This is a genomic window from Priestia sp. FSL W8-0524, assembly GCF_038005965.1.
Taxonomy (GTDB): Bacteria; Bacillota; Bacilli; order Bacillales; family Bacillaceae_H; genus Priestia; species Priestia zanthoxyli.
The window spans coordinates 115,343-173,013 of record NZ_JBBOUG010000001.1; the positions used below are offsets into that span (position 1 = coordinate 115,343).

Sequence of the window (57,671 nt, forward strand, 5' to 3'; positions counted from 1 at the left end):
AGGAAGTAGCCGAAGAAATCAAAGCATTAGGCAGAGAAGCATTAGTTGTTAAAGCAAACGTAGGAAAAGTAGAGAAAATTAAAGAAATGTTTGAGCAAATTGATGACGCATTCGGTCGCTTAGACGTATTTGTAAGTAATGCAGCTTCAGGAGTTTTACGTCCTATTATGGAATTAGAAGAAACTCACTGGAATTGGACAATGGACATCAATAGCAAAGGATATTTATTCTGTGCACAAGAAGCGGCTAAACGTATGGAAAAAGTAGGCGGAGGAAAGATTGTTACCATCAGTTCGCTCGGTTCTATTCGCTATTTGGAAAATTATACAACAGTAGGCGTGTCAAAAGCTGCTGTAGAAGCATTGACCCGCTATTTAGCAGTAGAGCTTGCTCCAAAAAATATTGTGGTAAATGCTGTATCTGGAGGTGCTGTGGATACAGAAGCATTAAAGCACTTCCCAAATCGTGATGAACTGTTAGATGATGCGCGCAAACATACTCCAGCTGGTCGTATGGTGGAGCCAAAAGACATGGTAGATGCAGTGATGTTCTTAGTCTCCGATCAAGCAAATATGATTTGCGGTCAAACGCTTATTATTGACGGAGGGCGTTCACTTTTAATGTAAGGTAAATGTATTTTGTGCTTGCGCTTTAAAATACTGAAAAAAGTTTGCATACCCTATTTACCTCCCGGGCATATTAATTTTCGTGGAGGTGATTACAATGGCAAAACAAACTAACAAAACAGCATCTGGTACAAGCACACAACACGTGAAAAACCAAAATGCTCAAGCATCTAAAAACAACTTCGGTACTGAATTTGGTAGCGAAACAAATGTACAAGAAGTGAAGCAACAAAATGCACAAGCAGCGGCAAACAAAAGCCAAAATGCTCAAGCATCTAAAAACAACTTCGGTACTGAATTTGCTAGCGAAACAAGTGCTCAAGAAGTGAGACAACAAAACGCACAAGCTGAAGCAAAGAAAAACCAAAACGCTGGTAAATACCAAGGTTAATATCAAAAGCGAACTTAACGTCTTTCAAACGGCGATGTTAAGTTCGCTTTTTCTTATATAAAAAGCAACAAAGTATGACAAAACTTCTTGAAACTTTACACAACTCGTCAAAGGAATCTGTCTCACCTAAACAGAATGTTAACAGAAGTGCCGCGTGTATGGTTAAAGCAAATAGGGAGGAGCTATCGTATGAAAAAATTTGATCAGCTAGTGACTCAACAATTGGAGACCATGGATCAACTTCTGTTTTTGCAGTCTGAGATTGAGCGCTGTCAGGAAATCGAAGGTGAACTAGTAAAACTTCATGAAGAAGCAAAACTTCATTCTGTGCAAGATGAAATTAGTGAAATGAAGCTAAAATTAAAAGAGATTCAATTGACGTTTGAAGCACAAACCGAAGACATTATTCGTACATATAAAAGTGAAGGGGCTTGCTCTACACTTGCTTAATGAACATTGATGTGTCACTTCCTCTCTTTTTTAAGGCTGCTAAGCAAAGGAAAAGTAGGGGGAGTGACTTTTTTGAACTCAAGAAGGTTAGCACATTTGTGTTAAAATGAGAGAGAAACCGTTATAATAAACATAAGACAAATGGAGACGTTATATGAATTTTTTTAAGTGCTAAAATGAAAGTAGGTATTGGAGATGGGAATTCCGGTGGAAGGAGAAACAATTCAAATACACAGCTACAAGCATAATGGACATATTCATCGCGTGTGGGATCGGACAACCGTATTAAAAGCAACCAATAACTTAGTGATTGGAGGAAATGATCGTACAGTCGTTACAGAATCAGATGGACGAACATGGGTCACAAGAGAGCCGGCAATTTGTTATTTTCATGCTCAGCAGTGGTTTAACGTTATTGGGATGATCCGTGAAGATGGAATTTATTATTACTGCAATATCAGTTCGCCGTTCATTTATGATGACAATGAAGCGCTCAAATATATTGATTATGATTTAGATATTAAAGTCTATCCAGATATGACATACACCCTTCTTGATGAAGATGAATATGAGAAGCATCGAAAAGAAATGAATTATCCAGAAGTGATTGACCGTATTTTACATAATCACGTCGAGGAGTTAAAAGGTTGGATTCGACAGCGAAAAGGCCCGTTTGCTCCAGATTTCATTGACATTTGGTATGAACGTTTTTTAACATATCGGCATTCTTGATGAATGAGCTAGAGAACATTATGTTAGGCCGTCTAAAGCTGACTGTTTGATATAATGTTCTTTTTGGCGTTATGGTCGCCATCTTTTAGAAGAGATAAAAGCACTAAAAAATCGACGCGTGTACATATACTAAGGAAGCTTGCCCTCATAGATAGAAAGGGGAGATTTTATGGGAAGTATAAGACGCTACATGAAGTTTGTACAGCCATACAAATGGCAAATTGTCGGCACTGTCTTAATTGGTATTATTAAATTTGCTATTCCTTTATTAATTCCGCTGCTTTTGAAATATGTTTTGGACGATATCGTAAATGGACATGGCATGTCTTCCTCTGAAAAAGTTCATAAAATGGTGACGATTATGGGGATTTCGTTTGTTATATTTTTAGTGTTAAGACCTCCCATTGAATATTACAGGCAGTATTATGCTCAGTGGGTATCGAGCAAAGTATTATATGATATTCGGGATCAGCTGTTTAGCCATATTCAAAAGCTTAGCTTGCGTTACTATGCAAACACGCGAGCGGGTGAAGTGATTTCACGAGTCATTAATGATGTAGAGCAAACAAAAAACTTTGTTATCACAGGCTTAATGAACGTATGGCTTGATATGATGACGATTGTAATAGCCATTTTGATTATGTTTACGATGAATGTACCTTTAACACTGGTATCGATTATTTTGCTGCCGGTTTATGCGTTCTCTGTAAAATATTTTTACAGTCGTCTGCGCCATTTAACGCGAGTCCGTTCGCAGGCTTTAGCCGAAGTACAGGGTCACTTGCATGAAAGGGTTCAAGGAATCTCTGTTATTCGCAGCTTTGCTATTGAGCCTCATGAGCAGAAACAATTTGATAAGCAAAATTCAAATTTTCTACAAAAAGCAATCAATCATACGAATTGGAATGCCAAAACATTTGCAGTAGTGAACACCATTACCGATTTGGCACCTTTAATCGTGATTACATTTGCTGGATATCAAGTCATCACAGAAAGTCTTAGCGTAGGAACGATGGTAGCATTTGTGGCCTATATTGACCGCTTGTATAATCCGCTTCGCCGCTTGGTCAATTCATCGACTACGCTCACGCAGTCTGTTGCATCTATGGACCGGGTGTTTGAGTTCATTGATGAAGAATACGATATTACAGACAAGAAAGATGCAAAAGAATGTACTGAGCTTCATGGAAAGGTGCAGTTTGAGCACGTTTCATTTGCTTATGAAGAAGAAGAAAAACCTGTGATTCATGATATTAATTTAGATGTAGAAAAAGGAAAATCCGTTGCGTTTGTTGGAATGAGCGGAGGAGGGAAATCCACGCTTATCAGCTTAATTCCGCGCTTTTATGATGTGACAGAGGGGAAAATTCTCATTGATGACATTGATATCAAAACCTATAAAGTACGCAGCCTGCGAGATAAGATTGGAATCGTCCTGCAGGATACGGTGTTGTTTAGTGACACGGTTAAAAACAATATACTGCTTGGAAAGCCAGGAGCGACAGATGAAGAAGTAATTGCTGCGGCAAAAGCCGCAAATGCCCACGATTTTATTATGAATTTGCCCGAAGGATATGATACAAAAGTGGGAGAGCGGGGAATGAAGCTATCAGGGGGACAGAAGCAGCGTATTTCCATTTCGCGCGTATTTTTAAAAAATCCAGCTATTCTTATTTTTGATGAAGCCACTTCAGCTCTAGATTTGGAAAGTGAGCACTATATTCAAGAAGCATTAGCTGAACTAGCAAAAGACCGTACGACTTTCATTGTAGCCCACCGTTTATCTACAATTACTCATGTTGATGAAATTGTACTTTTAGAAAATGGAAGAGTAGTCGAACGAGGTTCTCATGAGGAGTTAATTAAGAAAAAAGGTCATTACTATCAGCTCTTTAACGTTCAGCAGCTTGATACAATTTAAAAACACCACCTATTGTCTAACAATAGGTGGTGTTTTTAATCTTCTTGTCGCTGATGATTAATATCAAATGAGTTAGCATCCTTGTGATAGTTTTGGAACGTATCAATCAGCTTATCAAGATGCTCTAACTCTTCACTATACTCAATGATGACAGAAATTAAAGGGAAGATATGATAAATAACCTTATTCTCTTCATCATTATCGTATATTTTGTACTGCATAAATTTATCGATTAAAGCTCGTTTTCCAACGCAGGCTTCGTTTGGTACAGTAGTGGTTGGCTGTACGCGTAATTTCCCAATGAATTTTAATAATACTTGCTCATGATACATTAACAGGCACTCAACTTCAGATTTGATTAAATCTTGAAATTGCTGCGGCATGACTTGAAGATCATTTTCCACTCGGTGAAGTAGTTTCAAGGTTGTAAGAGCTCGTGTTGTTACGGTAATCATTTGACGAAATAAAACGAGCTTGCGTGACTTAACAAAACGTTTTTTGGTTGAATAAGTGCGTTCTTCTTTGTAAAAATCAAAGATTTGATTCATTTTAGCCACATTGTCTTTCATTTTTTCAATGTCTTCTTTTAACAATGTGTGCTCAGATGCGTGATAAAGATTCATGCGAATCCATTTAATAATTTCTTCCGTTGTGCTTACAATTTTATAATACAATCTTGTTTCATACTTTGGCGGAATAAAAATAAGATTGACAATAAATGCTGAGAATACCCCAAGTAACACTGTACCAAAGCGTATAAGTGCATATTCAACGAAATTATCTCCTGGATTTTCCATGATTGCAATTACTGTCACAAGCGCAAGCCCAATTGTATTATTAATACGTAATTTTAAGTTGACTGCAATGACAACAACAGCGGTAAAACCAATAATGATGGGATGGGTACCAAAAATAAGTCCAAAACAAACTGCAGAAGCAGCTCCAATCACATTCGCCTGTATTTGCTCCAATATCGTTAAATAAGATCTGTAAATAGACGGTTGAATTGCAAAAACTGCCGCAATTGCCGCAAATATTGGAGATGGTAAACTTAGAAATTCACCTAATAACAATGAAAGTGTAATGGCAATTCCCGTTTTTAAGATGCGGGCACCAAGTTTCATGTGCGTTCGTAGTTCCTTTCTGTAAAAAAGTTTTTTCGTTATGAAGAATGTTCCCCAAAACAAATGATAAATTGCAAAAATCAATCCTTCTTTATTACATAACCTGTTGGAAATAATATAAACAATAACATACTATACAAGGTTTAAGAATGGATATCAAGAGAAAACAAGCAGAAAAATAAGGGTATTTCTCGGGATTTTTCGACAGGATGACAAAAAGGAGATGACGCGTAAGAAATGGTTATGAAAGGTGGGAATGTTCTATAAGGAAACCCGAAGGCAAGATAAAAAAGCACTCATTTTCAAACGAGTGCTTTAGAGTAAAAATTAGCGTTCTTCACTTAACTGTTTAAATGCTTTTTCTACAGCTTCTAAAGTGTCGGTAATATCTTTTTCTGTATGAGCTGTAGTAAGGAACCATGCTTCATATTTCGAAGGAGCTAAGTTGACGCCTTGGTGGAGCATTAGTTTAAAGAAGCGTGCGAATAATTCGCCGTCTGTATTTTCTGCTTGTTCATAGTTTTTAACCGTTTCTGTTGTAAAGTAGAGAGTAAGAGCGCCTTTTAATCGATTGATCGTAATAGGCATGTTATATGTACGAGCATGTTTTAAAATACCTTCTTCGAGCATCGCCCCTAGCTTATCTAGCTGTTCATAAACACCTTCTTGCTTTAGTACTTCCAGGCAAGCAATCCCAGAAAGAATAGACGCTGGGTTTCCTGCCATTGTACCTGCTTGATAAGCCGGTCCAAGCGGCGCCACTTTTTCCATGATTTCTTTTTTACCGCCGTAGGCTCCGATTGGAAGACCTCCGCCGATGATTTTTCCAAATGCAGTCAGATCAGGTTTTACACCAAGTAAATCTTGAGCTCCGCCGTACATAAAGCGAAATGCTGTAATAACTTCATCATAAATAACAAGTGCTCCAGCTTCGTGAGTTAATTCGTTAACTTGTTCTAAAAAGCCAGGTTCTGGCTCAACAATTCCGAAGTTTCCAACGATTGGTTCTACTAAAACAGCTGCAATTTGATCGCCCCATTTTTCTAATGCTTCCTTGTAAGGCTCAATATCGTTAAAAGGAACTGTGATGACTTCATTAGCGATACTTTTTGGTACACCTGCAGAGTCAGGAGTTCCGAGCGTAGAAGGGCCAGATCCAGCTGCTACCAATACAAGGTCGGAATGGCCGTGATAGCAACCTGCAAATTTAATGATTTTATCGCGTCCAGTATAAGCGCGTGCTACACGGATTGTTGTCATAACTGCTTCTGTTCCAGAGTTGACGAAGCGCACTTTATCTAATGCGGGCATCGCTTCTTTGAGCATTTTAGCAAATGTGACTTCATGAGCAGTGGGCGTACCGTAAAGAACACCAGTTTCAGCTGCTTTTGTAATAGCTTTCGTGATATGAGGATGAGCGTGTCCTGTAATAATAGGGCCGTAAGCTGCTAAATAATCAATATATTTATTTCCATCGACGTCCCAGAAATAAGCTCCGCTTGCCTTTTCCATTGCAACAGGTGCTCCGCCTCCTACGGCTTTATATGAACGTGAAGGGCTGTTAACGCCGCCTACAATATGTTCGAGCGCTTCAGCGTGTAATTGTTCTGATTTTGTAAATTGCATGTTATGCCTCCTAATGAAAAGTTCAACTTCTTTATTCTATCAAACTTATTTGTTTCTTGAAAAACATTCGAGAACGTGTATGATAGAAATTTGTGAGCTAACTGCTAGAAAATAGTTCCTCATCTCGCAGAGGAGTTGCTAGCAAGGGCGCCGGAAACAATAAAAGAAACCACTAATACGTCGACGTAACGGAGGGAATACAATGAAAAATGCTATTGAGGTGAATCAACTTCGGAAAGAATTTAAAGCCTATTCTAGCCGCTCTGGCCTTAAAGGGGCATTCCGGGATTTATTTACCCGTAATTATAGAGTTATGAAAGCTGTGAATGATATTTCGTTTACCGTAAAACAAGGGGAAATGGTAGGTTATATAGGAGAAAACGGAGCGGGGAAATCGACCACAATCAAAATGCTGACAGGAATCTTAACTCCTACTTCAGGCGAGATTACCGTAAATGGAATGAACCCTCATAAAGAAAGGGAGAAGTTTGCCCAAACGATTGGAGTTGTTTTTGGTCAACGCTCTCAGCTGTGGTGGGATATTGCCGTACAAGAATCTTTTCGCTTGTTAAAAAAAGTATACAAAGTGTCAGATGAAGATTATAACGCTCATATGGAACATGTTATTCAAACGTTAGATATTGGACCGCTGCTAGATAAGCCGGTGCGAAAGCTTTCTCTAGGTCAAAGAATGCGCTGTGAGCTGGCTGCTGCTCTTATTCATAATCCGCCGCTTCTATTTTTAGATGAACCGACGATCGGTTTAGATGTGCTGGTTAAATTAAAAATCCGCCAATTTTTAAAAGAAATTAATGAAAAATATAATACGACGATTTTGCTTACGACACATGATTTAGCAGATATTGAAGCTTTATGTGAACGCGTTGTAATGCTCGATGAAGGCAGTATTATTTATGACGGATCACTGCAAAAGCTGCGTTCGAATTGGGGAGACCTTAAACAAGTCACGTTTGAATTTGGAACCGCGCCAAATAAAGAGCAGTTGAAGCTATTGACGCAAGGGATGCCCGTTAACTGGATTGAAGGTGATCAAAAATATTTGTGGACAGCGCAGCTTCAAAATAAAGGAGACTTAATGTCACAGCTGATTGCTAAAGTGGTGGCAAAGCACGAAATCAGTGATATTAACATTGAAGAAATTTCAACGGAAGAAATCATCCGCAACATTTATGAAGAAGGTGTTGTGAATGGATAAATATATAGAGATGATACGCATTCGCTTTTTAATGATGCTGGCGTATCGGACGAATTATTACAGCGGAATATTGATTTATGCGATTAATATTGGTGCTTACTACTTTTTATGGTCCGCTATTTATGGAGGAAAAGAGAATATTCAAGGGTTATCCATTACCCAAATGACAACGTATGTAGCCGTTTCATGGATGGCAAGAGCCTTTTATTTTAATAACATTGACCGTGAAATGGCAATGGAAATTAAAGATGGCAAGGTGGCAGTAGAGTTAATTAAGCCTTATAGCTACCTTGGTATGAAAACAATGCAAGGACTGGGAGAAGGGATTTTTCGGCTGCTGTTTTTCTCAGTGCCCGGTATGATTATTGTCGCGTTTTTATTTCCAGTACAGTTTTCAGCCAATGCCGCAACATGGCTTTATTTTGGACTGTCTTTAATTTTTAGTTTCATTATTAATACACAAATTAATTTATTAACGGGTATTACGACTTTCTTTCTCTTTAACAATGACGGACTCATTCGAGCGAAGCGCGTTGTTATTGATTTGTTTTCAGGACTTCTTCTGCCCATCAGTTTCTATCCTTTATGGGCGCAACATATTATGAGCTATTTCCCTTTTCAGGCCATTAGTTATATTCCGAGCATGATTTTCACAAATGGATTTAAAGGGCAGGAAGTAATAAATGCTCTTATTACACAAGCAGTTTGGTCAGGGCTTCTATTTATTCCTATTGCGTGTTTGTGGAACATAGCGAAGAAAAAAATGGTTATTCAAGGAGGGTAGTCTATGAAAATGTTTTATTTTTCGATTTTCTTTCAGTACATTAGTCAATATATGAAAACAAGGCTTCAGTATCGCACCGATATGGTAGTTGAAATCATTTCAGACTTATTGTTTCAAACAGTTAATTTGATTTTTATTTTAGTTGTATTTGGCCATACTCAGTCGCTGCACGGATGGTCACGAGAGGAAATTATCTTTATTTATGGTTTCTTTTTGGTCCCTTTTGCTATTTTTTCGTCTTTCTTTAACATTTGGGATTTCAACGAGCGCTACATTGTCAAAGGTGAAATGGACCGAATTTTAACGCGGCCGATTCACAGTTTGTTTCAAGTTATTTTAGAGCGGATGGAACTGGAATCATTGTTTGGTGGTATCACAGGGATTGCCGTAATGGCTTACGCTGCGTCTTCTTTACACCTTCATTTCCAGTGGTATGATGTTTTTATTTTTCTATTGTTTATTTTAGGAGGAGCGCTTGTATACGCAGGAATTTTCATCGCCTTAGCAAGCATAGGCTTCTGGTCGGATGCCAGAACCTCTATTATGCCTACTATTTATAATATTGGAAACTACGGAAGGTATCCTGTAGATATTTATAACAATGTCATCCGATATGTTTTAACGTGGATTCTTCCTTTTGCATTTGTAGGCGTATATCCAGCTGCTTATTTCTTAGGAAGGTCAGAATGGTACGGATATGCATTTTTAACCCCGGTGATGGGAATCGTCTTTTTTGTAATCTCTATTTTCTTATGGAATACAGGTGTCAAAAAATACAGAGGAGCAGGCAATTAAATGCCTGCTCTTTTTCGTGGCTTCTGAGTAGTAATGAATGGACAAGGATGCGCGTATAGTGGTAGTAGAGTATAAATTAAAGGAGTAGAATGATGGTTATTTTTCTAATCCTCGTTATCATTGTTTTTGTAATCGGTAGTATGAAGTTTCTTTTTGAAAAAGAACTTGGAGAATTTCATTTTTTCTCAATTGGTCATTTCTTTGTCTTGTTTTATTCATATATCACAGTTTTATTGGGGTTTAGCCTTATTTATACAGTGTGTGAGATGGGAAGTATTCCAGTGTTAAGCGGAGGGTTTGAACATGAAGGTCATTACTTTTATACGCTGTTTAACAGCATGTATTTCAGCGCAGCGACGTTATTTTCAGTAGGATACGGAGATATGTATCCGGTTGGAATTGGGAAATTATTTGCAACTTTTGAAGCGTTTATCGGCTACATTATGCCTGCAATCTTTGTGATGCGAACTGTTACCCGCACTTAAACTTGTCATCTTATCTAATATTGGGTACGCTATTCAAAGAAAATGAAAAGCGTAAAGGAGCAGATAAATATGACAGCTGTAGTTGGAGAAAAAGCACCCGATTTTGTATTAATGTCTACAAATGGAGAGCAAGTATCACTCGCTTCGATGGAAGGAAAAAACGTTGTGCTGTATTTTTATCCGAAAGATATGACGCCAGGCTGTACAACGGAAGCTTGTGATTTCAGAGATCAGCATGAAAATTTTGAAGAGCTAGATGCGGTGATTCTAGGAGTGAGCCCGGATCCAATCGACAAACACCATAAGTTTATTGATAAGCACGGTCTTCCATTCTTGCTTTTAGCTGACGAAGATCACAGCGTAGCTGAAGAGTATGGAGTATGGAAACTGAAAAAAAACTTTGGAAAAGAATATATGGGCATTGAACGCTCCACTTTTATCATTGATAAAGAAGGAACGCTCGTAAAAGAGTATCGCAAGGTTCGAGTAAAAGGGCATGTGGAAGAAGCTTTATCATTTATTAAAGAAAAAATGGCATAAAAACAGGCAGATAACTAGAGCAGTTTTAGTCTTTGAACATACAATATCAGTGTAGGGCATACCTCCTCAGATGTTAATATATTTAAAAGTGTGGATTGATTTCCACACTTCTTTTTTTGCATAACATATATGAATAATTTCTACTTATTACATAAAATAGGAATAGGCATCAAGTTGACAAAACGTGGGTAAAACATGTAGACTAATTATAAGAATTATAAAGTAATAATACTTATAGAAGAGGGGTGCATGACGTGTCAAATCATTTACAAGAAGCCCTTGAAACGTTAAAAGGTACTGGCGTTCGTATTACACCACAACGTCATGCTATTTTAGAGTATTTAATCAATTCTATGACACACCCAACAGCAGATGATATTTATAAAGCGCTGGAAGGTAAGTTTCCAAATATGAGTGTAGCAACCGTTTACAATAATTTAAGAGTATTTCGCGAAGTGGGTATTGTAAAGGAACTAACATACGGTGATGCATCAAGCCGGTTCGATTATGTTACAACAGAGCATTACCATGTGATTTGCGAAAGCTGCGGAAAAATTGTGGATTTTCATTATCCTGGTTTAGACGAAGTAGAAAAGCTGGCTGCTCATATTACTGACTTTGATATTAGTCACCACCGAATGGAAATTTACGGAACGTGTCCTGATTGTACGGCTAAAAAAGCGCATTAATAAGCTGATAGTAGTGATACTATCAGCTTTCTTTTTGTTTTTTTCTATTATACTTTTCATCGAATTGTTTTCCTTCAAGAGACCGGTCAAGCGTAAGCGGCTCGTTGCAATACATACACATATCTACGCGCCCTAGCATTTTGGTTTGCTTTTGACATGTAGGGCAGGTTACTTGAACTGCTTTTGTAGAAAGCATGCCAATCCAGAAATAAACGCCGGTACTAGCTACGATGCACAGTAAACCTAAAAGCATAAAAATAGTCATTAGCCAGACTGAAGACCGAAAGAAAATTCCCCCATACATAACAATGAAACCAACAAAGATCAGGCTGAGTGCAAACGTGCGAATCTTGTTAATTTTATTTGAATACTTTATCCCCATCAGTATCCCCCCTGTTACCAATATATCATAGAGTGAGACAGTGAATAGTAATAAAAATTGAATCTTCGGAAAATTATCCGTAGTTTTTGAGCTTTCTGAATGATTTCCATAATTCTGAGTGGGATATCCGTTATACATCGTATATAATAAAAAAAGAAATCTTAGTCCATAGCCTTTAAAATTTTGAAAAATATTTGTCTATTACAGTTAGGAGAGCTCAAAATGGAAGATGTTTTACGGCCAATATATCAAGAAAGAGCTAGCAATAAAGACACACTCGGTATTTTACTGATTGAAAAAAAGAAATCAGAATCTCCAGTGACGGATAATTTGGATGCTATCTTATTTATTGTGACCAAAACCACAGAAACTTCTCTTTTTATTAAACAATACGAATATGAAAATGAGCGTGCTGCACTTTATATGGCTTCTGAACAGCAAATGAGTGAATGGATTATGAATGGGACGAACCGCCGTATTATTGATTGGATCTTAAATGGTAAAGTGCTATTTGATCGAAACGAATATATGGAAAACTTAAAGAAACGCTTAATTGATTTCCCTAGAGAAGATCGGACAAAGAGAATAGGTGTCGAGTTTGCTAAGTTGATTCGCCGATTTAAAGAAGGAAAAGACTTTTATGCGTCTAATCATTATTTAGATGCATTCAATCATGTCATTCATGCTCTTCATCATTTAGCACGACTGTCTGTGTTGGAAAATGGATTTCACCCAGAAGTGACAGTGTGGAACCAAGTGAAAAAAATAGAACCTGAAATTCATCGTCTTTACGAAGAGCTAATTATTAGCCAAGAAGAGGTTAGCAAGCGTTTGGAGCTGCTTTTCTTAGCAAGTGAATTTCTAGTCAATAAAAAAACTGAATTGGGTGCGAAGCATCTTGTTCATATTATGAAAAGTGAAAAGCAGGAATGGACGTTTAATGAACTTGTTCATCATCCCGAAATACGCCCTTATGCTATTGACTTAGGAATACTCCTTGAGTTTTTAATTGAAAAAGATATCATTATGGTAAAAAAAGTAGAAACCAAAGGAAAGAGTCTGTACCATAGACACTATGTGGCGAAATGATAGAGAGAGAAAGGGTATCTGATACGGTATGGTTATGACGTATAGATGCCCTGACACATGATTTTATAGCCTGGATAAAAGGTTTTTCTAAAAAAACACGATTTATTTTAAAAAATCTATTGACGCTTTAAAATATCCGTGGTAAATTTATATACGTCGCTGATGAGCGATACTAAATTTATCAAAAACTTGAAAAAACTTCTTAAAAAAGTTGTTGACAAGAAAGAGATAAACTGGTAAGATTAAAAAGTCGCTTAAGAGCGGCGGTTGAACTTTGAAAACTGAACAAAGCGACAAACGTCAACGTTAATTTTTATTTTTTAAAATGAGCAAGTCAAACATTTCTTCGGAGAGTTTGATCCTGGCTCAGGATGAACGCTGGCGGCGTGCCTAATACATGCAAGTCGAGCGAACTGATTAGAAGCTTGCTTCTATGACGTTAGCGGCGGACGGGTGAGTAACACGTGGGCAACCTGCCTGTAAGACTGGGATAACTTCGGGAAACCGAAGCTAATACCGGATAGGATCTTCTCCTTCATGGGAGATGATTGAAAGATGGTTTCGGCTATCACTTACAGATGGGCCCGCGGTGCATTAGCTAGTTGGTGAGGTAACGGCTCACCAAGGCAACGATGCATAGCCGACCTGAGAGGGTGATCGGCCACACTGGGACTGAGACACGGCCCAGACTCCTACGGGAGGCAGCAGTAGGGAATCTTCCGCAATGGACGAAAGTCTGACGGAGCAACGCCGCGTGAGTGATGAAGGCTTTCGGGTCGTAAAACTCTGTTGTTAGGGAAGAACAAGTACAAGAGTAACTGCTTGTACCTTGACGGTACCTAACCAGAAAGCCACGGCTAACTACGTGCCAGCAGCCGCGGTAATACGTAGGTGGCAAGCGTTATCCGGAATTATTGGGCGTAAAGCGCGCGCAGGCGGTTTCTTAAGTCTGATGTGAAAGCCCACGGCTCAACCGTGGAGGGTCATTGGAAACTGGGGAACTTGAGTGCAGAAGAGAAAAGCGGAATTCCACGTGTAGCGGTGAAATGCGTAGAGATGTGGAGGAACACCAGTGGCGAAGGCGGCTTTTTGGTCTGTAACTGACGCTGAGGCGCGAAAGCGTGGGGAGCAAACAGGATTAGATACCCTGGTAGTCCACGCCGTAAACGATGAGTGCTAAGTGTTAGAGGGTTTCCGCCCTTTAGTGCTGCAGCTAACGCATTAAGCACTCCGCCTGGGGAGTACGGTCGCAAGACTGAAACTCAAAGGAATTGACGGGGGCCCGCACAAGCGGTGGAGCATGTGGTTTAATTCGAAGCAACGCGAAGAACCTTACCAGGTCTTGACATCCTCTGACAACTCTAGAGATAGAGCGTTCCCCTTCGGGGGACAGAGTGACAGGTGGTGCATGGTTGTCGTCAGCTCGTGTCGTGAGATGTTGGGTTAAGTCCCGCAACGAGCGCAACCCTTGATCTTAGTTGCCAGCATTTAGTTGGGCACTCTAAGGTGACTGCCGGTGACAAACCGGAGGAAGGTGGGGATGACGTCAAATCATCATGCCCCTTATGACCTGGGCTACACACGTGCTACAATGGATGGTACAAAGGGCTGCAAGACCGCGAGGTCAAGCCAATCCCATAAAACCATTCTCAGTTCGGATTGTAGGCTGCAACTCGCCTACATGAAGCTGGAATCGCTAGTAATCGCGGATCAGCATGCCGCGGTGAATACGTTCCCGGGCCTTGTACACACCGCCCGTCACACCACGAGAGTTTGTAACACCCGAAGTCGGTGGAGTAACCGTAAGGAGCTAGCCGCCTAAGGTGGGACAGATGATTGGGGTGAAGTCGTAACAAGGTAGCCGTATCGGAAGGTGCGGCTGGATCACCTCCTTTCTAAGGATTTTTACATGACGTACGTTTTGACACTTTGTTCAGTTTTGAGAGTTCAATCTCTCAATTATAGAAAGCACACTACTTTCTTCTTATTAGATAAGAAGAATTTTGGTTGCGATTGTTCTTTGAAAACTAGATAACAGTAATTGCTGAGGAAAAGTGAAACTTTTCTTTAATCAAACCAATAAATAACACAACTTTATGTTGTACCATTTATTCGCTAATGGTTAAGTTAGAAAGGGCGCACGGTGAATGCCTTGGCACTAGGAGCCGATGAAGGACGGGACTAACACCGATATGCTTCGGGGAGCTGTAAGTGAGCTTTGATCCGGAGATTTCCGAATGGGGAAACCCACTGTTCGTAATGGAACAGTATCTTTATCTGAATACATAGGATATTGAAGGCAGACCCGGGGAACTGAAACATCTAAGTACCCGGAGGAAGAGAAAGCAAATGCGATTTCCTGAGTAGCGGCGAGCGAAACGGAATTAGCCCAAACCAAGAGGCTTGCCTCTTGGGGTTGTAGGACACTCTATACGGAGTTACAAAGGAACGAAGTAAATGAAGCGACCTGGAAAGGTCCGTCGAAGAAGGTAACAACCCTGTAGTTGAAACTTCGTTCCCTCTTGAGTGGATCCTGAGTACGGCGGAACACGTGAAATTCCGTCGGAAGCTGGGAGGACCATCTCCCAAGGCTAAATACTACCTAGTGACCGATAGTGAACCAGTACCGTGAGGGAAAGGTGAAAAGCACCCCGGAAGGGGAGTGAAAGAGATCCTGAAACCGTGTGCCTACAAGTAGTCAGAGCCCGTTAATGGGTGATGGCGTGCCTTTTGTAGAATGAACCGGCGAGTTACGATCCCATGCAAGGTTAAGCTGATAAGGCGGAGCCGTAGCGAAAGCGAGTCTGAATAGGGCGTTTAGTATGTGGTTGTAGACCCGAAACCAGGTGATCTACCCATGTCCAGGGTGAAGTTCAGGTAACACTGAATGGAGGCCCGAACCCACGCACGTTGAAAAGTGCGGGGATGAGGTGTGGGTAGCGGAGAAATTCCAATCGAACCTGGAGATAGCTGGTTCTCTCCGAAATAGCTTTAGGGCTAGCCTCATGTTGTGAGAGTCTTGGAGGTAGAGCACTGATTGGACTAGGGGCCCCCAACGGGTTACCGAATTCAGTCAAACTCCGAATGCCAAAGACTTATCCATGGGAGTCAGACTGCGAGTGATAAGATCCGTAGTCAAAAGGGAAACAGCCCAGACCACCAGCTAAGGTCCCCAAGTATACGTTAAGTGGAAAAGGATGTGGAGTTGCTTAGACAACCAGGATGTTGGCTTAGAAGCAGCCACCATTTAAAGAGTGCGTAATAGCTCACTGGTCGAGTGACTCTGCGCCGAAAATGTACCGGGGCTAAACGTATCACCGAAGCTGTGGATTGACATCTTTGATGTCAGTGGTAGGAGAGCGTTCTAAGTGCAGCGAAGTCAGACCGTAAGGACTGGTGGAGCGCTTAGAAGTGAGAATGCCGGTATGAGTAGCGAAAGACAAGTGAGAATCTTGTCCACCGAATGCCTAAGGTTTCCTGAGGAAGGCTCGTCCGCTCAGGGTTAGTCGGGACCTAAGCCGAGGCTGAAAAGCGTAGGCGATGGCCAACAGGTTGATATTCCTGTACCACCTCCCCGCCGTTTGAGTAATGGGGGGACGCAGTAGGATAGGGTAAGCGCGCTGCTGGATATGCGCGTTCAAGCAGTTAGGCTGATGAGTAGGCAAATCCGCTCATCATAAAGGCTGAGCTGTGATGACGAGGGAATTATAGTACCGAAGTTCCTGATTCCACACTGCCAAGAAAAGCCTCTAGCGAGGCGGGAGGTGCCCGTACCGCAAACCGACACAGGTAGGCGAGGAGAGAATCCTAAGGTGATCGAGAGAACTCTCGTTAAGGAACTCGGCAAAATGACCCCGTAACTTCGGGAGAAGGGGTGCTCTGGTAGGGTGTATAGCCCGAGAGAGCCGCAGTGAATAGGCCCAGGCGACTGTTTAGCAAAAACACAGGTCTCTGCGAAGCCGCAAGGCGAAGTATAGGGGCTGACGCCTGCCCGGTGCTGGAAGGTTAAGAGGAGGGGTTATCCTTTGGGAGAAGCTCTGAATCGAAGCCCCAGTAAACGGCGGCCGTAACTATAACGGTCCTAAGGTAGCGAAATTCCTTGTCGGGTAAGTTCCGACCCGCACGAAAGGCGTAACGATCTGGGCACTGTCTCAACGAGAGACTCGGTGAAATTATAGTACCTGTGAAGATGCAGGTTACCCGCGACAGGACGGAAAGACCCCGTGGAGCTTTACTGTAGCCTGATATTGAATTTTGGTACAGCTTGTACAGGATAGGTAGGAGCCTGAGAAGCCGGAGCGCTAGCTTCGGTGGAGGCGTCGGTGGGATACTACCCTGGCTGTATTGAAATTCTAACCCGCGGCCCTGATCGGGCCGGGAGACAGTGTCAGGTGGGCAGTTTGACTGGGGCGGTCGCCTCCTAAAATGTAACGGAGGCGCCCAAAGGTTCCCTCAGAATGGTTGGAAATCATTCGTAGAGTGTAAAGGCACAAGGGAGCTTGACTGCGAGACCTACAAGTCGAGCAGGGACGAAAGTCGGGCTTAGTGATCCGGTGGTTCCGCATGGAAGGGCCATCGCTCAACGGATAAAAGCTACCCCGGGGATAACAGGCTTATCTCCCCCAAGAGTCCACATCGACGGGGAGGTTTGGCACCTCGATGTCGGCTCATCGCATCCTGGGGCTGTAGTCGGTCCCAAGGGTTGGGCTGTTCGCCCATTAAAGCGGTACGCGAGCTGGGTTCAGAACGTCGTGAGACAGTTCGGTCCCTATCCGTCGTGGGCGTAGGAAATTTGAGAGGAGCTGTCCTTAGTACGAGAGGACCGGGATGGACACACCGCTGGTGTACCAGTTGTCTTGCCAAAGGCATCGCTGGGTAGCTATGTGTGGACGGGATAAGTGCTGAAAGCATCTAAGCATGAAGCCCCCCTCAAGATGAGATTTCCCATAGCGCAAGCTAGTAAGATCCCTGAAAGATGATCAGGTTGATAGGTCAGAGGTGGAAGCGTGGCGACATGTGTAGCTGACTGATACTAATCGATCGAGGACTTAACCAAACTTTTAAAAGCGTAAGCTTTACTCAGCAACCTGTTATCTAGTTTTGAAAGAACAAAACTTTTTCAAAAAAAGTCTTGCTTTCTTTTTTAAATCATGTATAATATAATATGTCTGGTGGCGATAGCGAAGAGGTCACACCCGTTCCCATACCGAACACGGAAGTTAAGCTCTTTAGCGCCAATGGTAGTTGGGACTTTGTCCCTGTGAGAGTAGGACGTTGCCAGGCTGTTATTATTCCACAGTAGCTCAGTGGTAGAGCTATCGGCTGTTAACCGATCGGTCGTAGGTTCGAGTCCTACCTGTGGAGCCATTTGGAGAGCTGTCCGAGTGGCCGAAGGAGCACGATTGGAAATCGTGTAGGCGGTTAACGCTGTCTCAAGGGTTCAAATCCCTTGCTCTCCGCCATTTTTATTTAATTAGCACAGTGGCCCGTTGGTCAAGCGGTTAAGACACCGCCCTTTCACGGCGGTAACACGGGTTCGAATCCCGTACGGGTCACCATTTATTTTTATCTACATAATAGTGGAGGATTAGCTCAGCTGGGAGAGCACCTGCCTTACAAGCAGGGGGTCGGCGGTTCGATCCCGTCATCCTCCACCATATATTATCATCGCGGGGTGGAGCAGTTCGGTAGCTCGTCGGGCTCATAACCCGAAGGTCGCAGGTTCAAATCCTGTCCCCGCAACCAAGTGGTCCCGTGGTGTAGCGGTTAACATGCCTGCCTGTCACGCAGGAGATCGCGGGTTCGATTCCCGTCGGGACCGCCATTTTGAATTTAATAAGGCTCGGTAGCTCAGTTGGTAGAGCAAAGGACTGAAAATCCTTGTGTCGGCGGTTCGATTCCGTCCCGAGCCACCATTTTAAAAACATTTGTTTTTAAAATGCCGGTGTAGCTCAACTGGTAGAGCAACTGACTTGTAATCAGTAGGTTGGGGGTTCAAGTCCTCTTGCCGGCACCACAGTTATTGTGGAGGGGTAGCGAAGTGGCTAAACGCGGCGGACTGTAAATCCGCTCCTTCGGGTTCGGCAGTTCGAATCTGCCCCCCTCCACCATTTACAGGGGCATAGTTTAAAGGTAGAACTACGGTCTCCAAAACCGTCAGTGTGGGTTCGATTCCTACTGCCCCTGCCAATTATAAAATTAACATTGCATATATACGTGGCGATTGTGGCGAAGTGGTTAACGCACCGGATTGTGGTTCCGGCATTCGTGGGTTCGATTCCCATCAGTCGCCCCATTTATAAACGATATGCATATTCCAATATTGGGCTATCGCCAAGCGGTAAGGCAACGGATTTTGATTCCGTCATGCGTTGGTTCGAATCCAGCTAGCCCAGCCATATTTGCGGAAGTAGTTCAGTGGTAGAACACCACCTTGCCAAGGTGGGGGTCGCGAGTTCGAACCTCGTCTTCCGCTCCAATTTAATTTTAATAAAGTTATTTAGTCTTGAGTAAATGGCGGCATAGCCAAGTGGTAAGGCAGAGGTCTGCAAAACCTTTATCACCGGTTCAAATCCGGTTGCCGCCTCCATTTATTTACAAGCTGCCGGGGTGGTGGAATTGGCAGACACACAGGACTTAAAATCCTGCGGTAGGTGACTACCGTGCCGGTTCAAGTCCGGCCCTCGGCACCATTTATAATTTTAACTTGCCTTTTTTATTTTGCCGATGTGGCGGAATTGGCAGACGCGCACGACTCAAAATCGTGTTCCTTCGGGAGTGTCGGTTCGACCCCGACCATCGGTACTTTAGCTTTACTTGACAGGATGATTCCTGTTTTTATTTTTACTTATTGGTCGACAAATTTTGATAATATTTGCGGGTGTAGTTTAGTGGTAAAACCTCAGCCTTCCAAGCTGATGTCGTGAGTTCGATTCTCATCACCCGCTCCATACATATTGTTATCACAACGCAGTGTCTCGCTTTCAAAGCTGAGATGTTGCGTTTTTTATTTTTAGCGTAAATATAGCGTCTATCTTGAAAAGATAGACGCTATATTTACGTACATCAGTTAATGACTTGATAGGTTGCTTCGCCGCCGTGAATTTGAATGAACATGTCACTTAAGGATTTAGTTAGTTTATAAGCCTGTTCTTCTGAAAGTGAAGGTTTTAAATAGATGAATTGTACAGCTTGTGTTGTCTTTTCAGTTACGTACGCTCGGTTAGAATCCACATAAGGGCTTCCGAAAGCTCCTAGGGCATCTTTTGAAATGATTTTATTTTCTAAAGAAATGTTACGTTCATTTAGAGCTTCGTAAAACTCTTCTTTTTTACCGATAGTAAATTCAACGTGGCCCTCTAAATTAGAAGAATCATAAATTCCAATTGGTACTTCATATTGCAATGAAAAAAAGTTATTAATGTCCACAGCAGAATTGATAGAAGGAAGGTACGTTTGTTTTCCTATCCGTCGAATTAAAGCTTCTATAGAAGGACGGTATTTACTTGGATCCGTTCCAAACGTTTTGAAAAGCTTTCTCCACTCGCTAACACCTTCAAATTCTGTTACTTTTTTTGACTCAAGGTCAAAATAAATGGATTCTTGAAAAAGGCGCAGACGTCCTTTTAGCATTTGAGGAGAATCGCCAACTTCAATATTTTTATACTGAATGATTCCCATTTTAAAAGAAGGGCAAAGCTGTTTAATAGCGGGTGATAATGTAAAGTTCATTTTTTTGATCCTTTCTATTATAATTAGTATTTGTTCGTTTATAGATACCATCCTATCATTTCATTGAGTGAGAAAACAGTTCAATGCATGAATATATAGAATTTCTTAGAAAGGAGGCTATTACTCACTATGAATGCGTATCAGTTGAAGGAAGAAATTATTTCATACAGCAAAGAGATTGGAATCGATAAGATTGGATTTGCGAGTGCTTCTATGTTTGATGAGTTAAAGAATCGATTGTTAGCACAGCAAGAGTTAGGTTATGCTTCAGGCTTTGAGGAACCTGATATTGAAAAAAGAGTAGATCCCACATTAGTTGTTCCAAAAGCTAGATCCATTATTTCAATTGCACTTGCGTATCCTTCTAAATTAAAGGATGCACCAAAGAGCACAAAGGAAGATCGCCGAGGGATCTTTTGCCGTGCTTCTTGGGGACAAGATTATCATACGGTTTTACGTGATAGGCTTCAAAAGCTTGAAGCTTTCATAAAAGAAAAAGTACCTGCAGCTATCCTTCAATCGATGGTAGATACAGGCGAGCTGTCGGACCGAGCTGTAGCAGAAAGAGCTGGTATTGGCTGGAGCGGTAAGAACTGTGCCATTATCACACCTGAATTCGGTTCCTACGTGTATTTAGGGGAAATGATTACAGATATCCCGTTTCCTCCTGATAAACCGATAGAAGACGGCTGTGGTACTTGTAATAAGTGCGTGGATGTGTGCCCTACCGGTGCGCTTGTAACAGGCGGTCAGCTGAATTCGCAGCGATGTATTGCCTTTTTAACCCAAACAAAAGGATTTTTAGCTGAAGAATTTCGAAGTAAATTAGGCAATCGTTTATATGGCTGTGATACATGTCAAACTGTGTGTCCTGAAAATAAAGGCAAAGACTTTCATTTTCACCCTGAGATGGAGCCTGACCCAGAACTTGCGAAGCCTAAATTAAAACCGCTTTTAACGATGAGTAATCGTGAGTTCAAAGAGAAATTTGGACATGTTTCAGGGTCATGGAGAGGGAAAAAGCCAATTCAGCGTAATGCCATTATTGCACTTGCCCATTTTAAAGATCAAACCGCTGTTCCAGATTTAATTGAGTTAATTAAAAATGACGTTCGCCCTGTCATTAGAGGAACGGCGGCATGGGCGTTAGGCAAAATTGGTGATAAAGAAGCATTAGATACACTTATGAACTTAAGAGAAAAAGAAAAGGACCAAGAAGTAATTGAAGAAATGTCAAAAGGTATAGAGATGCTTCAAGAGATCTAAACCGTATTTTTATTGATAAAGTTAGCTAATGAGTCATAGCGTATAATAAACGCTTAGAAAAGTGGTGACATTATGCTAACAAAAAGGAATGTATTATATACTTTAATTAAAGCGCGTGCGGACAGCTATGTAAAAGGTGAGCTTCATGAAGACTTTAAGCCTTTCATTGAACAGCAGTGTGAGCTAAAGCGGTCTCTTGTAAAAAAAAGAGAAGTTGATGTTTTAAAATGTAATATGAAAGGTTCTATTCAATCTGCTCATACGGATCAGGAAGAAACAAGAGTATTATATAAGGTGCACATTCAGGCATTTTTAAAACAAAACGATTTTTTCTATATAGAAGAAGAAATTGAAGATCGTTTAGCTCTTTTTTATAAAGATACACTTATTCAAGATGAGCTGCTGGTAAAGGATTTTTCTGAAGATGAGGTTGAAATGGATGTAGAAGAAGTAGAGGAAGACGAAGAAAGAGCCTCTTATTATGATCGTCTTGCAGCTGTTCAGTATGCAGAAAAACATTGGGATAAACCTAATGAAAGTTATAAGCAGTTTGAGGTAAACTGCACCAACTATATCTCACAGTGTTTGCATGCAGGAAAGGCGCCGATGCGGGGGTATCCTAAAAAAGCAAACGGATGGTGGATGAGAGGGAACGCCTGGAGCTATAGCTGGGCCGTTGCTCATTCCATGCACAGCTATTTAAGTAACTCCAAATCAGGACTTCGGGCTGTGAGGAAATCTTCAGCAAGCGAACTTGTCCCCGGAGACGTTATCTGCTACGATTTTGAAGGAGATGGAAGATGGAATCATACGACGATTGTTGTAGCAAAAGACGGTCACGGTATGCCTCTTGTGAATGCGAACACGTATAATAGTCGAATGAGATATTGGGCTTATGAAGATTCAACGGCTTACACGCCAAAGATTAAGTATGATTTTTTCCATATCGTTGATCGGTAAGTCTTTCGTTTTAGCAAGTTAGTGGTATAATGATGAATAGATTTGTTAGCAGAGGTGAAAATTTGTGGGAGTACACGTAGTGTTATTTCAACCAGAAATTCCAGCAAATACAGGAAATATTGCGCGAACATGTGCAGCAACAAATACGACGCTGCATTTAGTTCGGCCGTTAGGCTTTTCAACAGATGATAAAATGTTAAAGCGAGCTGGATTGGATTACTGGGAATTTGTAAATGTGGTGTATCATGATTCATTAGAAGAAGTATTTGAAAAGTATCCTGAAGCAGGCTTTTACTTCATCACAAAATTTGGTCAACAGCCACATACAACATTTGATTATAGTGACTTAGAGCAGGATCATTTCTTCGTATTTGGGAGAGAAACAAAGGGTCTGCCAAAGCACATTATTGAAGAGAACATGGAAAGATGTCTTCGTTTACCGATGACAGAAAATGTTCGTTCTTTAAATTTATCTAATACAGCAGCTATTTTAATCTATGAAGCGCTGCGTCAACAAAATTACGCTGGTTTATCTTAAATAAAAAGCGAGGTTCAATAAAATTTGAACCTCGCTTTTTTATTTATGTCGACGATGATATGTAGTGGTTATTTTTTAACACCCGGTTTATCATTGTATCCCGCTCTGAAGATGGATGCTAAAAAAGCAATTGTTACTCCTAATACTAAAAGTAAGCGCATTGATTTTCCTCCTCAATCTAATTAAAAGGATTATACAGCTACTGCAGTTAAAACCGACTTCCCATATCTCATGATGATAATAATGACAAAATAACTCTTCTAGAGACGTAAGTTCTCTAATAAAATTTAACCGTTCCTTCTTACTCTTTTATTATAGCTAATAAATACTTCACTGTGAATGCCTAGCAAGGACAAATTTCTGAATTTTACAATTTAAAAAGCATGTTCAAACATTTTGCTGCATAGATTGTATTAATCTTGTTCACTAGCACCATAACTAGTAGGGGAGGTCCTTTAATGGATATATTAAAGAAAGTTGAAAGATACCGCGAAGAAGAGAATCGTCTTAAGTGGGAAGGGACATTTGAAGAGTACCTAAAGCTGATTAAAGATGAGCCTTTAATTGCTCAGCCTGCACACTCTAGAGTATACAACATGATAAAGGATGCAGGAATTGAAGAGGTAAATGGTAAAAGACATTATAAATTTTTCAGTGGACAAATGTTTGGACTTGAAGATTCGCTAGAACGCTTGGTGGAAGAATATTTTCACCCAGCTGCAAAGCGTTTAGATGTTCGTAAACGTATTTTACTTTTAATGGGTCCAGTAAGTGGTGGTAAATCGACGCTAGTGACCATGTTAAAAAGAGGGCTTGAAGCTTATTCGCTTACTGATCGAGGAGCTGTTTACGCTATTAAAGGATGCCCAATGCATGAAGATCCGCTGCATTTAATTCCACATCATTTACGTAAAGACTTCTTTGAAGAGTATGGTATCCGAATTGAAGGAAACTTATCTCCTTTAAATACAATGCGATTAGAGGAAGAGTATGGAGGCAGAATTGAAGACGTCATCATCGAACGCATTTTCTTCTCAGAGGACAAACGAACTGGAATTGGAACGTTCAGTCCTTCTGATCCGAAATCTCAAGACATTGCTGACCTAACAGGAAGCATTGACTTTTCAACAATTGCAGAGTATGGATCTGAGTCAGATCCGCGCGCTTACCGCTTTGACGGAGAGCTTAATAAAGCAAACCGGGGAATGATGGAGTTCCAAGAGATGTTAAAATGTGACGAGAAATTTTTATGGCATTTACTCTCTTTAACCCAAGAAGGAAACTTTAAAGCAGGAAGATTTGCTTTAATTAGTGCAGATGAATTAATCGTAGCGCATACAAATGAAACAGAGTATCGCTCGTTTATTTCCAATAAGAAAAATGAAGCTTTGCATTCACGAATTATTGTAATGCCTGTTCCATATAACTTAAAAGTGAGTGATGAGGAAAAAATTTATGACAAAATGATTCGTGAAAGTGACGTATCAGATGTTCATATTGCCCCTCATACGCTACGTATTGCGTCTATCTTTACTACGTTAACAAGATTAAAAGAGCCTAAAAAAGGCGATATCGATTTGTTAAAGAAAATGCGCTTATACGACGGTCAATCTGTAGAAGGCTATAACGATGCAGACGTAGAAGAGTTACAAAAAGAGTATACGGATGAAGGAATGAGCGGTATTGATCCGCGTTATGTCATTAACCGCATTTCATCTACCATCATTCGAAAAGATATTAAATCAATCAATGCATTAGATGTACTGCGTTCATTGAAGGAAGGGTTAGCACAGCATGCGTCTATTTCTGCTGAGGACCGAGAGCGTTACCTGAATTATATTTCTCTGGCGCGTAAAGAATATGATGAAATTGCTAAAAAAGAAGTGCAAAAAGCGTTCGTTTATTCTTACGAAGAGTCTGCTAAAACATTAATGGATAATTATTTAGATAATGTCGAAGCATACTGCAACAAAAATAAGCTTCGTGATCCGTTAACAGGAGAAGAGTTAAATCCAGATGATAAATTAATGCGTTCAATTGAAGAACAAATTGGTATTTCAGAAAATGCGAAAAAAGCATTCCGCGAAGAAATCTTAATTCGTATTTCCGCTTATGCACGTAAAGGAAAACGATTTGACTATAATTCTCATGAACGCTTACGTGAAGCGATTCAGAAAAAACTGTTTGCAGATTTAAAAGACGTAGTGAAAATTACAACGTCCACTAAAACACCAGATGAGCAGCAGCTGAAGAAAGTAAATGAAGTAGTGGCTCGATTGATTGATGAGCATGGATACAATTCAGTATCTGCTAATGAACTGCTGCGCTATGTAGGAAGTTTGTTAAATCGATAACTCAGTACTAACAAGAAAACATGGCACTTCCGATCTGTGCCATGTTTTTCTTATCTCTTAAAATAAACTCTGCATAATTAGGCTAGTGTGTAGTACGCATTGCACTTAACCATCATATGATAAGTCATAAACATATACATGACACTAGACACTATAAAATGAATAGTTAATAGTAAAAGAATTAGTTAGCAAGTATACCATTCTTGCGCATAGGATAAGAGTAACCAACCTTTGAACTAAAGGTATTTGTCAGAAACTTTCGGTATAGCTTATGCATGCCGAGTAAAAACGTGCAGGTGTTTTTTAAATAAGGAGGGGAATAGCGTGGGAAAAGAAGTAGATAAAAGTTTTGCTGTCTCAAAAGAAGACTGGTCCCTCCATCGTAAAGGCCACGATGATCAAAAAAGACATCAAGAAAAAATTAAAGAAGCCATTAAAAATAATTTACCGGACTTAATTACAGAAGAAAATATCGTGATGTCCAATGGAAGAGAAGTTGTTAAAATCCCGATCAAATCATTGGATGAATATCGAATTCGGTACAATTATGATAAAAACAAACATGTGGGTCAAGGTGATGGAGACAGTAAAGTTGGGGATGTAGTAGCACGTGACGGATCTGCTGGAGATGGTCAAAAAGGAGCAGGAAAAGGTCAAGGAGCAGGTGACCAGGCTGGAGAAGACTACTTTGAAGCGGAAGTGTCCCTCATGGAACTTCAAGAGGCTTTATTTGCTCAATTAGAACTGCCTAATCTTCAGCGAAAAGAATCTGATCAAATTGTTGTGGAACACATTGAATTTAATGATATACGACGTACAGGTTTGATGGGGAATATTGATAAAAAACGAACGATGATGAGCGCTTATAAGCGAAACGCAATGACAGGAAAGCCTGCTTTTCATCCTATTTATCCGGAGGATTTAAAATTTAAAACGTGGAATGAAGTTATAAAGCCAGAATCGAAAGCAGTCGTTTTAGCTATGATGGATACGAGCGGTTCGATGGGCATATGGGAAAAATATATGGCACGAAGCTTTTTCTTTTGGATGACACGCTTTTTACGTACGAAATACGAAACGGTGGAAATTGAATTTATTGCGCATCATACAGAGGCAAAAGTAGTGTCAGAAGAAGACTTCTTCTCCAAAGGAGAAAGTGGAGGAACCATCTGCTCATCTGCTTACCGAAAAGCGCTTGAATTAATTAACCAAAAGTATGATCCGAGCCGTTATAATATTTACCCGTTTCATTTTTCAGATGGTGATAACTTAACTTCAGATAACGCAAGGTGTGTAAAGTTAGTAAATGAATTAATGAAAGTGTCAAATATGTTTGGGTATGGGGAAGTGAATCAGTACAATCGACATTCCACTTTAATGTCTGCGTACAAAAACATTCAAGACGAAAGCTTTAGACACTTTATTTTAAAACAAAAATCAGACGTTTTTCATGCGATGAAAAGCTTTTTTAGAAAAGAGACCGAAGACCAAAAATATGCATAACCTAAAAGGCCTAGACTTGTTATCTAGGTCTTTTTTATGCGGTTTATTCAGCGCTTCTTTGGAGATAGTAAAAGTACGACTTTATCCAAAAGGAGAATAAGTGAATGAACGAAAATATAAAGAGTGAAATGCAAAAACATCAACAAAATCAGCGGTTGAATGCAGCCGAGTTAGGTTACTTATGGGCGCAATATTTAGGCGATACGCTGTATGTATGCGTTCTTGGATATTTTCTATCTGTTGTAAAAGATCCAGAGATTAAGGAACTTTTAAAAAAAGCACATCAGTTTTCACAAACTCATGTAGACGAATTGACGGAATTATTCAGTTCAGAAAAAATTCCAATTCCAGTAGGGTTTGGGGAACAAGATGTGAACAAAGGAGTTCCTGCTTTATTCGATGATATTTTTATGGCTATTTATGTAAACGAAATGGCCATTGGAGGTATGAAGAAATATGCCAGAGCGCTAAGCGCAGTGAGAAGGCAAGATATTTATGACCACCTATCTCGATGCGTAAAAGAAAGCGACATTCTTTTAGAGAATTCTAACCACGTTATTTTAAGAAAAAGCATGCTGATGAGACCTCCGGTTATTCCTTATCCTGTAAAAGTGAATTTTGTGGACGAAAAAACATTTATATCACCATTTTTCTCTCAAATGCATCCTTTAACTTCTTTAGAGGTTACCGCTATTCAAGAAATTGTTAATACAAATGTATTAGGTAAAACGCTGATGCTGGCCTTTAGTCAAGTAGCTACCACACAAAAATTACGCTCTTATTTTTTTGATGGAGTCAAGCTTGCAAGTAAGCAAATCAAGCACTTCACTGAGTTACTGTCTGAAGCTGATTTACCAAGTCCGAGGCTGCTTGATGCATATGTAACCAACTCAACGATTTCACCGTTTTCAGATAAGCTGATGATGTATCATACTTCTACAGCGGTGACGATCGCTATTGATAACTGCGGTGCTGGTTTGTCTATGGCCTTCCGTTCGGATGTAGCAGTAGAATTTTCTCAGCTAATTGGGCGTATAGGGAAGTACGGAAAAGATGGAATTCGAATTATGATTGAGCAAGGGTGGATGGAAGAACCTCCAATGGCAACTGATCGTAAGAAGTTGGCAGAGAAATAAGAAAGATATGTTGTGGATTATCAGTAATTTTGCGGTGCTGAAACATATATAGCTAAATGAAAATAGGTTGCTCTAGACCCACTTGAATGAACAGTGATAAGATAAAAAAGCTGATTTTTCAAGAAGTAAGTCGAGGTGTGCAAATGAATAATAGTATAAGGGAGTCCATTGCGAAAAAAGTAGCATGGATTAGCGTATGGAGCAATATTGCCCTTACGCTAGGAAAAGTAATAGTAGGATGGATTGGGAATAGTGATGCCGTATTTGCTGATGGTATTCACTCTGCAGCGGACGTATTTGCCTCTATTATTGTCTTGTTGGTTATACGAGTAGCAAATAAGCCAGCAGATGATGATCATCCATACGGGCATGGAAAAGCAGAAGTAATTGTCTCAGGAATTGTAGGAATTATTTTATTGCTTGTATCATTTTATGTGGTATTTGAAGGAGTCGTTGGTTTATTCCATCCGGTTGAATCTCCAAATATTTTAGCCATGTGGATTGCTGTTATTTCATACATAGCAAAGGTATTATTGTACCGTTATTCTTTAAACGTAGCCAAGCAGCACCACAGTAAGGCAATTGAGGCAATTGCATTTGATCATAAAGCAGATATTGTTGCTTCTATTGCAGCGGCAATTGGTGTTTTATTATCCATTATTGGTGATAAAATGGATGTTCAACTGCTGTTATACGGAGATAAAATAGCAAGTATCTTTGTTGCTTATTTAATTTTTAACATTGCCAGACAAATGATGGGAGAGTCTTTTCAAATCTTAATGGAAGGCAATATTGATGAAGAGCTACTGAAAGAACTTGAAGAAAGTATTTATGAATTTGAAGATGTGAAGCGGATTGATCGCGTTCGAGCAAGAGAACATGGCCATTACATATTAGTGGATGTACGTATTTCAATTGACCACTTTAAAACAATTAAGGAAGGTCATGATTTAGGACGAGAAATCAAAGCTACACTTATGAAAAAGCATGATAATATTCAGGAAGTATTAATCCATTTGAATCCTTATTATCCAGATTAAAAAGACGCAGCGAAAATTTTTCGCTGCGTCTTTTTGCATTTTTTTTACATACTATTTATTTTTTTAGAAACAATGAATATTAACAAGAGACATCGAGGCAGGTGAGTGGCACTGTTAATCAAACGAAGATCTAAATGGAAAAAAAGTCCTAACTCCCTTGAAGCAGAAGAAAAAGCAGAAATTGAACCTGGTAAAAACATAGAAGAAATTGTAAAAGAACTTGAAGAACGGTTAGATTATTCAAACGATATAGGGAAAAGACAGCTGAAATTTAATCACCAGAGTGCACTTTTAGTCTATTTTGTCCCTCTTATGGATTCAATGAAGCTAAACGATCATGTTATCAAACCTTTATTAATAGAAAAAGAAGGAGAGATAAAAGAAGTCATACAGGCCGCTTCGATTACTCCTACAAAAGATTTGGATGAAATGATTAGTTTAATGAGCCGAGGTGCGTCTATTCTACTAATTGAGAATGATTCGTTTGTTTATGCAATTGACTCTACCAAAACGGCTACAAGAGAAGTTAATCAAGCGCTGAATGAAAAAGTGATTAGGGGTTCACAGGAAAGTTTTGTCGAGAGCTTGGACAAAAATCTAAACATGATGAGGCAAAAATTTTTAGATGGAAGCCTTATTGTACGCTATATCGAAGTAGGCAGTATTTCACGCACTCGAGTGGCAGTTTTATATTTGAAAAATATAGCAAACGCAGAAATTTGTAATATGATTATTGATCGTATCAAACAAATTGAAGTGGATGGAGTAGATAGTGGGAGCATCATTGAAGAGGCTTTAGAAGATTCGCCTCTTTCACCCTTTCCTCAGCTGTTGAACACAGAAAGGCCGGACCGGGTAATGGGTAACCTGTTAGAAGGCAGAATGGCCGTTTTAACAAATGGAAATAGTTCTGCGTTAATTGCTCCTGTTAACTTTTTTACTTTTTATCAATCGCCTGAAGATTACAATACGCGTGCACTTTATGGCTCATTTTTTCGACTTTTACGCGTGTTCAGTTTTTTTGTTGCCATGAGTTTACCTGCGATTTATATTGCAACGATTTCTTTTCATTACGAGTTAATTCCTTTGGACTTAGTATTTACGGTAAAAGGATCTCTTGAGAACGTTCCGTTTCCTCCGATAGTAGAGGCATTTATTATGGTATTGATATTGGAACTATTAAAAGAAGCATCGCTCAGGCTGCCTTCATCCATTGCTCAAACCATCGGGGTAGTTGGAGGATTAGTTATCGGCACAGCAATTGTTGAAGCGAGTTTAGTTTCAAATATGATGATTATTGTTATTGCTCTAACAGCCGTTTCTTCCTTTGTTGTGCCATCAAACGAAATGAGCACAACGCTGCGAATTTTAAGTTTTCCTATGATGATCGGAGCAGCCGTTTTTGGCTATTTGGGTATTGTTTTTGTACTAGTGCTCATCGTTATGCATTTAGTTATTTTAGAGTCCATTACGATGCCTTACTTAATTCCTTTTGCTCCATTTAGATTTTCCGGCTTAAAGGATGTCTTTGTAAGGATGCATCAGCTTTATTTGAATGAAAGGCCTGCTAATGCTAAGCCTCAAAAACGTAAACGTCAAAAAGCGATAAGGAATTGGGATTCAAATGAATAAAAATAGTATTTCAGCCAGTCAGCTGTTCTTTATCATCTTACAAACTCAAATTGGGATTGGTGTTTTAGGGTTACCTTATAACTTATTTAAAACGGCGCATACGGACGGCTGGATTTCCATGTTAATGAGCGGTTGTATTATTCAAGTCATTACATTATTCCACTGGGGATTAACGCATCGTTTGCCAGGTTTAACGCTGTATCAGATGACTAGCAAGCTGCTTGGTAAGTGGTTAGGTAATTTTTTGAATATAGGATACGTGTTTTATTACATTATTGTCTCAAGTGTCATTACGGTTTTATATGTAAACGTGTTAAAGCGCTGGCTTTATCACTTGACGCCAGCTTATGTTCTTGTCTTTTTATTAGTTGTTATTGCGTTATATTTTGCAAAAGAGAATGTACGCAATATAGGGCGTTTTTTTACTATTGTATCTGTATTTTTAATTATTTTGGTATTATTGGTGTCAAATGCTTATAAAGAGGCCGATGTCCGGTATCTATTTCCGATTGGGCACAGCGGTATTCAAAATATTTTGCTGGCGTCAAAAGAAGGAAGTATCTCAATGTTAGGTTTTGAAGCTATTTTAATTTTAGCACCGTTTGTAAAAGCAAAGTCTACGACGACTTTAAAAATGGTCATGCTTAGTAATTGTATCGTTACGATTTTATATGTGTATATTATCATTGCTTGTTATATGTTTTTTAGCCCAGATGAAATTTTAATTGTACCAGAACCGGTTTTATATATTTTGAAGGCGACGCAAAACTCAGTTATCGAACGAATCGATTTGGTTTTTATTACTTTTTGGATCATTTCTGTTATTACGTCCCTTATTATATATGTATATATTTCAAGTGTAGGCATGCAGGAAATCTTCAAAAAGAAAACTCACCGTCCATTTGTTCCAATTGTATTGATATTTGTAACAGGTCTTTCCATTTATTTTTCAAAAACGGATCAGCTTGTCGCAGCTTTGTCTCAAACAACTAATTATTTAATTTACGTATTCATTTTCTGTATTCCTATCTGTTTGCTATTACTGTCATGGATTAGAAAAGGAACTGTAAAAAATGAAGGATAAACTGATCAAGATAATGAGCATATGTTTAGTTTTAAGTTTTCTAACGGGGTGCTGGGATCAAAAAATGTTAAAAGATACGATGTTTTTGTCTACGGTAGCTTATGAAAAAAAGAAAGGAAATAAGGTGCTTTCTACTATTGCTATCCGCTCATATACGTCTAAAGAAGGGATTTTAGTAAATAAAACTTATCATGTAGCAGGGGATTCACCTCGAGATGATCGAACAAAAATTAACCAGCAGGTTTCTGGAATTGTTATGTCTGCCAAAAAGAGAATAATCTTATTTGAAGATCGATTAGCTAAAGAAGGTATACTAGAATTATCAGACGTCTTATATCGCACACCGGAAAGTCCTCTAACGGCTAAGTATGTCATTGTAGAAGGGAAACCGAGTACGATAGTTGAGCTACAGCAAGTAGGAGAAGAGCTAATTGGAGAATATTTAGACGGAGTTGTCCATACGGCTGAAGTCAATTCCTTAGTGCCAATTGAAACTCTTCAGTCACTTTGTACCGTGTTGTTTGATGAAGGAAAAGGGCTAGCTCTTCCTTATATGAAATTAAATACTGAAAATAAGACCGTTGATGTAATCGGTACAGCTTTGTTTAATGAAGATAAATTTTCAGGTATTACATTAAATTCCGATGAATCTAAGGCGCTTCTTTTATTAGGAAATCAAAAAGACAAATATATGATTATGAGTCACAAAATTACCATACATGATCAACAGTATGTAGTATCGTATGATGTGTCAGATGCTAAAGCAAAAATGCACGTTAAACCTGATGCGGTGCACGGAGCAAAAGTAATCATACCGCTAAATATAAAAGTAAGTATTAATGAATTTACTAAAAATGAAATGTCATCTCCTGCATTAACAAAAAACGTACAGAAAGAAATTGAAAAGATTCTACAAAAGAAAGCTGAAAAAGTAGTTGAAAAGCTGCAAAAAGCTAACTGTGATTTTCTTGAAATAGGAAGAGAAGTAGCTGCTTATCATCCGAGTATATGGAAAAGGCTTAAATGGAGACAGGACTATAAAAACATCTCGATTAATCCGAAAGTACAAGTGGAAATTATCCATCGTGGAGTTATTAATTAACAAAAGTCATGCGAAAAGCGTGGCTTTTTTAATTGAAAAAATTTTAGTTTACAAAATAACAAAAAGGGAATTGTATTTATTTATTGATGTGATAGGATAAAAAAGCATATAAATGCATTCACTACGAATGAAAGCAGTGGACGGGTACATATAGATAATAATAAATGGTTTTGGGAGTCAAAGAAGGTGATGTTGAAGTGAATGTAAGCATCAGGTCAATTGTTAAAAAAGTCATGTTCACTCTATTTATTGCGTATACGGCAGTGGTCATTTATGCTACTCTCATACGGGAAAACGAACATGTTTACGGAAAAGCAATGAACTTGGATTTATTTAGTACAATCCGTCTGATGTGGGACAGCGGTAATATAATGCTCACTCTGACAAATATACTGGGAAATATCGTGATGTTTGCGCCGCTTGGAATGTTTATTCCGTTGTTTATGAAGTGGTTTGACGGTTTTATTCAAGTCTTTACGACGGGTTTCTTAATCAGTTTTCTGATTGAAATTTTACAGTACAAGCTAACGGAACGAGTATTTGATATTGATGATATCTTTTTGAACACGCTAGGTACATTTATAGGCTGGGTTATTATTAAAATACTATATTGGATTAAGAACATGCTGAAAGCACGTTTCAAAAAAAGATGAAAGGACTTCTTTACGAAGTCCTTTTTGCATCTTGTTGATAGAAACACTTAATGCAGCGTCTTACGGAAGAATGTGAGGATTCAACGATAATGTGCTGACAATTTTGCTGAACAAATAATAACTTTCCTTCAAGCTGCTTAATTTGTTTTTTAAGCTGTTCTACTTCATTATTGATAGATATTTGAACCACTGTTAACAAACTCTTTAGCTTTTTCTTTCATTCCTTCTTTTCTTACTTCGTTTACATCTTTTTCATTTTCTTGAGCCATGTTACGAATATCTTGAGAAATACGCATCGAACAGAATTTAGGTCCACACATTGAACAGAAATGGGCTGTTTTAGCACCTTCAGCGGGAAGTGTTTCATCGTGATATTCTTTTGCGCGCTCTGGATCTAGTGACAGGTTAAATTGATCATTCCATCTAAATTCAAATCTTGCTTTAGACAGAGCATTATCGCGTTTTTGTGCTCCTGGATGGCCTTTTGCTAGGTCAGCAGCATGCGCAGCAATTTTATAGGTGATAACGCCTTCGCGAACGTCTTCTTTATTCGGGAGTCCTAAATGTTCTTTTGGCGTTACGTAGCAAAGCATAGCTGTCCCAAACCAGCCAATCATTGCAGCACCAATACCTGATGTAATATGGTCATAGCCTGGAGCGATGTCGGTTGTAAGCGGTCCAAGAGTATAGAAGGGGGCTTCCTGGCATATTTCCATTTGTTTATCTACGTTTTCTTTGATGAGATGCATTGGAACATGTCCAGGACCTTCAATCATAACTTGAACATCGTGTTTCCAAGCAATTTTAGTTAATTCACCAAGCGTTTCTAATTCACCGAACTGTGCCTCATCATTAGCATCTGCAATGGAACCAGGACGTAGCCCATCGCCAAGCGAAATAGCAATATCGTATGCTTTACAGATTTCACAGATTTCTTCAAAGCGAGTATATAAAAAGTTCTCTTCATGATGAGCTAAACACCACTGCGCCAAGATGGATCCTCCGCGTGAAACAATACCTGTCGTACGTTTCGCTGTCAGAGGAATATAACGTAAAAGAACACCTGCGTGAATAGTAAAGTAATCAACACCTTGTTCTGCTTGTTCAATTAATGTATCGCGGTATGCTTCCCACGTTAGATCTTCTGCTACGCCTTTTACTTTTTCAAGCGCTTGGTAAATAGGAACGGTCCCTACAGGAACAGGCGAGTTGCGGATAATCCATTCGCGTGTTGTGTGGATATCCTTTCCTGTTGATAGATCCATAATTGTATCGGCTCCCCAACGCGTTGCCCATGTCATTTTTTCTACTTCATCTTCAATAGCTGAACGAATAGCTGAATTTCCGATATTAGCATTAATTTTCACATGGAATTTGCGGCCGATAATCATCGGTTCGCTCTCAGGGTGATTGATATTATTAGGGATAATCGCACGTCCTCTTGCTACTTCTTCACGCACAATTTCAGGATTCATCTGTTCACGAATAGCGATAAATTCCATTTCGGGCGTGATGACTCCTTTTTTCGCATAGTGCATTTGCGTTACATTTTGATTTTTTTTCGCGCGCAAAGGTAAACGTTTAGTGATAAAGCGCTCGTACTGATCTCTTGGATCACCGTCATAATAACCGTTATCCTGTGGCTGAACCGTACGGCCTTGATATGTTTCTACATCGTTTCGTTCTGCAATCCACTTTTCGCGCAGAGCTGGTAATCCTTTTTGTAAATTAATTTCATAAGAGGGATCTGTATAAACACCGCTCGTGTCGTATACACGTACGGGACTATTTTCTTCTTCACCAAAAGACCCTGTAGTAGGAGACTGATGAATTTCACGCATAGGTACTTTAAGGTCTTGTCTGGATCCTTGGACATATACTTTGTGACTGTTTGGAAAAGGCTTTTTCATAGAAACTGATACATTTTGTTTTGACATTACATATTCCTCCGGTTTCGCATAAAGTGTAGCTATACCGAACCATAAAAAAATCGGGTTCTGTGATAGACAGAACCCGATGGAATAGGCAAAAAAAGAATAAACATATACTATTCTTTTCAAGACTACTTCCCTCCGCTGGTATAACCCAAATCAGGTTCAAAGGGTTAAAGAGTTTTATTGCACTCTTCTCTCAGTCTGAGCTATCAGACACCCCTAGTAGAAATAACATTCAAATTATTCAATTTACGGCTTAAGTTTACCATCATTCGGTAAAAAATCAACCCTTAAATAAAAAAAGCTAGACAATTAGCGTTGTCTAGCAGCATCGATTGCAATCACAATAGCTGTAATAATATGCATGATAAATCCCAAAAATGGAATCCAAGCAACCAGTGAGGTAACAAGCCCTAGTATGTTTCCATAAGCAGATAACCCTCGTCTATTAGCTAAAATGAGTGTGATAGCATGAAGAATAAATCCAATAAAAAGAGGAGTATAGCTAAAGCCCATAACAATCCCCGCGCCAATTAAAGGAATTCCCAGCAAGGCTTCATACCCAGCAGTGACCCATTTCATTGTACGTACATTTCCATTCATAGTAAAAAGCCTCCTAAAAAAGATACTACTATATACGAGAAAAGAGAGAAAAAAGTTTCAAATTACTTAGGGGATATGTCGTATAAGTCAGCCCTATTGGATTAAAATGATAGATGACAGTAAAGGGGGATGGAAAAAACATAATGATTTAGTCATTTTTTCACACTAAAGAAAAATAGTCTAGATGATTCATTTTTAGCTAAGGGACCAGAATTTATACTGAACATGGTGACTGCTTTTTAAAATAAATAAAAGCTGATATCGTGTTTTTTGGTTGTAGCATGTAAGCTTTTTATTACAAATTATTAAAGATTCTTATCTTTTTGCAAATACACATTGTATTTCATAGTTTTAACAATTATGATAAAAAAGCAAGTGTCAAAATAGGAAAATAGTTGAGCATGTAAAACGAAGCGATAAGCTTATTAATTTGAAAGAAAGGCAAGGTACATAGCTTTATGTGGGAAATTATTGTAGCAATCATTTTAGGGATTGTAGAAGGTTTAACAGAGTTTGCTCCCGTTTCGTCAACTGGGCATATGATTATTGTGGATGACCTGTGGTTAAATTCAAAAGAATTATTTTCATCTCCAGTAGCTAATACATTTAAGATTGTTATTCAGCTAGGGTCGATCTTAGCAGTAGTTGTTATTTTTAAAGATCGTTTTATTAATTTATTAGGATTGGGAAAAAAACCAGCTGCTGCAATTGGACCGACAAATCGCTTAAATTTAATGCAGGTAATTGTTGGTTTGTTACCCGCAGGAGTGTTAGGACTTTTGTTTGATGATTACATTGATGAACATTTGTTTTCTTTAAATACGGTGCTAATTGGCTTAGTGGTCGGAGCTGTATTAATGATTCTAGCAGATTTGTTTGGACCTAAACGTCCGCGTGTAGAGACGGTGGACCAAATGTCTTATGGACAAGCACTAGGTATAGGACTGTTTCAATGTATTGCTCTTTGGCCAGGTTTTTCTCGTTCAGGCTCAACGATTTCAGGAGGGGTTCTTCTTGGAATGAGCCATAAGGCAGCCGCAGATTTTACATTTATTATGGCAGTGCCAATTATGGCAGGAGCAAGTGGACTTTCATTGGTTAAAAACTGGCAGTATTTCACATCAGATGCACTACCGTTTTTTATTGCTGGTTTTATCAGCGCCTTTATTTTTGCGCTTATATCGATTCGCTTTTTCTTAAAATTAATCAACCGCATTAAATTAGTTCCGTTTGCCATTTATCGAATTGTCTTAGCGGCTATTCTATATTTTGTATTTTTATAAAATAAATAAGCGTATTTTATAGCCATTTAAACTTCTAATAAAGACTTAAAAAGCAAGAAAAAGCTATTGCAACATTGCAATAGCTTTTTTGCATAAATATATATTATTGTCTTTTGAAAGCGTTTTATAAACATGGGTATTGACAAAACGTGTCGAAAAATAGTAAATTAATATTTGTGCAGTATAAAGTTAAGTAAAAGTAAGACTTCTGTTTAGTTTTATTGACTGTAAAAAACGTATGACAACGTATAGATCGTTTTAATTTTATAAAAATTGAATAATAAGCTTAATCGTATAGAGCGGGGGAATCATTATCGGCAGTAAAGCTGCCTTGGGGTGAATCCTTACAAAAGGTAGGAAACTCTCAATTCCGAATCCGACAGTTAACCTCGTTTGCTTTATTGAGAGAAAGAGCCCAAAATAGCGTAAGTAAAAGGCTGTTCTTTCTTAAGAATAGTCTTTTTTTGTTTTTTCAGAAAAGTATATACAAATGTCATACATCTTTGGGGAGGTACATCTATGAAAAAAATTCGTTTTGGTTTGGCTACGCAGATTTTTACCGGTTTAATCCTCGGTGTTCTTGTAGGAGTAATTTGGTTTAACGATCCGCGTGTAGTAACATACCTGCAGCCGCTGGGAGACTTGTTCTTAAGATTGATTAAGATGATTGTTATTCCAATTGTTATCTCAAGTTTAGTCGTTGGAGTTGCAGGAGCAGGTAGCGGTAAACAGGTCGGAAAGCTGGGCGTTAAAACCATTCTCTATTTTGAAATTATTACAACTTTCGCAATTGTAATCGGTGTATTGATTGCTAATATTTTTCACCCTGGACAAGGTGTAGACATTCATTCAGCACAGAAGAGTGATATTTCACAATACGTTGAAACATCCGAACAGCAAGAAGGAAAGTCAGTGGCTGAAACGTTCTTACACATTGTTCCGACAAACTTTTTCCAGTCAATTGTTGAAGGGGACATGCTAGCAATTATCTTCTTTACAGTATTGTTCGCACTTGGAGTAGCGGCAATTGGAGAAAGAGGAAAGCCTGTTGTTCAATTCTTTGACGGCGTTTCTCACGCAATGTTTCACGTGGTAAACCTAGTAATGAAAGTGGCTCCGATTGGAGTATTTGCTTTAATTGGTGTAACAGTTTCGAAATTCGGTTTAGAGTCACTTCTTTCATTAGGAAAGCTTGTTATCTTAGTTTACTTAGCGTTAATTTTCTTCCTACTTGTTGTATTAGGAGGAATTGCGAAATGGGCAGGAATTAACATTTTCCACTTATTCCGCTATATGAAAGATGAACTGTTGTTAGCATACAGTACATCTAGTTCTGAGACAGTTCTTCCGCGAATTATGGAAAAACTTGAAAAGATGGGCTGTCCAAAAGCTATCGTATCGTTCGTTGTACCAATTGGTTATACCTTTAACCTAGATGGTTCTGTTCTTTATCAAGCCATTGCAGCGTTATTCTTAGCGCAAGTGTATGGTATTGATTTAACAATCGTTCAACAGCTGACGCTCATTCTTGTATTGATGGTTACATCTAAAGGAATGGCTGCAGTGCCAGGAACATCATTTGTTGTATTACTAGCTACTCTTGGAACAATCGGCGTTCCGGCAGAAGGATTAGCCTTCATTGCGGGAGTAGACAGAATCATGGATATGGCACGTACGGTTGTTAACTTAGTAGGAAACACACTAGCAGCAATTGTAATGTCTAAATCTGAAGGCAAATTTGACCCTAAAAAAGGTACAGAGGTCATGAGAGCCGGCTAATTTATAAATTTAAAAGCTACTTATTCTATTCAAAAAATTAGAATAAGTAGCTTTTTTCATAATAATTCCTTTATTATTATGGGAATTGACCCTATAATATGTAACATCAGGTATAAAAATATCCAAATTTTATTCTTACATAAAGCAGTCACTGGTTCCTTTCTTTATCAGTAAATATAGAGATAGCTTAGCTAGTTGGGGGATAGTAGAGTATGTGGAAAAAGCGAATATGGGTCATCGCCTCGATAGTAATCGTATGTTTGTTAATCCCTTACAGTTTACCGATTGTGTTTGCTTTATTAACAGCATTAGCACTTGAGGGTATTGTTCAAAAATTACATCAATCTTTTAAAATGAAGAGAGTCTACGCAGTGCTTATGACCTTCATTTTATATGTTGTTTCGCTCATACTTATTGGATTTTTTATTGTTCGGACAATCGTTACGCAAGTGGTAGCTCTTTCAAAAATAGCGCCTTCCTTTGTAAAAGAAATCTATGAAACCGCAATTTATCCAACTATTATTAAGTGGAAGTACTATTCAAACGCTCTTCCTACGGAAGTGATTTCTTCTATCGAGCGCACGCTTGAAAAAACCGTAAATTCATTAGATTCTCTATTAAAAAGTACGGTAGAAATCATCATTAGCTTTGCCGCAACTGTTCCTGGGTTTCTACTAGAGTTTCTTATTTATTTAGTAGCGCTTGTATTTATCAGCCTTGAGCTGCCTGCTATTAAAAATAAAATTAAGTCTTTCTTAACAGAAGAAACGAAATATAAGCTACAAGTTGTCATCACTCAGCTTATCCAAGCCGGGGTTGGTTTTATCAAGGCACAAATTATTTTAAGTGTCATGACGTTTGTAATGGCTTATGTAGGACTTTGGCTATTAGATGTTCCGTATACCGCGCTTCTTAGTTTATTAATTGTAATTGTCGATATCTTACCAATTCTTGGGACAGGCTCGGTGCTCGTTCCATGGGGGATTTTTGCTCTTACTCAAGGACATGACTCATTAGCAATCGGCTTATTTATTCTATTTGGAGTCATTACGGTAGTAAGACGTGTAGTAGAACCAAAAGTATTTTCTACAAATATGGGTATTTCACCTTTGGCTGCATTAGTTAGTTTGTACATTGGATTTAAACTTTTAGGTTTTGTCGGGTTGTTTTTAGGACCGGCTTTAGTTATTTTATACGATGCTCTTCGTAAAGTAGGTATTATTCAAATTAACTTTAAATTATAAAAGCGCTGGATAAAACTAGCGCTTTTTTTATTGAAACTTTTGTAGTACGTCATACGTAAAGAGGGAAAGGAAAAAACTATGTCGCGTTGGTTTTTATCTATCAATCGGCTAAATTATAGTTTTGCAGTCTTAGATTTAATGACATGAGGAGGAGAATTTTTGTTAGAGTCGGTTTTACTTTCTTTAATTGAAGCGCTAAAACAGCTCTCTTATTTTGGCGTAATTTTAGCATTAACGTTTGAGTTTGTCCCCGCAGAGCTTGTTTTACCTTTAGTAGGGTATTGGGTGTACCAAGGTGATATGAACTTGTATCTGGCTATCCTTGCAGGTACAGTAGGCGGTGTGTGTGGACCGTTGACTCTTTATGCACTGGGACGTTACGGTGGACGACCGCTAGTTTTAAAATATGGAAAATATTTTTTGGTGAAAGAAAAAGAAATTGACGCTGCCGATCGCTTTTTTAATAAGTACGGCAGCGGGGTCGCTTTTTTTGGACGGTTTATTCCAGGAGTGCGTACGGCTATCTCTTTTCCATGCGGGATGGCAAAAATGAATGTATGGCTGTTTTCTATTTACACATTTGTTGCGATGCTTCCAGTAACGGCTATTTACGTATATTTAGGATATAAGTTAGGACCTAAGTGGAAAGAGGTGGGTCCGATTGTGTCTCAATACATGCAGCCTATTGGAATCGGAATTGTTGTTTTAATTGCGTTGTTTTTTATCATTAAATATGTGCGGAATAAACAAGTAGGACAGAGCTGATAAATCGAGGAAAAGAGTGAGGATATGTCAGAGCATGAACAATTGAGAATAGAATTGCGAAAAATTGAAAAGTGGGAGAAAGACCAAAAAGGACTTTTTTTCTGGGAGCGGCTGGCTCGCTTGCCTTTTTCAGCTTTAGATAAAGTAACGCCAAAGTTCATTCATCAAAAAATAGAAAAATTATTAGATGAAATTGCCAAGTATGTTGATAATGGAGGCCAGTATTTAGCTAATACGTCTGCCACCCTAGAGAAAGCATCAGCCAAATTACAAGAAAATAAGCAGCTGTCAATAGAGGACATTCAGCATTTATCTCTGCAGGAAATGGATGAGTTGGCGGAGTATTTTATTGAAGTCCGAAAAAAGAATGCGCAGCTGCAAGGAGCTACAACCGGAGTAGGTGGAATTTTCACACTGGCGATTGATATTCCTTTTGTATTGGGACTTACACTTAAGACACTGCAAGAAGTGGCTGTTTCTTATGGTTACGATCCCACTGAGCAAGAGGAACGCATTTTTATGGTCAAATGCATGCAGTTTTCATCCTCTGATATTGTAGGAAAGCGTGCGATTTTAGAAGAATTAGCAAGCGGCAATCGAACGCAGAGCTTGCAGCAGCTCCAAGGTTGGAGAGAAGTGTTTCTAACCTATAGAGACAACTTGGGATGGAAAAAGCTATTTCAAATGATTCCTATAGCAGGGATGGTATTTGGGGCGTATATTAACAAACAAGCGATTAGCGATATAGGAGAAGTTGGAATGATGCTTTACCGTAAAAGACGCATTTTAGAAAAAGTCTCACAATCTAAAAAATAAAAATAGGCTGGTATGAAAGTATTTTAGTTGAAAAAAAATCCGAACGAGTTTGATTCTTTGTTGAGAATCAAATACGTTCGGATTTTTTTATTGATATAGTAAATGTAGCTTTCATGTATTTAGTTGCCTCTAGGTGTTGATTGGAGGGCAAGGCGAAGACTCCCGCGGAAAGCAAAGCCTTGCACGGAAATCAACAGCGGTGTAACGAGCGATTCATATTAGATCGTTTACCTTTTTGTTCGTGTGTAGATGGGATTGATTTGTTTATGTCTCAATTACTTTTTTTCGACATTATTTCTGGGGAAATATGTCGAGGTGTGTTAAGCCTATTTTCTTAATCAAAATGAAAAGTAGGAATGGTAATAGTATTTTTTCGTCTGGCAATCAGTAAATAAATAATTCCAATTATACTCCATACAATACCAATAAATAAGGATGTTTTTTCTAAGTTAAGCCACATAAAAAATAAAAATAAACTGCCGAGTAAAGGCATAAGTACATATGAAATATACCCACTGAGAGATCGTTTGTTTTGTTGAATAAAATAATGGATAAAAACCGCTATGTTAACTGAACTGAACGCAATTAAAGCACCAAAATTAATTAAAGAGGTAGCTTTTTCAAGAGACAGACTTAGTGAAATTAAAGAGAGACCACCAATAATGACTACGTTCCAAACAGGCGTCTTTGTTTTAGGGTGAATATAGCCAAAAATTCTCCGTGGCAGATAACCATCTTTCCCAATTGCGTAGAGAAGTCTTGATGCACTCATATGTGAGACAAGTCCAGAAGCAATAGTTGATGTTAAGGCTGCTGCTACAAAAATAGATTGAAACAGCTGGCCGCCAATTTTATAAGCGATTTCAGCCGATGCACCTTCTAAATCATGAAACAAAGAGGCTGAAGGGAAAAGAAGCTGAGCAAAGTAAGAAACCGTAATAAATAAGGCGCCTCCCGTACATGCAATAATGAGAATCCCTTTGGGAATGGTTTTCTCAGGCTTAAGTGTTTCTTCAGCCATGGTGGTTACAGCATCAAACCCTAAAAAAGAAAAGCATAAAATAGCTGCTCCGTTTAATAAAAGAGATATAGAAGCCGATTCACTTATAAACGGTTTAAATGATAGCTCTTGCCCTTGAGTTGTAGCACTTAAAATAATAAAGATGATAGCTACTAAAATTTGAAAAGCAACTAATAGCGTACCAAAAGAAACGGTTAAATGAACGCTAAAAATATTCATTATGGTCATGATGACCACAAAGCTGATAATCCATACGGCTTTTGGAACACCTGGAAACAGAGAGCTTAGGTAAATATTTGTCAAAAGTGCATTAATCATCGGTAGAAATAGATAATCAAGAAGAGCCGTCCATCCTACCAAAAAACCAATGCTTGGATTCATTACTTGCTGTGCGTATGTATAAGAAGAACCAGCTCCAGGAAAAGCTTTTACCATTTTTCCATAACTAATGGCTGTGAATAAAATAGCAATCAACGTGAATGCATAAGCACCTGAAACATGTCCATCTGTGGATTCAGTTACAATGCCAAATGTATCGAAAACGGCCATGGGTGCCATGTAGCCTAATCCTATCACGACGATATGCCATAATTTTAGTTGTTTAAGAAGAGAAGGTCCATGATTCATATTTGTCATCCTTTCTGTGTATAATCATTCTGCAATATTTATTATTATACTATATTGTTAGATTTGTCATCTTTTTTTGAAAAAGAAGAGAAAATTGCGCGCTAAGAGATAAAGAGCGTTTAGTTAATTACTAGATAAAGCAAAAAAATGCTTTTTTTCACTTTGATTTTTACCATTGAGTCTAGAAAGCATTTTACATAAAATGAAAGAAAGTAAAAAAGCTTTCGATTAGTATGATCTACTTGTAATAAATACGAAAACAAACTTTTGAATGCGGTTACATTTTTGCGGGTGTATAAACTTATAATGATGATAAAGGAGATGAAGGAAGTGATTGCTACACCCTATATAAACTTGGAGATAAACAAGGGACCAGGTGTGCATGTTGTATTGGATGAAACAAAAAAAGATGGTGTTTATTTTATTAAATTAACGGTCAAGTCGATTAAAAAAAGAAGTCTTCCAAAAATGGCGTTAAAATGGAGCGTTCCGTTGTTAGATATCCAGCTATATAAATCTATACAAACTAGTCAGGGAGATGTGAGTACCTCTTCTGTTCATTGTTTTATGAATAAAAATGGCTCTAACCGCTACACTATTGCATGTTCAGACATACTTCACCCTATTCGGTGTGCCCCCAATTGGAAGGAAATGTGTCTAGATGTGGAGATGAACTTATTTAGTGAAAGCACTTGGTCTCTTCATAGCTACGAAACTGAACTGCGAGTAGATACAAGAATGATTGAAACAGAAGAGTTATTCAAAGATTTAGCGAAATGGTATGAAAGAAAAGAGGTTAATCTAGCATCTGCTGTTGAGCATGCAACGGCAATAGATGAAAAAGGAAATGTCTCGTTAGATATTTGATGGTGAGGAGAGAGATAAAGTGGGGATCTTATTTAATGAACGTACAAAGGAGTTTCACCTGCAGGGCCGCGATGTAAGTTATATCTTTTCAGTGTTGAGAAACGAGCAGCTTGGTCACTTATACTATGGAAAAAAGCTTAAGCACCGTCCGTCTTTTCAGCATTTTTTACGTGTGGAAACAAGAGGAGCTAGCGCTTCGGTCTATGAAGGAGAACTAGCATTTTCTCTTGAAACAATCAAACAAGAGTATCCTTCTTATGGGACAACAGACTTCAGAGAGCCAGCCTACCAACTTCTTCAGCAAAACGGAAGCCGAGTCACCAATTTTGAATACGATAACCATAAAATTTACAAGGGCAAGAAGTCATTAAACGGCTTACCTGCTACATACGTAGAAGAAGAGAGTGAAGCCACGAGTGTAGAAGTTGAACTGATTGATAAATTGCTCAATGCATCACTTATTTTAACGTATACCGTTTACGAAGACCGAAATATTATTACGCGTCACGCACGATTTGAACATAGAGGAGAAGAACCAGTCGATATTTTGCGTATCATGAGCGGCAGCATTGATTTGCCCACATCAAACTATGAAATGGTTCAGCTTTCCGGTGCTTGGATTCGAGAGAGACACGTGAAAACAAGAATGCTTCAGCCGGGTATTCAAAGTATTTCTAGTGCGAGAGGTACAAGCAGCAGTCAGCAAAACCCATTTTTAATTTTAAAGAATCCAGCTGCAACTGAACACAGTGGAGAAGCGTACGGTTTTAGTCTTGTATACAGCGGAAACTTTCTTGGACAAGTGGAAGTAGATCACTATAATGTATCAAGAATAACGATGGGTATTCATCCTTTTGATTTTCAGTGGCGACTAGAAAGTGGACAAACTTTTCAATCACCAGAACTAGTATTGGCTTATTCAAATAACGGGCTAAACGGTCTTAGCCAAGAGTATCATGAGCTTTATCGCAAGCGTCTCGCTAGAGGAAAATGGCGGGATTTAGAGCGACCAGTTTTAATTAATAACTGGGAAGCGACGTATTTTGATTTTAACGAAGAGAAAATTGTACACATTGCCAAAGAAGCACAAAAGCTGGGCGTTGAACTTTTTGTGTTGGATGACGGCTGGTTTGGTAAACGTAATGATGATACAACTTCTCTTGGAGACTGGTTTGTAGATGAAAATAAGCTTCCGGGCGGTATGAAATCATTGGCTCAAAAAGTAACGGATTTAGGTATGGACTTTGGATTATGGTTTGAACCTGAAATGATTTCAAAGCAAAGCAACTTGTATGAAAAGCATCCAGATTGGTTGATTCATGTGCCAAATCGTCATCAGTCTCATGGACGAAATCAATATGTGCTTGATTTTTCACGAGAAGAAGTAGTGAATTATATTTATGAACGAATGGAAGCTATTTTAAGTGAAGCACCTATCTCGTATATAAAATGGGATATGAACCGAAATATAACGGAGATTGGATCTGTTGGGCTACCCGCGAATCGCCAGTTTGAAGTAGTACATCGCTACATTTTAGGAGTATATGATTTGTATGAGCGACTAACAAAGAAGTTTCCGGATATTTTATTTGAATCGTGTGCAAGCGGGGGCGCTAGATTTGATCCGGGAATGCTTTATTATGCTCCTCAAGCTTGGACGAGCGATAACACGGACGCGGTTGAACGTCTGAAAATTCAGTACGGCACGTCTTTTGCTTATCCAATCAGTTCAATGGGAGCACACGTATCAGCCGTACCAAATCATCAAGTACGCAGAGTAACAAGTCTAGAAACAAGAGGAGACGTTGCGTATTTTGGCGCATTCGGTTATGAATTAGATGTTACGCTGATGACAGAAGATGAAAAAGAAACGGTAAAAAAACAAATTCAGTATTATAAAAAATACCGATCTCTTATTCAAAATGGAAGATTCTATCGATTAAAAAGTCCGTTTGAACAAGATGGAAATGTGACGAGCTGGATGGTTGTTTCATCCGATCAAAAGCAGGCAATCATCGGTTATTATCAAGTATTAGCTAGATCAAATCCTTCTTATGAACGCATTGAGCTAAAAGGGCTTCATCCTGATTATGAATATACAGTGATGGAAACAGACCAAACAGCTTATGGAGATGAGCTCATGTACGCAGGAATTGCTCTAACTCATGAATATCCGGGTGTTGAAGCATACGATAAAAAATCTGGAGACTTTGTATCGGTTATTTACACACTGCAAGCGCAATAAGCAAAGAGGCTGGGACATAACGAAATAAATCCAATCGAAAGATGAACAAATGAGATACATGAGCTGGACTGCTTATGACACCGCAATTGATTTCCGTGCAAGGCTTCGCTTTCGCTCCTGCGGGGTCTCACCTGTTCCGCTTTTCCCGCAGGAGTCTTCGCCTTGCCCTCCAATCAACTGCTAGAAGGAACGAAACAAATAAAACGATATGCATCATCAAAAAAAAAACGAACCACTCATCAAACAGGTTGATGAATGGTTCGTTTTTTACTTGGGCTCAACTACTTTTGTCCCAGCCTCTTTAAGTTAACTATTATTTATGAAGTGTTGACATAAAAGGCGTGATAATGGTAACTTTTAGTTATAATTGTTAACTTTATATTTTTTTAGTTTACTAAAGTGGAGGGGAATCGATGGAAACCACAAGTTTAAGAGATTGGAAAGCACTTGCTCAGTCTATTATTAAAGGGAAAGAAATTACATATAAAGAAGCGCTTCAACTTCTTTATGTACCGGATGAAGAAGTGTTAGAGGTCATGAATGCCGCGTACTTAATTCGTCATCATCATTATGGAAAAAAAGTAAAGCTTAATATGATTATTAATACTAAATCGGGTTTATGCCCAGAAGACTGTGGATATTGTTCGCAGTCGATTGTATCAGAAGCGCCCATTGATAAGTATGCGTGGTTAACAAAAGAGAAAATTGTAGAAGGTGCTTTTGAAGCTCAAAAAAGAAAAGCAGGTACATATTGTATCGTAGCGTCAGGCCGCCGCCCTACTGATAAAGAAGTAGCGCACGTAGTGGGAGCGGTAAAGGAAATTCGTCAAAAGACAGACTTGAAAATCTGTGCCTGTCTAGGATTTTTAACAGATGATCAAGCACACGAACTAGTCGAGGCGGGTGTTCATCGCTATAATCATAATTTAAATACTCACGCTGATAACTATGACAATATTTGTTCTACGCATGGCTATGAAGATCGAGTCGATACGGTTACTACATCTAAAAAAGCAGGTTTGTCACCTTGTTCCGGTGCAATTTTTGGAATGGGCGAGACAAATGAACAAGCCGTTGAATTAGCTTTTCAAATTAAAAAGTTAGATGCAGATTCTATTCCATGCAATTTTCTTGTTGCCGTTCCAGGAACGCCTCTAGAAGACAAAAAGGCGTTAAAGCCAATGCAATGCTTAAAGCTGTTAGCGATGATGCGTTTTGTAAATCCAACCAAAGAAATTCGAATTTCAGGAGGCAGAGAAGTTAACCTCAGATCACTTCAGCCGCTTGGTTTGTTTGCTGCAAACTCAATTTTTGTAGGCGATTATTTAACGACTCAAGGTCAAGAACCTACAGCTGACTGGGGATTAATTGAAGATTTAGGATTTGAAATCGAAGAATGTGCACTGTGAAGCCGTTGAGAAATCAACGGCTTTTTTTATCTTCAGCAGATTTACAGGAACTATACGTTTACTTTACAAAACTCAACAGCTTCTTTATATTGCCTTCACAAATAACCATTATTATAAAACATGTGAACGATAAGTGAATAGTTACTAAGGTTATGAAATTGAGAAACCACAAAAAACAATAGGTCTATATAAACATCCTATGCGTTTTTTGTGGTTTTTTTATAAATGAAAGGAAGGAATCGTTTTGAATAAGGAAGCAGATTTCTTACAACAGCTTGGACAAGATCGTTTAATTGCATCCATTAAAAGTCCGAAAAATTTAGAGCAATTTTTAGAAACAGAGATCCAGGCCGCCTTTTTATTAACGGGAAACATCAGTGTAATTAAACGCTATGTAGATTTACTCAAACAGCATAATCGAACGGTTTTCTTACACATTGAAAAAATTCCGGGAATTAGCTATGACCGGGAAGGGCTTAAATTTCTCGCTAAGTTTGTAAAGCCCACAGGTATCGTAACCACTAAAAGTTCACTCATTAATTACGCAAAACAGGAAGGGCTGGTTGCTATTCAGCGGCTGTTTTTAGTGGATACAGACGCAGTAGCACAGGGGTTAAAAACCGTTCAAGATATTAAACCGGATGCATTAGAACTAATGCCAGGATTGATTCCGGAGATGATAGAGAAAATCGTTAAAAAAACAAGTATCCCTATTATTACAGGTGGACTCATTCAAAATGAAAGCCATATCCAAGCTGCTTTAAAAGCAGGGGCTACGGCAGTTTCTACAGGAAAATCATGGCTATGGAAAAAATATGAATGAGCGAGAAAGGAGCGTTTTTAATGAAAAAAGTAGAGTTAGTTAACGTTGGAAAGTCATACGATCAAAAAACAAATGTCATTCAAGATATTAATGTCACAATTGAACCTGGAGAATTCTTCGTATTAGTAGGTCCTTCAGGGTGCGGGAAAAGTACAATGCTGCGAATGATTGCCGGATTAGAAGAAGTCACACAGGGAGAGTTGCTAATCGGGGATGTAAAAGCAAATAAACTGCTTCCAAGTCAGCGCGATTTGTCCATGGTGTTTCAAAACTATGCTTTATATCCGCATTTGACAGTAGAACAAAATATTCTTTTTGGTCTGCATACAAAGAAGATTTCAAAGCAAGAACAGCACAAGCGCTGCAGGGAAGCAGCAGAAATGCTTGGTTTAAGTGAATATTTAAAACGAAAGCCTAGACAGCTTTCGGGAGGACAGCGTCAGCGTGTAGCACTCGCACGTGCTATAGTTACTCATTCACCTATTTGCCTGATGGATGAGCCGTTATCCAACTTGGATGCGAAGCTGCGAGCAAAGATGAGATCAGAAATTCGCCAGATTCAGCGTAAGTTAGGTATTACGATGATTTATGTCACGCATGATCAAACGGAAGCGATGACGATGGCGGATCGAATGATGATTTTAAATGGAGGTAATATTCAGCAGGTTGGGCGTCCGCTCGATATTTACAATGCACCGGCAAACACGTTCGTAGCGTCGTTTATAGGTTCTCCCCCTATGAACTTATCAAACGTTTCTATAGAAAATAACTTACTCGTTTTTGAAGATAGAAGAGCTATTTCTATGAGTGCATCATACAACAACCTTAGCGGTAAAAAGGAAGTTGTGGTTGGAGTAAGACCTGAGCACGTTCAGCTTGCGACAAACGACAACACCAGCTTTATCGTAGAGGTAGATAATGTCGAAATTCTAGGAACGGAAACACTGCTTACATTTCAAATGGGAGACAAACAGTGGATGGCTAAGTGGAACGGTCAATGGAATATAAAAGTGGGAGAGCGCGTCCCTATTTTTATCGATCCAAAACACCTGTTTTTATTTGATAGTGATACAGGTTCATGCTTGCACTATGAACCATCAACGGAAGATTTAACTGTAAAGGGGGCATTTGTATGAGTGCTGTTACCAAAACAGCAAACTCGCCTGTTTCTGTTTCATCAAATCCACAAGAAAAGAAGTCAATGCCTAACCTATTGGTAGGATTATCTTACTTGCTGCCATCATTATTGTTATTTGGTGTATTTCTTTTCTACCCAATGATTAAGACCTTATATTTAAGTCTTTTTATTACAGACACACAGGGAAATCCCTTGAAATTTGTAGGATTACAAAATTTCTTTTATCTATTTACAGATCCAAACTTTTTACAAAGTATGAAAGCCACTTTTTTATTTGTACTATACACGGTGCCTATTGGCTTAATTATTGCATTATTCCTAGCGCTAATCGCAAATGAAAAGCTAAAAGGAATTGGTTTTTTCAGAACAATGTTTTCATCTGCGATGGGAATGAGCGTAGCGGCTTCTTCTGTAATTTGGATGTTTATGTATAACCCGACAATCGGTGTTATTAATAAAGTATTAAATCTTGTAGGCATTCATGATGTGCAGTGGTTATTAGATCCTAAGTATGCGCTGATTGCTGTGTCCATCTCTACGATTTGGATGAACATTGGGTTTACCTTTTTAATTTTACTTGGCGGGTTACAAAATATTGATGAAAAGCTGTATGAAAACGCGCGTATTGCTGGAGTTAGCTATTGGTATCAGCTCCGTAAAATTACGCTTCCTATGCTTTCGCCAACGCTGTTTTTTATTATCACCGTTTCGTTTATTAACGCGTTTCAAACGTTTGGACAAATTGACATTTTAACAAAAGGCGGGCCTACAGATTCCACAAATGTCATTGTTTATTCAATCTACAAAGATGCATTTGTAAACTATAATGTTGGCTCTGCAAGTGCTCAAGCTACAATTTTATTTTTCTGTATTCTACTGGTTACCGCTCTTCAATTCAAGCTTGGAGAAAGGAAGGTACATTATCAATGAGCATCACGAGAAAATGGACAACTTATTTGTTACTCATTGCAGCTACTTTAGTATTGATGTTTCCTATCCTATACGCTTTTTCCATTAGTTTTATGAGTGGAGCGGAAGTGTTAGAAGGGAAGATTTGGCCGTCATCTTTTTCATTTGAAAACTATCGGGATGCTTTTGAAAAAGTTCCGCTGCTTCATTATTTAATTAACAGTTTTGCTGTATCTATTTTTGTCATGGCCGGGCAGCTGTTAGTTTCAAGTTTGGCTGCTTTTGCATTTGTATTTATTAAATTTAAAGGAAGAGATACTATTTTCTTTCTCTTTATTTCTACGATGATGATTCCATGGGAAGCAACGATGGTTCCTAACTTTTTAACAGCACAAAAGCTAGGCTGGATTAATAACTATTTGGGATTAACAATTCCTTTTTTCGCCTTAGCATTTGGAACATTTTTATTGCGTCAACAGTTTAAAACCATTCCGGGCGAGCTGTATGAAGCTTCTCAAGTCGCAGGGATCAGCCGCTTTCGTTTCTTTTGGAATGTTGTGCTTCCTGTTTCTAAAACAAGTCTAGTTACGCTTGGCGTATATAGCTTTTTAACAACATGGAATATGTATTTATGGCCACTGTTAGTGACAAATACAGAGGATGTTCGTACCGTTCAGATTGGTTTAAAACAAATGCAAACGCAGGAGATTTCAACTGATTGGGGAGTGGTTATGGCTGCTGTCGTGGTTGTTATTATACCGACATTATTACTATTATTCCTAGGTCAAAAACGTCTTCAAAAAGGATTAACACAAGGTGCAATTAAATAGGAGAGTGAATGTGATGAAAAAGATATTGGCTATCGTAACGGCATGCTTGCTGGTCATTCTAGGCGCTTGCTCAAACTCAACTGGTTCTTCGGAAGCGCAAGAAACTAAAAAAACAGCATCAGGTAAAACAGAAGTCGTTTTTTGGCACGCCATGAGCGGTGACCTTGAAAAATCACTCAATAAAATAGTCGATGAGTACAATAAATCTCAGGATAAAGTTGAAGTAAAGCCCGTTTTCCAAGGAACGTATGAGGAAGCACAAACAAAATTTAATACGGTAGCAGGAACTAAAGATGCACCTGCTATCATGCAAACGTTCGAAGTAGGAACGAAATTCATGATAGACAGTGGTAAGGTTCAGCCTGTTCAAAAATTTATTGATGAAGACCACTACGATACTTCACAGTGGGAGAAAAATATTTCAAGCTATTACCAAGTAGATGGAAAGCAATATTCAATGCCGTTTAACTCTTCAACACCTGTGTTAGTTTACAACAAAGATGCCTTTAAAAAAGCAGGGTTAGATCCTGAAAATCCACCAAAAACGTATGATGAATTAAAGGCAGCTGCAAAGAAACTAACAGAGAAACAAGGAAATAAAACATCACAATACGGTTTTTCAATTCTAAATTACGGATGGTTCTTTGAAGAGCTAGTTGCTTCTCAAGGCGGTTTGTATGTAGATCACGAAAACGGTCGTAAAGGGGATGCCGAGAAGGCAGTATTTAATGGAAAAGAAGGACAAAACGCATTTAATTTAATCAATGACATGTACAAAGAAGGTACCTTCTACAATGTAGGGCAAAACTGGGACGATATGCGCGCAGCATTTCAATCTAAAAAAATTGCAATGTTTTTAGATTCATCAGCAGGTATTAAAACATTAGTAGACAATGCTCCATTTGATGTGGGTGTATCAGATCTTCCTGTGCCAAAAGAAGAGGATCGCCAAGGAGTAGCTATCGGGGGAGCATCTTTATGGATGTCTAAAGGAATTAGTGATGAAACATCTAAAGCGGCGTGGGACTTCATGAAATATTTAGCAACACCAGAAGTTCAGGCAAAATGGCACGTGGAAAGTGGCTATTTTGCGGTTAATCCTAAAGCATATGATCAAGAAATCGTAAAGAAAGAATGGAAAAAATATCCTCAACTAAAAGTGACGGTTGATCAGCTTCATAAAACTAAATCAACTCCGGCAACACAAGGCGCTTTAATTTCGGTATTTCCGGAATCACGCCAAAAGGTAGTAACAGGAATGGAAAGCCTGTACCAGGGAGTAAAGCCGAAACAAGCACTTGATCAAGCAGCAAAAGAAACGAATAGAGCATTAGAAGTAGCCAATCAAAAATAACGTATGATTACGAAGCTCGTCTTTCAAGTTATTTTGAGGACGAGCTTTTTATTTAGTGAATGACTAGTTAGGGGAGATAGAGGACAATGAATAATTCAATTGATCTTTATGCGCATCGCGGCTTTAGCGGACGATATCCTGAAAATACAATGATCGCATTTGAAGAAGCTAGGAAAATGCGAGTTTCAGGTATTGAATTGGATGTACAACTAACCAAAGACGGAGAAATAGTAGTGATTCACGATGAACGAATTGACAGAACGACGAATGGAATGGGATATGTTCAAGAATTTTCATATAAACAGCTGCGGTTATTCGATGCTGGAAGCTGGTATGATTCTCGTTTTTCTAAACAATCAATTCCCACGTTAATAGAAGTGTTTGAGTGGATGATGGACAAAAAGACAGAAATGACCGTGAACATTGAATTAAAAAATGACCAAATTTACTATCCAAAACTTGAGGAAAAAGTTCTTCGTCTAATCGATGAGTTTGATTTAGAAGATCAAGTTATTTTGTCATCTTTTAACTATGATAGCTTGGCTAAAGTGAGATCTCTCCATTCATATATCCCAACAGGATTTTTATTTGAAGGGGTGAGTGAAGATGCGATTGGAAAAGCAAAATCGATAGGTGCGCACCTGCACTGTGATATGTCGTTTGCTCTTTCTTCGTACGGGAAAAAAGCAAAGCAAGAAGGATTAGACTTACGAGTATATACAATTAATGAACTGAATGACTTTTTGAAGCTCCAGCAGGCTTCAGTAAAAGTAGTGATGACAGATTACCCTAACCGTTTTTCCTCTACAATGTTCAAAGGATGACGCAGAAAGGCCGTATGTATTCGTACGGCCTTTTTTATAGGGTAAATATTATTTTATTCTGAATAGTATAAAATTTATATTGTGAAATTGTTTTATAGATGATATATTGAGAGTAGATTATAATGTTCCTTATGAAAGCGAATACATGTTGCGTAGCTCCGCAAACGTTCATTTGCCGGTCCCTAGCATCGTCTGTTATCTCTTTTAGGAGGAATAAAAAATCATGTATGATCAAGATACTATCTATATTATTGGAGATGCCAAAGCTCCTCAAAGCAATCCGATTACTAAAAAGTTCAATCAGTATTTTTTAGGATTGGTAGTTGATAAAACAAATGGAAAAATTATTGATGTGGAATGCTCAGCGACGATTGAGTTAACCGTTCGATTTGTTCAATCAATTTTTATTGGACGTCATATAAGTGATCCCACCCTTATAGACGACATTAACAGCCGCTACTTCGGGTCTTCCCAAAAAGCGCTGGTGGTAGCGTTTCATGATGCACAGAAAAAATATCAGCAAATAACAGCTGCTTTGTCTACATAGACCTAGACGAAATCCAGCCTGACGTTTTCAAACGTTGGGCTGGATTTTGTTTTGCATAAAAACATTTTCGGGGAGATGAAGGGGGAAGAATAAATGATTCAAGATGGATTTATGTATGTGAGTGTGTTAACTGCCTTTGCTGCGCTCATGGTAGGGATTGAAAAACGATTTAAAGGCAATGGATTTTTTAAGTTTATTCCAGGTATTGTACTTATTTATATAGGAGCCGCTCTTATGCAAACGGCAGGATTATTTGGGGATAGCGAGTCAAATGCCGCCATGTATGCAGGCGTTAAAAATGCACTTCTTCCTGCTATGCTGATGCTTATGCTGTTAAAGTGTGATGTTCGAAGTGTAATTAAACTTGGTCCAAGAATGCTGGGAGGATTCATCGTTGCGGTTTTTAGTATAATGATAGGCTTTATCCTCGTCTATGCCATCTTTAAGAATTTCTATGTAGAGGATACGTGGAAAGCTTTTGGTGCTTTATCAGGAAGTTGGACCGGGGGGTCAGCTAACATGGTTGCCCTTCAAGGGATTTTGGATGTTCCAGAAAATATATTTGGCTACGCTCTTATGATGGATACGATTAACTATGCCGTATGGGTTATGTTTATGTTTTGGCTTGTACCATTTGCAGCTAAATTTAATAAATGGACAAAAGCAGACGTCAGCTTTATTGAGAATAGTATAGATGAAGTCGCAGCAACATCTGAAAGCGAAAAAGAAGGCCCACAGTTTCAGCATCTTCTTTATTTGCTTGGGCTAGGTTTGTTCGTTTCGGCATTGTCTACATTTATCGGAGGGCGTTTGCCTGAAGTGGGAGCCGTTATTAATGCAACGAGCTGGACGATTATGATTGCTTCTGTCGTTGGTTTAGTGCTTGCTGTAACTCCAGCGGCAAAAATTCCAGGTACGCTCGATGTATCAAACGTTATGTTATACATCGTTGTAGCGTTAATTGCTTCTCAATCAGATTTTTCAAATTTAGCTCAGGCTCCTATTTACTTAGTATCTGGTTTTCTCATTATGTTCGTCCACTTAGTGATCATGCTGTTGCTAGCTAAACTATTTAAATATGATTTATTTACGCTCGGGGTAGCCAGTTTAGCTAATATTGGCGGAATGGCGTCTGCTCCAATGCTTGCAGCTGCTTATAACCGTGCACTGATTCCTGTAGGAGTCATTATGGCTCTGATGGGTTCCTTCTTAGGTACTTATTTTGGTATGATGATCGCCAAAATTTTAGGGACGATCTAAGAATAAACCAAAATAGGTATAAAAGAATATGTGTGCTGAATCGAAAGGAAGCGATTGAAATGATAATTAAAGACATAACTGTAAAGCATCAAACCGTTCCACTGCTCGTTCCGTTTAAAACAGCGCTTCGAACAGCAACAGAGATAGACAGCATAAGTGTAGAGATTCAGTTAGAAAACGGAATAAAAGGAAAAGGAGCGGCTTCGCCAACATATGTTATTACAGGCGATTCTTTAGAAGGCATTCAAGCTGCACTTCAAGGACCTATTAAACTAGCGCTAATAGGGGAGGATATACGTCAGTTTCAAAAACTCTTAAAAAAAATTCAAAGCTGCTGTATTCACAATTCAAGTGCTAAAGCGGCTGCTGATATCGCTTTGCATGATGCTTATACAAAGTTTCTCAACATTCCTTTATATGCTTTCTTGGGCGATAAGCAGCCTATCTCTACGTGTATGACGATAAGTGTTGATACACCTGAAAAAATGGCTGAAGACGCACAAAAAAGTGCAGCGGACGGATTTGACATTTTAAAAGTGAAGGTAGGTTCAATTCCTGAGCTAGACCTTGAGCGTATTAAACATATTCGATCTGTCATTCCGGATCATGTAAAACTTCGGTTGGATGCAAATCAAGGATGGACTCCAAAACAAGCAGTGCAATTAATTAATGAAATGGAAGCTCTCAACTTTGGTATTGAACTGGTAGAACAGCCTGTCGCTGCTCATGATTGGGAAGGGTTAAAGTTTGTGACTGAACGAGTAAACGTACCCATTATGGCAGATGAGAGTCTATTTTCTGCCAAAGATGCATTAAGGCTTGTAAGCGGGCGGTACGTGGATCTTTTAAATATTAAGCTAATGAAGTGCGGAGGCATTAATGAAGCAAGAAAAATCGCGAGTATTGCTGAGGCGAACGGTGTTGCGTGTATGATTGGAAGCATGATGGAACCATCACTTTCCGTGGGAGCAGCTGCTCATCTGGCAGCCGCTCATCCAAATATCACGTATTTTGACTTAGATGCTCCTCTTTGGCTTTCAACTGAACTGGATGTGTTAAAGTACAGCGGTCAAGAGGTTTTCTTATCAGATCTTCCTGGAATAGGAGAAATCACCGTTCCTATCTCAAAATAAAAAGATAGTAATATAGTAGAAGGAGAGAGACGATGAATATAAAACGTTGGCTTTTGACGGTAACAACAGTTATTTTAGCTACATTTGGAGTCAGTGCAGTTCCTTCTGTTCATGCTTCTGAAGAAAAAGAAACTGCTTATATAGATGTCGCAGCAGCTACTCTTTGGACAGCACCCAACATCTTGCGTGAAGTGGATGCTCCGTCAGCTACTAATCCTGTAGATATGAAGAAGTGGACCACATCGATGAATTTGAAACAGAAGCAGCAGTTATCTAGTGACGGGATGCTTGAGACACAAGCGTTATATGGAAACAAAGTAACGGTTTTAGAGAGACAAGGAGATTGGGTCAAAGTAGCTGTAGACGGACAGCCTACTTCTCGAAATGAATTAGGATATCCCGGGTGGATGC

The 57,671-nt window shown here is 38.9% G+C and carries 48 protein-coding genes, 17 tRNA genes, 3 rRNA genes and 2 riboswitches (2 of these 70 running past the window's edge); of the genes, 61 read left to right on the top strand and 7 right to left on the bottom strand.

Annotated features, from left to right (window positions below; translation table 11 throughout):
* From fabL to NST66_RS00575, 5 genes are all read left to right on the top strand, one after another.
* A protein-coding gene (fabL, locus tag NST66_RS00555; RefSeq protein ID WP_028412429.1) for an enoyl-[acyl-carrier-protein] reductase FabL crosses the window boundary here: on the top strand, positions 1-626 show its 3' portion. The gene continues 124 nt to the left of window position 1, outside the view; the window shows 626 of its 750 coding nt (coding positions 125-750); the start codon falls outside the window, past its left edge; it ends in the stop codon at positions 624-626.
* A gap of 97 nt (positions 627-723) precedes the next feature.
* Positions 724-1,017, top strand: a complete 294-nt coding sequence (locus NST66_RS00560) for a gamma-type small acid-soluble spore protein (RefSeq protein WP_028412428.1) — start codon at positions 724-726, stop codon at positions 1,015-1,017.
* Positions 1,018-1,206: 189 nt separating this feature from the next.
* Positions 1,207-1,467 carry a YgaB family protein gene (locus NST66_RS00565; protein WP_014461824.1) on the top strand — a complete coding sequence of 87 codons (261 nt, stop codon included), beginning with the start codon at positions 1,207-1,209 and terminating at the stop codon, positions 1,465-1,467.
* A gap of 195 nt (positions 1,468-1,662) precedes the next feature.
* Positions 1,663-2,199 carry a nucleoside tri-diphosphate phosphatase gene (gene ntdP, locus NST66_RS00570; RefSeq protein ID WP_013055163.1) on the top strand — a complete coding sequence of 179 codons (537 nt, stop codon included), beginning with the start codon at positions 1,663-1,665 and terminating at the stop codon, positions 2,197-2,199.
* A 169-nt stretch (positions 2,200-2,368) separates the two neighbouring features.
* Entirely contained in the window at positions 2,369-4,120 is a 1,752-nt protein-coding gene (locus NST66_RS00575) for an ABC transporter ATP-binding protein (protein WP_049162789.1), read from the top strand.
* A gap of 35 nt (positions 4,121-4,155) precedes the next feature.
* Here NST66_RS00575 and NST66_RS00580 read toward each other — a convergent pair whose 3' ends face one another.
* Together NST66_RS00580 and NST66_RS00585 are read right to left on the bottom strand one after the other, a co-directional pair.
* Positions 4,156-5,244 (bottom strand): FUSC family protein, encoded by a 1,089-nt coding sequence (locus NST66_RS00580; protein ID WP_013081550.1) that lies wholly within the window; start codon positions 5,242-5,244, stop codon positions 4,156-4,158.
* Between the two features lie 327 nt (positions 5,245-5,571).
* Positions 5,572-6,870, bottom strand: a complete 1,299-nt coding sequence (locus tag NST66_RS00585) for a glutamate-1-semialdehyde 2,1-aminomutase (RefSeq protein ID WP_028412426.1) — start codon at positions 6,868-6,870, stop codon at positions 5,572-5,574.
* A 202-nt stretch (positions 6,871-7,072) separates the two neighbouring features.
* Between NST66_RS00585 and NST66_RS00590 the strand changes: the two genes are divergently transcribed.
* The 6 genes from NST66_RS00590 to perR all read left to right on the top strand — a co-directional run bounded on the left by NST66_RS00590 (position 7,073) and on the right by perR (position 11,379).
* The gene (locus NST66_RS00590; RefSeq protein WP_047751720.1) at positions 7,073-8,086 is read left to right on the top strand and encodes an ABC transporter ATP-binding protein; all 1,014 of its coding nucleotides are present in this window, start codon (positions 7,073-7,075) and stop codon (positions 8,084-8,086) included.
* The gene (locus tag NST66_RS00595) at positions 8,079-8,870 is read left to right on the top strand and encodes an ABC transporter permease (RefSeq protein ID WP_013055168.1); all 792 of its coding nucleotides are present in this window, start codon (positions 8,079-8,081) and stop codon (positions 8,868-8,870) included. Before NST66_RS00590 ends, NST66_RS00595 begins: the two co-directional genes overlap by 8 nt.
* 9 nt (positions 8,871-8,879) lie before the next feature.
* Positions 8,880-9,665, top strand: coding sequence for an ABC transporter permease (locus tag NST66_RS00600; RefSeq protein WP_013055169.1), 786 nt, complete (start codon positions 8,880-8,882; stop codon positions 9,663-9,665).
* Between the two features lie 92 nt (positions 9,666-9,757).
* The gene (locus tag NST66_RS00605; RefSeq protein WP_013081554.1) at positions 9,758-10,150 is read left to right on the top strand and encodes an ion channel; all 393 of its coding nucleotides are present in this window, start codon (positions 9,758-9,760) and stop codon (positions 10,148-10,150) included.
* Between the two features lie 69 nt (positions 10,151-10,219).
* Entirely contained in the window at positions 10,220-10,690 is a 471-nt protein-coding gene (bcp, locus tag NST66_RS00610) for a thioredoxin-dependent thiol peroxidase (protein ID WP_049162792.1), read from the top strand.
* A gap of 254 nt (positions 10,691-10,944) precedes the next feature.
* On the top strand, positions 10,945-11,379 hold the full coding sequence (perR, locus tag NST66_RS00615) for a peroxide-responsive transcriptional repressor PerR (RefSeq protein ID WP_013055172.1): 435 nt from the start codon (positions 10,945-10,947) through the stop codon (positions 11,377-11,379).
* 22 nt (positions 11,380-11,401) lie between these two features.
* Here perR and NST66_RS00620 read toward each other — a convergent pair whose 3' ends face one another.
* On the bottom strand, positions 11,402-11,761 hold the full coding sequence (locus NST66_RS00620) for a YgzB family protein (protein WP_014461817.1): 360 nt from the start codon (positions 11,759-11,761) through the stop codon (positions 11,402-11,404).
* A gap of 222 nt (positions 11,762-11,983) precedes the next feature.
* On the opposite strand from NST66_RS00620, the gene NST66_RS00625 reads away from it, so the two are divergent.
* The 21 genes from NST66_RS00625 to NST66_RS00725 all read left to right on the top strand — a co-directional run bounded on the left by NST66_RS00625 (position 11,984) and on the right by NST66_RS00725 (position 19,800).
* Positions 11,984-12,850, top strand: a complete 867-nt coding sequence (locus tag NST66_RS00625) for a nucleotidyltransferase-like protein (RefSeq protein WP_013055174.1) — start codon at positions 11,984-11,986, stop codon at positions 12,848-12,850.
* Positions 12,851-13,193: 343 nt separating this feature from the next.
* Positions 13,194-14,745, top strand: a 16S ribosomal RNA gene (locus NST66_RS00630).
* Between the two features lie 225 nt (positions 14,746-14,970).
* Positions 14,971-17,906: ribosomal RNA gene (locus tag NST66_RS00635) — 23S ribosomal RNA — on the top strand.
* A gap of 111 nt (positions 17,907-18,017) precedes the next feature.
* Positions 18,018-18,133, top strand: a 5S ribosomal RNA gene (gene rrf, locus NST66_RS00640).
* Together the 16S, 23S and 5S rRNA genes with 17 tRNA genes alongside form the textbook arrangement of a ribosomal RNA operon.
* Positions 18,134-18,142: 9 nt before the next feature.
* Positions 18,143-18,217: transfer RNA gene (locus NST66_RS00645), tRNA-Asn, on the top strand.
* 3 nt (positions 18,218-18,220) lie between these two features.
* A tRNA-Ser gene (locus NST66_RS00650) sits at positions 18,221-18,312 on the top strand.
* A gap of 21 nt (positions 18,313-18,333) precedes the next feature.
* Positions 18,334-18,408: transfer RNA gene (locus NST66_RS00655), tRNA-Glu, on the top strand.
* A gap of 23 nt (positions 18,409-18,431) precedes the next feature.
* Positions 18,432-18,507: transfer RNA gene (locus NST66_RS00660), tRNA-Val, on the top strand.
* 11 nt (positions 18,508-18,518) lie between these two features.
* Positions 18,519-18,595: transfer RNA gene (locus NST66_RS00665), tRNA-Met, on the top strand.
* A 3-nt stretch (positions 18,596-18,598) separates the two neighbouring features.
* A tRNA-Asp gene (locus tag NST66_RS00670) sits at positions 18,599-18,674 on the top strand.
* A gap of 15 nt (positions 18,675-18,689) precedes the next feature.
* A tRNA-Phe gene (locus NST66_RS00675) sits at positions 18,690-18,765 on the top strand.
* A 25-nt stretch (positions 18,766-18,790) separates the two neighbouring features.
* A tRNA-Thr gene (locus NST66_RS00680) sits at positions 18,791-18,866 on the top strand.
* Between the two features lie 10 nt (positions 18,867-18,876).
* A tRNA-Tyr gene (locus NST66_RS00685) sits at positions 18,877-18,960 on the top strand.
* Positions 18,961-18,965: 5 nt separating this feature from the next.
* Positions 18,966-19,039: transfer RNA gene (locus tag NST66_RS00690), tRNA-Trp, on the top strand.
* A gap of 30 nt (positions 19,040-19,069) precedes the next feature.
* Positions 19,070-19,145: transfer RNA gene (locus tag NST66_RS00695), tRNA-His, on the top strand.
* A 28-nt stretch (positions 19,146-19,173) separates the two neighbouring features.
* A tRNA-Gln gene (locus NST66_RS00700) sits at positions 19,174-19,248 on the top strand.
* Between the two features lie 5 nt (positions 19,249-19,253).
* Positions 19,254-19,328 (top strand) — tRNA-Gly (locus NST66_RS00705).
* A 37-nt stretch (positions 19,329-19,365) separates the two neighbouring features.
* A tRNA-Cys gene (locus NST66_RS00710) sits at positions 19,366-19,439 on the top strand.
* Positions 19,440-19,453: 14 nt separating this feature from the next.
* Positions 19,454-19,542, top strand: a tRNA-Leu gene (locus NST66_RS00715).
* Between the two features lie 30 nt (positions 19,543-19,572).
* Positions 19,573-19,654 (top strand) — tRNA-Leu (locus NST66_RS00720).
* Positions 19,655-19,726: 72 nt separating this feature from the next.
* Positions 19,727-19,800, top strand: a tRNA-Gly gene (locus NST66_RS00725).
* Between the two features lie 115 nt (positions 19,801-19,915).
* On the opposite strand, the gene NST66_RS00730 is transcribed toward NST66_RS00725, so the two are convergent.
* Positions 19,916-20,581, bottom strand: a complete 666-nt coding sequence (locus NST66_RS00730; protein WP_325077700.1) for a B3/B4 domain-containing protein — start codon at positions 20,579-20,581, stop codon at positions 19,916-19,918.
* A 129-nt stretch (positions 20,582-20,710) separates the two neighbouring features.
* On the opposite strand from NST66_RS00730, the gene queG reads away from it, so the two are divergent.
* The 11 genes from queG (at position 20,711) to NST66_RS00785 (ending at position 33,849) form a co-directional block, all read left to right on the top strand.
* Positions 20,711-21,847, top strand: coding sequence for a tRNA epoxyqueuosine(34) reductase QueG (gene queG, locus NST66_RS00735; protein WP_033580873.1), 1,137 nt, complete (start codon positions 20,711-20,713; stop codon positions 21,845-21,847).
* A 72-nt stretch (positions 21,848-21,919) separates the two neighbouring features.
* Positions 21,920-22,807, top strand: coding sequence for an amidase domain-containing protein (locus tag NST66_RS00740; protein ID WP_028412692.1), 888 nt, complete (start codon positions 21,920-21,922; stop codon positions 22,805-22,807).
* Between the two features lie 64 nt (positions 22,808-22,871).
* Positions 22,872-23,345, top strand: a complete 474-nt coding sequence (trmL, locus tag NST66_RS00745; protein WP_016762878.1) for a tRNA (uridine(34)/cytosine(34)/5-carboxymethylaminomethyluridine(34)-2'-O)-methyltransferase TrmL — start codon at positions 22,872-22,874, stop codon at positions 23,343-23,345.
* A gap of 458 nt (positions 23,346-23,803) precedes the next feature.
* Entirely contained in the window at positions 23,804-25,699 is a 1,896-nt protein-coding gene (locus NST66_RS00750) for a PrkA family serine protein kinase (protein ID WP_013055179.1), read from the top strand.
* A 324-nt stretch (positions 25,700-26,023) separates the two neighbouring features.
* The gene (gene yhbH / locus NST66_RS00755; RefSeq protein WP_028412691.1) at positions 26,024-27,202 is read left to right on the top strand and encodes a sporulation protein YhbH; all 1,179 of its coding nucleotides are present in this window, start codon (positions 26,024-26,026) and stop codon (positions 27,200-27,202) included.
* Between the two features lie 104 nt (positions 27,203-27,306).
* The gene (locus tag NST66_RS00760; protein WP_028412690.1) at positions 27,307-28,338 is read left to right on the top strand and encodes a DUF3231 family protein; all 1,032 of its coding nucleotides are present in this window, start codon (positions 27,307-27,309) and stop codon (positions 28,336-28,338) included.
* 143 nt (positions 28,339-28,481) lie between these two features.
* The gene (locus NST66_RS00765) at positions 28,482-29,378 is read left to right on the top strand and encodes a cation diffusion facilitator family transporter (protein WP_014461808.1); all 897 of its coding nucleotides are present in this window, start codon (positions 28,482-28,484) and stop codon (positions 29,376-29,378) included.
* Positions 29,379-29,483: 105 nt separating this feature from the next.
* Positions 29,484-31,010, top strand: a complete 1,527-nt coding sequence (locus NST66_RS00770) for a spore germination protein (protein ID WP_340843022.1) — start codon at positions 29,484-29,486, stop codon at positions 31,008-31,010.
* Positions 31,003-32,094 (top strand): GerAB/ArcD/ProY family transporter, encoded by a 1,092-nt coding sequence (locus tag NST66_RS00775; RefSeq protein ID WP_028412688.1) that lies wholly within the window; start codon positions 31,003-31,005, stop codon positions 32,092-32,094. The genes NST66_RS00770 and NST66_RS00775 overlap by 8 nt, the downstream gene beginning before the upstream one ends.
* Complete coding sequence (locus NST66_RS00780; RefSeq protein ID WP_034264034.1) at positions 32,084-33,196, top strand: Ger(x)C family spore germination protein; 1,113 nt, start codon at positions 32,084-32,086, stop codon at positions 33,194-33,196. The genes NST66_RS00775 and NST66_RS00780 overlap by 11 nt, the downstream gene beginning before the upstream one ends.
* A 197-nt stretch (positions 33,197-33,393) precedes the next feature.
* Positions 33,394-33,849 (top strand): VanZ family protein, encoded by a 456-nt coding sequence (locus NST66_RS00785; RefSeq protein ID WP_224357742.1) that lies wholly within the window; start codon positions 33,394-33,396, stop codon positions 33,847-33,849.
* A 167-nt stretch (positions 33,850-34,016) separates the two neighbouring features.
* On the opposite strand, the gene thiC is transcribed toward NST66_RS00785, so the two are convergent.
* Complete coding sequence (thiC, locus tag NST66_RS00790) at positions 34,017-35,786, bottom strand: phosphomethylpyrimidine synthase ThiC (RefSeq protein ID WP_028412684.1); 1,770 nt, start codon at positions 35,784-35,786, stop codon at positions 34,017-34,019.
* 113 nt (positions 35,787-35,899) lie between these two features.
* Positions 35,900-36,014: riboswitch (TPP riboswitch) on the bottom strand.
* Positions 36,015-36,095: 81 nt separating this feature from the next.
* A complete protein-coding gene (locus NST66_RS00795) occupies positions 36,096-36,386 on the bottom strand; it encodes a hypothetical protein (protein ID WP_014461804.1) in 291 nt (96 codons plus the stop codon).
* 458 nt (positions 36,387-36,844) lie between these two features.
* Between NST66_RS00795 and NST66_RS00800 the strand changes: the two genes are divergently transcribed.
* From NST66_RS00800 to NST66_RS00820, 5 genes are all read left to right on the top strand, one after another.
* Complete coding sequence (locus tag NST66_RS00800; protein WP_028412683.1) at positions 36,845-37,669, top strand: undecaprenyl-diphosphate phosphatase; 825 nt, start codon at positions 36,845-36,847, stop codon at positions 37,667-37,669.
* Between the two features lie 273 nt (positions 37,670-37,942).
* Positions 37,943-38,082: riboswitch (cyclic di-AMP (ydaO/yuaA leader) on the top strand.
* Positions 38,083-38,188: 106 nt separating this feature from the next.
* Positions 38,189-39,448, top strand: coding sequence for a cation:dicarboxylate symporter family transporter (locus tag NST66_RS00805; RefSeq protein WP_028412682.1), 1,260 nt, complete (start codon positions 38,189-38,191; stop codon positions 39,446-39,448).
* A 212-nt stretch (positions 39,449-39,660) separates the two neighbouring features.
* Positions 39,661-40,692 (top strand): sporulation integral membrane protein YtvI, encoded by a 1,032-nt coding sequence (ytvI, locus tag NST66_RS00810; protein WP_013055188.1) that lies wholly within the window; start codon positions 39,661-39,663, stop codon positions 40,690-40,692.
* A 159-nt stretch (positions 40,693-40,851) separates the two neighbouring features.
* Positions 40,852-41,457: a DedA family protein gene (locus NST66_RS00815; RefSeq protein ID WP_013055189.1), complete on the top strand. Its 606-nt coding sequence runs from the start codon at positions 40,852-40,854 to the stop codon at positions 41,455-41,457.
* A 24-nt stretch (positions 41,458-41,481) separates the two neighbouring features.
* Positions 41,482-42,273, top strand: coding sequence for an EcsC family protein (locus NST66_RS00820; protein WP_033580864.1), 792 nt, complete (start codon positions 41,482-41,484; stop codon positions 42,271-42,273).
* Between the two features lie 334 nt (positions 42,274-42,607).
* Here NST66_RS00820 and NST66_RS00825 read toward each other — a convergent pair whose 3' ends face one another.
* Positions 42,608-43,921: an APC family permease gene (locus tag NST66_RS00825; RefSeq protein ID WP_028412680.1), complete on the bottom strand. Its 1,314-nt coding sequence runs from the start codon at positions 43,919-43,921 to the stop codon at positions 42,608-42,610.
* A gap of 321 nt (positions 43,922-44,242) precedes the next feature.
* Here NST66_RS00825 and NST66_RS00830 point away from each other — a divergent pair, with 321 nt between their 5' ends.
* The 13 genes from NST66_RS00830 to NST66_RS00890 form a co-directional block, all read left to right on the top strand.
* Complete coding sequence (locus NST66_RS00830; protein WP_328141541.1) at positions 44,243-44,788, top strand: hypothetical protein; 546 nt, start codon at positions 44,243-44,245, stop codon at positions 44,786-44,788.
* A 19-nt stretch (positions 44,789-44,807) separates the two neighbouring features.
* Complete coding sequence (locus tag NST66_RS00835; protein ID WP_328141539.1) at positions 44,808-47,033, top strand: alpha-galactosidase; 2,226 nt, start codon at positions 44,808-44,810, stop codon at positions 47,031-47,033.
* A gap of 413 nt (positions 47,034-47,446) precedes the next feature.
* Positions 47,447-48,442: a biotin synthase BioB gene (gene bioB, locus NST66_RS00840; protein WP_034264346.1), complete on the top strand. Its 996-nt coding sequence runs from the start codon at positions 47,447-47,449 to the stop codon at positions 48,440-48,442.
* Positions 48,443-48,686: 244 nt separating this feature from the next.
* Complete coding sequence (locus tag NST66_RS00845; RefSeq protein WP_028412676.1) at positions 48,687-49,265, top strand: glycerol-3-phosphate responsive antiterminator; 579 nt, start codon at positions 48,687-48,689, stop codon at positions 49,263-49,265.
* Positions 49,266-49,285: 20 nt separating this feature from the next.
* The gene (locus NST66_RS00850) at positions 49,286-50,401 is read left to right on the top strand and encodes an ABC transporter ATP-binding protein (RefSeq protein WP_028412675.1); all 1,116 of its coding nucleotides are present in this window, start codon (positions 49,286-49,288) and stop codon (positions 50,399-50,401) included.
* Entirely contained in the window at positions 50,398-51,333 is a 936-nt protein-coding gene (locus NST66_RS00855; protein WP_340843023.1) for a carbohydrate ABC transporter permease, read from the top strand. The genes NST66_RS00850 and NST66_RS00855 overlap by 4 nt, the downstream gene beginning before the upstream one ends.
* Positions 51,330-52,142 (top strand): carbohydrate ABC transporter permease, encoded by an 813-nt coding sequence (locus NST66_RS00860; RefSeq protein WP_033580861.1) that lies wholly within the window; start codon positions 51,330-51,332, stop codon positions 52,140-52,142. The genes NST66_RS00855 and NST66_RS00860 overlap by 4 nt, the downstream gene beginning before the upstream one ends.
* Positions 52,143-52,155: 13 nt before the next feature.
* Positions 52,156-53,496, top strand: coding sequence for an ABC transporter substrate-binding protein (locus tag NST66_RS00865; RefSeq protein WP_028412672.1), 1,341 nt, complete (start codon positions 52,156-52,158; stop codon positions 53,494-53,496).
* A gap of 86 nt (positions 53,497-53,582) precedes the next feature.
* Complete coding sequence (locus tag NST66_RS00870; protein WP_028412671.1) at positions 53,583-54,320, top strand: glycerophosphodiester phosphodiesterase; 738 nt, start codon at positions 53,583-53,585, stop codon at positions 54,318-54,320.
* A 223-nt stretch (positions 54,321-54,543) separates the two neighbouring features.
* Positions 54,544-54,867, top strand: a complete 324-nt coding sequence (locus NST66_RS00875; RefSeq protein WP_028412670.1) for a DUF3870 domain-containing protein — start codon at positions 54,544-54,546, stop codon at positions 54,865-54,867.
* 93 nt (positions 54,868-54,960) lie between these two features.
* A complete protein-coding gene (locus NST66_RS00880) occupies positions 54,961-56,127 on the top strand; it encodes a DUF819 family protein (RefSeq protein ID WP_034264343.1) in 1,167 nt (388 codons plus the stop codon).
* Between the two features lie 59 nt (positions 56,128-56,186).
* On the top strand, positions 56,187-57,260 hold the full coding sequence (locus tag NST66_RS00885; protein ID WP_033580859.1) for a dipeptide epimerase: 1,074 nt from the start codon (positions 56,187-56,189) through the stop codon (positions 57,258-57,260).
* A 32-nt stretch (positions 57,261-57,292) separates the two neighbouring features.
* Positions 57,293-57,671, top strand: the start of a protein-coding gene (locus NST66_RS00890) for a C40 family peptidase (protein ID WP_098627526.1). Its footprint extends 635 nt past the window's final position; only the first 379 of its 1,014 coding nucleotides appear in the window; the start codon lies at positions 57,293-57,295; its stop codon lies beyond the right edge, outside the window.

Excerpts from the sequence above, each read along its gene's own strand:
- NST66_RS00800 (WP_028412683.1), top strand. The coding sequence starts at position 36,845 with ATGTGGGAAATTATTGTAGCAATCATTTTAGGGATTGTAGAAGGTTTA.
- NST66_RS00865 (WP_028412672.1), top strand. The coding sequence starts at position 52,156 with ATGAAAAAGATATTGGCTATCGTAACGGCATGCTTGCTGGTCATTCTA.
- NST66_RS00870 (WP_028412671.1), top strand. The coding sequence starts at position 53,583 with ATGAATAATTCAATTGATCTTTATGCGCATCGCGGCTTTAGCGGACGA.
- NST66_RS00875 (WP_028412670.1), top strand. The coding sequence starts at position 54,544 with ATGTATGATCAAGATACTATCTATATTATTGGAGATGCCAAAGCTCCT.
- ytvI (WP_013055188.1), top strand. The coding sequence starts at position 39,661 with ATGTGGAAAAAGCGAATATGGGTCATCGCCTCGATAGTAATCGTATGT.
- NST66_RS00850 (WP_028412675.1), top strand. The coding sequence starts at position 49,286 with ATGAAAAAAGTAGAGTTAGTTAACGTTGGAAAGTCATACGATCAAAAA.
- NST66_RS00860 (WP_033580861.1), top strand. The coding sequence starts at position 51,330 with ATGAGCATCACGAGAAAATGGACAACTTATTTGTTACTCATTGCAGCT.
- NST66_RS00620 (WP_014461817.1), bottom strand. The coding sequence starts at position 11,761 with ATGGGGATAAAGTATTCAAATAAAATTAACAAGATTCGCACGTTTGCA.
- NST66_RS00880 (WP_034264343.1), top strand. The coding sequence starts at position 54,961 with ATGATTCAAGATGGATTTATGTATGTGAGTGTGTTAACTGCCTTTGCT.
- bioB (WP_034264346.1), top strand. The coding sequence starts at position 47,447 with ATGGAAACCACAAGTTTAAGAGATTGGAAAGCACTTGCTCAGTCTATT.
- ntdP (WP_013055163.1), top strand. The coding sequence starts at position 1,663 with ATGGGAATTCCGGTGGAAGGAGAAACAATTCAAATACACAGCTACAAG.
- NST66_RS00575 (WP_049162789.1), top strand. The coding sequence starts at position 2,369 with ATGGGAAGTATAAGACGCTACATGAAGTTTGTACAGCCATACAAATGG.
- NST66_RS00605 (WP_013081554.1), top strand. The coding sequence starts at position 9,758 with ATGGTTATTTTTCTAATCCTCGTTATCATTGTTTTTGTAATCGGTAGT.
- NST66_RS00585 (WP_028412426.1), bottom strand. The coding sequence starts at position 6,870 with ATGCAATTTACAAAATCAGAACAATTACACGCTGAAGCGCTCGAACAT.
- NST66_RS00750 (WP_013055179.1), top strand. The coding sequence starts at position 23,804 with ATGGATATATTAAAGAAAGTTGAAAGATACCGCGAAGAAGAGAATCGT.
- NST66_RS00780 (WP_034264034.1), top strand. The coding sequence starts at position 32,084 with ATGAAGGATAAACTGATCAAGATAATGAGCATATGTTTAGTTTTAAGT.
- NST66_RS00805 (WP_028412682.1), top strand. The coding sequence starts at position 38,189 with ATGAAAAAAATTCGTTTTGGTTTGGCTACGCAGATTTTTACCGGTTTA.
- NST66_RS00600 (WP_013055169.1), top strand. The coding sequence starts at position 8,880 with ATGTTTTATTTTTCGATTTTCTTTCAGTACATTAGTCAATATATGAAA.
- bcp (WP_049162792.1), top strand. The coding sequence starts at position 10,220 with ATGACAGCTGTAGTTGGAGAAAAAGCACCCGATTTTGTATTAATGTCT.
- NST66_RS00730 (WP_325077700.1), bottom strand. The coding sequence starts at position 20,581 with ATGAACTTTACATTATCACCCGCTATTAAACAGCTTTGCCCTTCTTTT.
- NST66_RS00560 (WP_028412428.1), top strand. The coding sequence starts at position 724 with ATGGCAAAACAAACTAACAAAACAGCATCTGGTACAAGCACACAACAC.
- NST66_RS00885 (WP_033580859.1), top strand. The coding sequence starts at position 56,187 with ATGATAATTAAAGACATAACTGTAAAGCATCAAACCGTTCCACTGCTC.
- NST66_RS00580 (WP_013081550.1), bottom strand. The coding sequence starts at position 5,244 with ATGAAACTTGGTGCCCGCATCTTAAAAACGGGAATTGCCATTACACTT.
- NST66_RS00625 (WP_013055174.1), top strand. The coding sequence starts at position 11,984 with ATGGAAGATGTTTTACGGCCAATATATCAAGAAAGAGCTAGCAATAAA.
- queG (WP_033580873.1), top strand. The coding sequence starts at position 20,711 with ATGAATGCGTATCAGTTGAAGGAAGAAATTATTTCATACAGCAAAGAG.
- NST66_RS00765 (WP_014461808.1), top strand. The coding sequence starts at position 28,482 with ATGAATAATAGTATAAGGGAGTCCATTGCGAAAAAAGTAGCATGGATT.
- NST66_RS00855 (WP_340843023.1), top strand. The coding sequence starts at position 50,398 with ATGAGTGCTGTTACCAAAACAGCAAACTCGCCTGTTTCTGTTTCATCA.
- NST66_RS00795 (WP_014461804.1), bottom strand. The coding sequence starts at position 36,386 with ATGAATGGAAATGTACGTACAATGAAATGGGTCACTGCTGGGTATGAA.
- NST66_RS00760 (WP_028412690.1), top strand. The coding sequence starts at position 27,307 with ATGAACGAAAATATAAAGAGTGAAATGCAAAAACATCAACAAAATCAG.
- NST66_RS00775 (WP_028412688.1), top strand. The coding sequence starts at position 31,003 with ATGAATAAAAATAGTATTTCAGCCAGTCAGCTGTTCTTTATCATCTTA.
- NST66_RS00590 (WP_047751720.1), top strand. The coding sequence starts at position 7,073 with ATGAAAAATGCTATTGAGGTGAATCAACTTCGGAAAGAATTTAAAGCC.
- thiC (WP_028412684.1), bottom strand. The coding sequence starts at position 35,786 with ATGTCAAAACAAAATGTATCAGTTTCTATGAAAAAGCCTTTTCCAAAC.
- NST66_RS00830 (WP_328141541.1), top strand. The coding sequence starts at position 44,243 with ATGAAGGAAGTGATTGCTACACCCTATATAAACTTGGAGATAAACAAG.
- NST66_RS00740 (WP_028412692.1), top strand. The coding sequence starts at position 21,920 with ATGCTAACAAAAAGGAATGTATTATATACTTTAATTAAAGCGCGTGCG.
- NST66_RS00820 (WP_033580864.1), top strand. The coding sequence starts at position 41,482 with ATGTCAGAGCATGAACAATTGAGAATAGAATTGCGAAAAATTGAAAAG.
- NST66_RS00825 (WP_028412680.1), bottom strand. The coding sequence starts at position 43,921 with ATGAATCATGGACCTTCTCTTCTTAAACAACTAAAATTATGGCATATC.
- NST66_RS00565 (WP_014461824.1), top strand. The coding sequence starts at position 1,207 with ATGAAAAAATTTGATCAGCTAGTGACTCAACAATTGGAGACCATGGAT.
- NST66_RS00595 (WP_013055168.1), top strand. The coding sequence starts at position 8,079 with ATGGATAAATATATAGAGATGATACGCATTCGCTTTTTAATGATGCTG.